General features: G+C 39.2%; 49 protein-coding genes and 1 pseudogene. 8 read left to right on the forward strand and 42 right to left on the reverse strand.

Annotated features, from left to right (window positions below):
* The 12 genes from OMU_RS23650 to OMU_RS03065 form a co-directional block, all read right to left on the reverse strand.
* A partial coding sequence (locus OMU_RS23650; RefSeq protein ID WP_016178488.1) for an ISL3 family transposase occupies positions 1-354 on the reverse strand: 354 nt, incomplete at its 3' end.
* Positions 355-953: 599 nt separating this feature from the next.
* A complete protein-coding gene (locus tag OMU_RS03015) occupies positions 954-7,127 on the reverse strand; it encodes a SpaA isopeptide-forming pilin-related protein (protein WP_016178489.1) in 6,174 nt (2,057 codons plus the stop codon).
* A 108-nt stretch (positions 7,128-7,235) separates the two neighbouring features.
* Positions 7,236-8,768: an AcpB/EbpR/MafR family transcriptional regulator gene (locus OMU_RS03020; RefSeq protein WP_016178490.1), complete on the reverse strand. Its 1,533-nt coding sequence runs from the start codon at positions 8,766-8,768 to the stop codon at positions 7,236-7,238.
* A gap of 108 nt (positions 8,769-8,876) precedes the next feature.
* Positions 8,877-9,278, reverse strand: coding sequence for a VOC family protein (locus tag OMU_RS03025; RefSeq protein WP_016178491.1), 402 nt, complete (start codon positions 9,276-9,278; stop codon positions 8,877-8,879).
* A 176-nt stretch (positions 9,279-9,454) separates the two neighbouring features.
* Positions 9,455-11,533, reverse strand: a complete 2,079-nt coding sequence (locus OMU_RS03030; protein WP_016178492.1) for a BglG family transcription antiterminator — start codon at positions 11,531-11,533, stop codon at positions 9,455-9,457.
* Between the two features lie 24 nt (positions 11,534-11,557).
* Positions 11,558-12,181, reverse strand: coding sequence for a bifunctional 2-keto-4-hydroxyglutarate aldolase/2-keto-3-deoxy-6-phosphogluconate aldolase (locus OMU_RS03035; protein ID WP_016178493.1), 624 nt, complete (start codon positions 12,179-12,181; stop codon positions 11,558-11,560).
* Complete coding sequence (gene dapA, locus OMU_RS03040; RefSeq protein WP_016178494.1) at positions 12,169-13,077, reverse strand: 4-hydroxy-tetrahydrodipicolinate synthase; 909 nt, start codon at positions 13,075-13,077, stop codon at positions 12,169-12,171. The genes OMU_RS03035 and dapA overlap by 13 nt, the downstream gene beginning before the upstream one ends.
* Positions 13,077-13,697, reverse strand: coding sequence for an SIS domain-containing protein (locus tag OMU_RS03045; protein ID WP_016178495.1), 621 nt, complete (start codon positions 13,695-13,697; stop codon positions 13,077-13,079). The genes dapA and OMU_RS03045 overlap by 1 nt, the downstream gene beginning before the upstream one ends.
* Positions 13,698-13,758: 61 nt before the next feature.
* Positions 13,759-15,021 carry a PTS ascorbate transporter subunit IIC gene (ulaA, locus tag OMU_RS03050; protein WP_016178496.1) on the reverse strand — a complete coding sequence of 421 codons (1,263 nt, stop codon included), beginning with the start codon at positions 15,019-15,021 and terminating at the stop codon, positions 13,759-13,761.
* A 25-nt stretch (positions 15,022-15,046) separates the two neighbouring features.
* Positions 15,047-15,331 (reverse strand): PTS sugar transporter subunit IIB, encoded by a 285-nt coding sequence (locus OMU_RS03055; RefSeq protein WP_016178497.1) that lies wholly within the window; start codon positions 15,329-15,331, stop codon positions 15,047-15,049.
* 97 nt (positions 15,332-15,428) lie between these two features.
* Positions 15,429-15,872, reverse strand: coding sequence for a PTS sugar transporter subunit IIA (locus tag OMU_RS03060; protein ID WP_016178498.1), 444 nt, complete (start codon positions 15,870-15,872; stop codon positions 15,429-15,431).
* A gap of 318 nt (positions 15,873-16,190) precedes the next feature.
* The gene (locus OMU_RS03065; RefSeq protein ID WP_016178499.1) at positions 16,191-17,174 is read right to left on the reverse strand and encodes a helix-turn-helix domain-containing protein; all 984 of its coding nucleotides are present in this window, start codon (positions 17,172-17,174) and stop codon (positions 16,191-16,193) included.
* Positions 17,175-17,353: 179 nt separating this feature from the next.
* Here OMU_RS03065 and OMU_RS03070 point away from each other — a divergent pair, with 179 nt between their 5' ends.
* On the forward strand, positions 17,354-17,974 hold the full coding sequence (locus OMU_RS03070) for a GNAT family N-acetyltransferase (RefSeq protein WP_016178500.1): 621 nt from the start codon (positions 17,354-17,356) through the stop codon (positions 17,972-17,974).
* A gap of 53 nt (positions 17,975-18,027) precedes the next feature.
* Here the strand turns inward: OMU_RS03070 and OMU_RS03075 are convergent, their stop codons facing one another.
* Positions 18,028-18,996 (reverse strand): helix-turn-helix transcriptional regulator, encoded by a 969-nt coding sequence (locus OMU_RS03075; RefSeq protein WP_227132103.1) that lies wholly within the window; start codon positions 18,994-18,996, stop codon positions 18,028-18,030.
* Positions 18,997-19,214: 218 nt separating this feature from the next.
* Between OMU_RS03075 and OMU_RS03080 the strand changes: the two genes are divergently transcribed.
* Positions 19,215-21,251 carry an FAD-dependent oxidoreductase gene (locus OMU_RS03080; RefSeq protein WP_016178502.1) on the forward strand — a complete coding sequence of 679 codons (2,037 nt, stop codon included), beginning with the start codon at positions 19,215-19,217 and terminating at the stop codon, positions 21,249-21,251.
* Between the two features lie 43 nt (positions 21,252-21,294).
* On the opposite strand, the gene OMU_RS03085 is transcribed toward OMU_RS03080, so the two are convergent.
* The 5 genes from OMU_RS03085 to OMU_RS03105 form a co-directional block, all read right to left on the reverse strand.
* Positions 21,295-22,113 (reverse strand): histidine phosphatase family protein, encoded by an 819-nt coding sequence (locus OMU_RS03085; RefSeq protein WP_016178503.1) that lies wholly within the window; start codon positions 22,111-22,113, stop codon positions 21,295-21,297.
* A 226-nt stretch (positions 22,114-22,339) separates the two neighbouring features.
* Positions 22,340-23,758: a glycoside hydrolase family 1 protein gene (locus OMU_RS03090; protein WP_016178504.1), complete on the reverse strand. Its 1,419-nt coding sequence runs from the start codon at positions 23,756-23,758 to the stop codon at positions 22,340-22,342.
* Between the two features lie 196 nt (positions 23,759-23,954).
* The gene (locus OMU_RS03095; protein ID WP_016178505.1) at positions 23,955-24,701 is read right to left on the reverse strand and encodes a MerR family transcriptional regulator; all 747 of its coding nucleotides are present in this window, start codon (positions 24,699-24,701) and stop codon (positions 23,955-23,957) included.
* On the reverse strand, positions 24,698-26,683 hold the full coding sequence (locus OMU_RS03100) for a HelD family protein (RefSeq protein ID WP_016178506.1): 1,986 nt from the start codon (positions 26,681-26,683) through the stop codon (positions 24,698-24,700). Before OMU_RS03100 ends, OMU_RS03095 begins: the two co-directional genes overlap by 4 nt.
* Before the next feature lie 454 nt (positions 26,684-27,137).
* Positions 27,138-27,773, reverse strand: coding sequence for a DUF2922 family protein (locus OMU_RS03105; protein ID WP_016178507.1), 636 nt, complete (start codon positions 27,771-27,773; stop codon positions 27,138-27,140).
* Between the two features lie 615 nt (positions 27,774-28,388).
* Here OMU_RS03105 and OMU_RS03110 point away from each other — a divergent pair.
* Positions 28,389-28,916, forward strand: a pseudogene (locus tag OMU_RS03110) (histidine phosphatase family protein); the annotation flags it as partial.
* Positions 28,917-29,228: 312 nt separating this feature from the next.
* On the opposite strand, the gene OMU_RS03120 reads toward OMU_RS03110, so the two are convergent.
* The 4 genes from OMU_RS03120 to OMU_RS03135 form a co-directional block, all read right to left on the reverse strand.
* Positions 29,229-30,662, reverse strand: coding sequence for a family 1 glycosylhydrolase (locus OMU_RS03120; protein ID WP_016178510.1), 1,434 nt, complete (start codon positions 30,660-30,662; stop codon positions 29,229-29,231).
* Between the two features lie 18 nt (positions 30,663-30,680).
* Positions 30,681-32,525, reverse strand: a complete 1,845-nt coding sequence (locus tag OMU_RS03125) for a beta-glucoside-specific PTS transporter subunit IIABC (RefSeq protein WP_016178511.1) — start codon at positions 32,523-32,525, stop codon at positions 30,681-30,683.
* A 1-nt stretch (position 32,526) separates the two neighbouring features.
* Positions 32,527-33,387: a PRD domain-containing protein gene (locus OMU_RS03130; protein ID WP_016178512.1), complete on the reverse strand. Its 861-nt coding sequence runs from the start codon at positions 33,385-33,387 to the stop codon at positions 32,527-32,529.
* Positions 33,388-33,601: 214 nt separating this feature from the next.
* Positions 33,602-34,483, reverse strand: coding sequence for a DMT family transporter (locus OMU_RS03135; protein WP_016178513.1), 882 nt, complete (start codon positions 34,481-34,483; stop codon positions 33,602-33,604).
* 113 nt (positions 34,484-34,596) lie between these two features.
* On the opposite strand from OMU_RS03135, the gene pdxR reads away from it, so the two are divergent.
* Entirely contained in the window at positions 34,597-36,009 is a 1,413-nt protein-coding gene (pdxR, locus tag OMU_RS03140) for a MocR-like pyridoxine biosynthesis transcription factor PdxR (RefSeq protein ID WP_016178514.1), read from the forward strand.
* 5 nt (positions 36,010-36,014) lie between these two features.
* Here pdxR and OMU_RS03145 read toward each other — a convergent pair whose 3' ends face one another.
* From OMU_RS03145 to OMU_RS03210, 14 genes are all read right to left on the reverse strand, one after another.
* Positions 36,015-36,395 carry a hypothetical protein gene (locus OMU_RS03145; protein WP_016178515.1) on the reverse strand — a complete coding sequence of 127 codons (381 nt, stop codon included), beginning with the start codon at positions 36,393-36,395 and terminating at the stop codon, positions 36,015-36,017.
* Positions 36,396-36,594: 199 nt separating this feature from the next.
* Positions 36,595-38,031 carry a PASTA domain-containing protein gene (locus OMU_RS03150; protein WP_016178516.1) on the reverse strand — a complete coding sequence of 479 codons (1,437 nt, stop codon included), beginning with the start codon at positions 38,029-38,031 and terminating at the stop codon, positions 36,595-36,597.
* Positions 38,024-38,698, reverse strand: coding sequence for an ABC transporter ATP-binding protein (locus tag OMU_RS03155; RefSeq protein ID WP_016178517.1), 675 nt, complete (start codon positions 38,696-38,698; stop codon positions 38,024-38,026). The genes OMU_RS03150 and OMU_RS03155 overlap by 8 nt, the downstream gene beginning before the upstream one ends.
* A gap of 11 nt (positions 38,699-38,709) precedes the next feature.
* Positions 38,710-40,185 carry an ABC transporter permease gene (locus tag OMU_RS03160; RefSeq protein WP_016178518.1) on the reverse strand — a complete coding sequence of 492 codons (1,476 nt, stop codon included), beginning with the start codon at positions 40,183-40,185 and terminating at the stop codon, positions 38,710-38,712.
* Between the two features lie 51 nt (positions 40,186-40,236).
* Positions 40,237-40,911, reverse strand: a complete 675-nt coding sequence (locus tag OMU_RS03165) for an ATP-binding cassette domain-containing protein (protein ID WP_016178519.1) — start codon at positions 40,909-40,911, stop codon at positions 40,237-40,239.
* Positions 40,908-41,342 (reverse strand): FtsX-like permease family protein, encoded by a 435-nt coding sequence (locus tag OMU_RS03170; protein ID WP_016178520.1) that lies wholly within the window; start codon positions 41,340-41,342, stop codon positions 40,908-40,910. Before OMU_RS03170 ends, OMU_RS03165 begins: the two co-directional genes overlap by 4 nt.
* A gap of 56 nt (positions 41,343-41,398) precedes the next feature.
* Positions 41,399-42,160 carry an ABC transporter permease family protein gene (locus OMU_RS03175; protein WP_016178521.1) on the reverse strand — a complete coding sequence of 254 codons (762 nt, stop codon included), beginning with the start codon at positions 42,158-42,160 and terminating at the stop codon, positions 41,399-41,401.
* A gap of 54 nt (positions 42,161-42,214) precedes the next feature.
* A complete protein-coding gene (locus OMU_RS03180; protein WP_016178522.1) occupies positions 42,215-43,309 on the reverse strand; it encodes a sensor histidine kinase in 1,095 nt (364 codons plus the stop codon).
* Complete coding sequence (locus OMU_RS03185) at positions 43,300-43,968, reverse strand: response regulator transcription factor (protein ID WP_016178523.1); 669 nt, start codon at positions 43,966-43,968, stop codon at positions 43,300-43,302. The genes OMU_RS03180 and OMU_RS03185 overlap by 10 nt, the downstream gene beginning before the upstream one ends.
* A gap of 455 nt (positions 43,969-44,423) precedes the next feature.
* The gene (gene lacD, locus OMU_RS03190; protein ID WP_016178524.1) at positions 44,424-45,410 is read right to left on the reverse strand and encodes a tagatose-bisphosphate aldolase; all 987 of its coding nucleotides are present in this window, start codon (positions 45,408-45,410) and stop codon (positions 44,424-44,426) included.
* Between the two features lie 12 nt (positions 45,411-45,422).
* Entirely contained in the window at positions 45,423-46,349 is a 927-nt protein-coding gene (lacC, locus tag OMU_RS03195) for a tagatose-6-phosphate kinase (RefSeq protein WP_016178525.1), read from the reverse strand.
* A gap of 12 nt (positions 46,350-46,361) precedes the next feature.
* On the reverse strand, positions 46,362-46,877 hold the full coding sequence (gene lacB / locus OMU_RS03200; RefSeq protein ID WP_010731482.1) for a galactose-6-phosphate isomerase subunit LacB: 516 nt from the start codon (positions 46,875-46,877) through the stop codon (positions 46,362-46,364).
* A gap of 18 nt (positions 46,878-46,895) precedes the next feature.
* Positions 46,896-47,324: a galactose-6-phosphate isomerase subunit LacA gene (gene lacA / locus OMU_RS03205; RefSeq protein WP_016178526.1), complete on the reverse strand. Its 429-nt coding sequence runs from the start codon at positions 47,322-47,324 to the stop codon at positions 46,896-46,898.
* Between the two features lie 19 nt (positions 47,325-47,343).
* A complete protein-coding gene (locus OMU_RS03210) occupies positions 47,344-48,117 on the reverse strand; it encodes a DeoR/GlpR family DNA-binding transcription regulator (RefSeq protein WP_010731480.1) in 774 nt (257 codons plus the stop codon).
* Between the two features lie 164 nt (positions 48,118-48,281).
* Here OMU_RS03210 and OMU_RS03215 point away from each other — a divergent pair, with 164 nt between their 5' ends.
* The 3 genes from OMU_RS03215 to OMU_RS03225 are packed head-to-tail and all read left to right on the forward strand — an operon-like array spanning position 48,282 to position 50,597.
* Positions 48,282-48,773, forward strand: coding sequence for a PTS sugar transporter subunit IIA (locus OMU_RS03215; RefSeq protein WP_016178527.1), 492 nt, complete (start codon positions 48,282-48,284; stop codon positions 48,771-48,773).
* Positions 48,774-48,815: 42 nt separating this feature from the next.
* A complete protein-coding gene (locus tag OMU_RS03220) occupies positions 48,816-49,118 on the forward strand; it encodes a PTS sugar transporter subunit IIB (RefSeq protein WP_016178528.1) in 303 nt (100 codons plus the stop codon).
* 21 nt (positions 49,119-49,139) lie between these two features.
* Positions 49,140-50,597, forward strand: coding sequence for a PTS galactitol transporter subunit IIC (locus OMU_RS03225; RefSeq protein ID WP_016178529.1), 1,458 nt, complete (start codon positions 49,140-49,142; stop codon positions 50,595-50,597).
* Positions 50,598-51,190: 593 nt separating this feature from the next.
* On the opposite strand, the gene OMU_RS03230 is transcribed toward OMU_RS03225, so the two are convergent.
* Positions 51,191-51,943: a DeoR/GlpR family DNA-binding transcription regulator gene (locus OMU_RS03230; RefSeq protein WP_002350442.1), complete on the reverse strand. Its 753-nt coding sequence runs from the start codon at positions 51,941-51,943 to the stop codon at positions 51,191-51,193.
* A 222-nt stretch (positions 51,944-52,165) separates the two neighbouring features.
* On the opposite strand from OMU_RS03230, the gene OMU_RS22780 reads away from it, so the two are divergent.
* A protein-coding gene (locus OMU_RS22780) for an IS3 family transposase (RefSeq protein ID WP_233421602.1) occupies positions 52,166-53,586 on the forward strand; the annotation gives its coding sequence in 2 pieces (ribosomal slippage) (positions 52,166-52,643 and positions 52,643-53,586; 1,422 coding nt in all).
* Positions 53,587-53,715: 129 nt separating this feature from the next.
* Here OMU_RS22780 and OMU_RS03245 read toward each other — a convergent pair.
* From OMU_RS03245 to OMU_RS03265, 5 genes are all read right to left on the reverse strand, one after another.
* Positions 53,716-54,426 (reverse strand): GntR family transcriptional regulator, encoded by a 711-nt coding sequence (locus OMU_RS03245; protein ID WP_016178530.1) that lies wholly within the window; start codon positions 54,424-54,426, stop codon positions 53,716-53,718.
* Between the two features lie 42 nt (positions 54,427-54,468).
* The gene (locus OMU_RS03250) at positions 54,469-55,371 is read right to left on the reverse strand and encodes a class I mannose-6-phosphate isomerase (RefSeq protein ID WP_016178531.1); all 903 of its coding nucleotides are present in this window, start codon (positions 55,369-55,371) and stop codon (positions 54,469-54,471) included.
* A 70-nt stretch (positions 55,372-55,441) separates the two neighbouring features.
* Positions 55,442-56,251: a PTS system mannose/fructose/sorbose family transporter subunit IID gene (locus OMU_RS03255; RefSeq protein WP_016178532.1), complete on the reverse strand. Its 810-nt coding sequence runs from the start codon at positions 56,249-56,251 to the stop codon at positions 55,442-55,444.
* Positions 56,252-56,266: 15 nt separating this feature from the next.
* On the reverse strand, positions 56,267-57,112 hold the full coding sequence (locus OMU_RS03260) for a PTS mannose/fructose/sorbose/N-acetylgalactosamine transporter subunit IIC (RefSeq protein ID WP_016178533.1): 846 nt from the start codon (positions 57,110-57,112) through the stop codon (positions 56,267-56,269).
* Between the two features lie 31 nt (positions 57,113-57,143).
* On the reverse strand, positions 57,144-57,641 hold the full coding sequence (locus OMU_RS03265; RefSeq protein WP_016178534.1) for a PTS sugar transporter subunit IIB: 498 nt from the start codon (positions 57,639-57,641) through the stop codon (positions 57,144-57,146).
* Positions 57,642-57,671 lie beyond the last annotated feature (30 nt).

Here is a 57,671-nt window from a genome sequence, read left to right on the forward strand (position 1 = left end):
CAGTTCCATGAGAATCGCCTGCTTCAGTTCCTTTGTTAGTTGATGATGTTCATCAACTAAGTCCGTTTTCGCAGAAAAGGTCCGTCCACAATCATGGCAGAGAAAACGGGTACGTTTTAATTCTAAAATAGTCAACTTTTCTTTGACTTTCAACATCTGAGTGCGTGTCGTATAGGAACCGTTGCGGATAATACGAATCGATCCACAGTGTTCACAATGGGAAGGTGAGTCATCCAATCTCCCTTTAATAAACTGCGCTTGAACGCCTTTATATTCTTTTTCAATCAGCCATTCTTCATCAAAAAATAAATGTTTATCTGTTAATCCGAGTAATTTTCTAGTATGATTATCCATTGAGAGACTCCTTTGGTAGGGTGACGTTTTGGTCGACTAAATTTTACCAAAAGTGAGTCTCTTTTTGAGTTGAAACGAAGAAAAAAGTGTTAGTAGAAAATCGCCTTCGATTTTCCACCAACACAAAATATTATAGAACCAAAAAAGTCAGTGCATTACAAATACACTGAACCTTTCCCCTCGGATTTTTTATATCAATAGGTGCCTTTTACAGATTAGTAAAAGATGAAGCCCTCGGTCACAGTCCTCATTAGAATGAGCGGAACCCTAGCTCCAGTTTTCCAGTTCATAAGCAATCATACCATTTCTTGAAAGATTGACGCAATATCAACTTTAAGAAAGCTGTCTTAACCTTTCTAATACGCTATTTCAAATTTTGCTGCGTAGGACGAATTCGGAGTCTATTCTTGACTATTCTAAGAGGCTGATCACGCTGTTCTCTATTTGATAAAAGTTCTGAGATCGTTAAAATCGCTGCGCTTTTTGAAGTTAAAACATTTTATAAAAAATACTAGCTGAAGCTCATTTTTTTCGCATTTGATTAACTGCTTCAACAAAAGACCTAAACAGCAAATACTTCACTGTTTAGGTCTTTAGTATTACTCTTTTCTTCTATAATAAATGGTTCCAGCAATGATAAGAACCGCTACGCCAACCACCAAGTACCATGAATTGCGGGTATCATTGGTTTTCGGATAACTTCCTGTTGTTGTTCCTGAATCATGCTTAGAATTGTTTGCTTGATTTGACGATTTTGGTACATCAGCTGGTAGTAATTTCTTATTCACAAACTCTCCAACATTAACGATTGCTGGTTTATTTTCTTCAGCTGATTGAATCGTAAATTGTCGTTTCTCTTTGTTGATTGTATAGCCAGCTGGAGCTTCTTTCTCCACAAAGTAATAGTCGCCAGGCGAAAGATTTTTTACTAAGAGTTGTCCATTTTTATCAGAAGTATACTCTCCGACTTGTTTTCCATCAGCGTGATACAAGCCAAAGACCGCTCCTGATAAGCGTTTCCCTTGATCAGAGACCTTTGTCATTTTGACGCTGCCCTGATAATTGATAAAGTCTTCAAGCGTGATGGTTTCAGGTTTCCCTGAAGCTTTGTCGCTGATTTCAAATGAAACGATCTTTTTGTTCAAGATAAAATTCTTTGGTGCTTTAGTTTCAACGAGTTCATATTTCCCAGGAGCTAGTCCTGTCGCAAAAACTTTCCCTGTTTTATCTGAGATAAGCTTTTCAACTGCTTTTCCTGATGCATTCATCACCGTTTGAACCTTGCCGTCTTCATCGCGAATCTCGAACTCCGCACCTTGGAGTGCCTTACCGGCTTCATCCTTCTTCAGCCATTCGATTGAGCCCTGATAATTGATAAAATCACCTAAATCAATTGGCTCTGGTTTTCCTGTTTGTTCGTGAATCTCAAATGGATGAGGTTTGGTGTCTAAGACATAACCCTCAGGTGCTTTGGTTTCAACAAGTACATATTTTTGCGAGGCTTTCCCCTCTAGGTCAATTCCTTTAAAGTAGATTTCACCGTTTTTATCAGTAACTACGGTTGTTGTAGATTGACCTTCTCGATTTGTGACAGAGACCGGATCTCCTGTTGGCTGATCCTGATCATCTGCCTTAAAGATTTGGTATTCGGCCTCAGCTAAAGCTTCTTTTCCCTCGTTGATTTTCCGACCAAATACTTCTACTTGATAATTTTCAAAATCTAGATTGTCGATGATCGGGTTTTGATCATCGTTTTCCTGAACCACAAAATAGATGGGTTGATCATTGACGATATATTCCGGTGCTGCTTTGGTTTCAACAAGCTTATAATTTCCGGCTCCAAGGTCTGAAATATCAAGAATCCCATTTTCTGGAGTGATCACTTTTCGTACATACTGCTCTTCGCCATCAACGATTCGGTAAAGCTCAAATTCTGCGCCTGCAATCGAACCGCCCTCACCCACTTTTGTGATTTGCGCTTTTCCGCGGAAATTCTGGAAATCACCGACATCAATAATCGCTGGTTTTCCATCGGCAGCTTTAGGTACTTCTACTTTGATCAAGGCTGGATTGATAACATAATCAGAGCCTTCAGTAACGGTTGGCGCTTTTGTTTCTTGATAATAGTACGTTCCCGGTGCCAAATCCTCAAAAAGAACGTTGCCGTTTTTATCACTTTTAGCTGTTTTTACCGCGGTTTTCTTATCATCTTTGTAAAGAGTGAATTCTGCTCCAGATAAGCCTTCCCCATCGGTATTGCGTTTCGTTAATTGGACAGATCCTTTGTAGTTAATATAGTCAGCTAATTCAATGACTGGAGCCTTACCGTTATGCGACGATTTCACCGTAAACGTGACTTTCTTTTCATTTAAGAGATAGCCTTCTGGTGCTTTCGTTTCAACCAGCGTGTAATTTCCTGGCGCTAGGTGATCGACATGAACCTTTCCATCCTCACCTGATTTAATTGATTCTTTGTTTACTTTTTGATTCGCTTCATTGTATAAATCAAACTCAGCACCTGCAAGCGCCTTGCCTTCTTTATCTTTCTTCACAAATTCAACAGAACCTTGATAATTTACTAATTCTAAAGGAGAACCATTTGATTGTGTCGTCACTGTTTTGGGTTTTCCATGGACAACTTCATCTATCGTAAAAGGGACTTCCTTATTGTTAAGAATATAGCCTTGTGGTGCTTTGGTTTCGACAAATTTATAGTCTCCTGGTGCAAGTCCTGTTATGATGACTTTTCCATCTGCTTGTGAGACCAAAGGCTGTGAATTCACTTTCTTGCCATTACTATCTAAAACATCAAACTCTGCGTCTTGCAGCGGGTTGCCTTCACTGTCCGTTTTGATTAATTCAGCAGAGCCTTGATAATTTTTATATTTCACATTGATCGTCGGGATTTGATGGTTACTGTTTCGATAGACCACGAAGGTCACGGGATCATTATTCAGAATATAGCCATTGGGTGACTCAATCTCGGTAATCCGGTACAGTCCTAGCGGCAAACTATCAATTTCTAAAATTCCCTCACTATTTAAACGGTCCGGATTCAATTCAACTGGTTCCCAAAGCGCGTGATTCGGCATCAAATTGCTAAAATGTTCTAGTTTAAAGCGAGCACCTTCTTGAATATCTCCACCAAATTTGATGGGATTTCCGTCAGCGTCGGTCTTTTGCAGGATGACTTTGTTGCGCTCATTCGGAATCGTCATCACTCCGGCATTTTCAGTTGAAGTACTGTCATCAATGGTGATTCTTCGACCTTCCGTTAAATCGGTTGAGATCGTAAAGCCTTTCGGTGCAGCTGTTTCAATCAATAAATACTCACCATAAGGAAGATTCCCAAAAATAAGCTGTCCATTTTCATCAACTTCACCTTTACGCAACAATTGAGTTTTTGAGGTATTCCAAAGTTCAAACTTAGCCCCTGCTAAAGGTGTTTTTCCGTCTGCTTCTGTCTTTTGGATCACCAGCTTGCCTTTTTTACCAGACGCTGAACCGCCACTATGATTCAGTTCTACCGTGACATCTTCGCCATCACCACCAGAAACAGTCTGCTCATTGTCGCCTGTTACCGTAATTTTGTTTGAAACAGTTTCTTTACTTCCTTCAGAAGAGGAGGTGATATAGCTGCGGTATTCTAGCTGATAAGCGGTATCGATTTTGTCATTCAGCTTGATCGTCATCGTTTGTTTGCCAGTGACATTATCTGTGGTGATTTCTACGGTGTAATCCTTGTTTAATTTCAACGGTTTATCATAATTTGGCGTAATGGTGCCATCTTCTGCGACGGTTGTTTCGTATAATTGGATGGAATCTTGATCAATCACCTGATTATCAGAGGGTTCATCTTTGATCACCACATGATCAAGTGTTGATTGAGAAGGATTGATCACTGCATGCCAATTGACATAATCAGGGTTTCCACTATCCTGTTCGCCGGTTTTTTGTGCATACTTCCCACCATATTTCACGCTGACCTCTCCGGTGACATCACGATCATCGTCATTGTTTTCATAATGTGCGACATTGGTGTATTGATTCGATCCTTCGACGATTTTCCCTTCTACAGAGGTGTCAAATTCGATTAAATACGTTTCGTCTGAACCTTCAGGAAAATCAATTTGCAGCAGCTGATCATTGGAAGTGCTAGGTTCAATAATCTTCTTCATCTCATCATTTACGACTTCTTCAGGCTGCTTCTTCGTAACGGTGCCATCTTTCTTGACCTCAGCCTTGTAAATCTTCAACGAACCATCGACGTAATCTTGATTTTCTTTTATCTTATCCTGCATCTGTGCGTGCGTCAGGATATTATGACTGAGATTCACTACAATCGTCCAAGTAATATGCTTCGTTTGAGCATTATAGATCCCACTTTTTTGAGCGTTTAATTGGAATGGATCATGAGGTTTGAAGTCTTTGTCGTCATCAGAAGTATGCTTCCCGCCATTTTCATCTTCCCAATCAGCCTGCATTTTATTTTTAAAATGATCTAACTCAGGATTATTTGGGTCCAATAAACTCACATCAAAATTCGTCCGATAGTTGATTTCTAATTCGGACTCCGTTGGATTGTAATCTCCTTTAAAAACGACTTTAAAGCCCATCTCATTCTTTCCTGAGCTATCACTTAATAACTCAAGATCATAATCTTGTCCTGGTACCAATACACGATTCTTCGTTACATCACGAATTTCAAAATCCGGCTTTAGATCTTCTTTGATCGCCATTGATAGGCCGGGTATTGGAGAATAGGTGTCAGTTAATACTAGGTTTTCCATGTAATAGTGATTCTTATTGACATTAATCTTCCAGCCAACTTTTTTGTCCGCGTAATCGATATCTGTAATATTTTTGATCACGTTTTGTTGCTGCGCCGTTCCTTTGTCACCGTCTGTTTGTCCCGTGCCCGTTGTTACATTATTTGTTACTTGAGTAGGATCGGAGACAATGCTGTTCACCATGGTTTTGTACTCGACTCGCACCGCTCCGTCGACATCATTTAAAAATTTAATGACAAACCCTTCACCATCAGGATTGGGCTCCAAAACATAATCTTTTCCTTCAACTAAAGCTTCTCCCTTAACTTCATTTCCTTTTTTATCGAAGGTGATTGGATAAAGCTTGATTGAATCGTCGATAAGGTCCATATTTTTACTGATGGTGTCCGTAATGATGGCGTCACCTTTAGCAATATTCTTCTCGTCATAGTTGTATTTGATCGCCCAGCTGAATTCCTGATTATTGGGATCATAGCCGACCATATTTTTTTCAACTGGTTTCCCAAATGTGTTTGTCACTGTTGCTTTGGCATCAATTCCGTCCTCGTCATTTTTATCAGTCAACTGTGCGACGTTAGTAAAGCTGACTTTCCCGCCATTCTCTGGCTTCGCTGAATCCTTGATATCTGTTTGATAAACTAAACGATAGGCTTTGTTGGTCTCACCTAAAATCGTGACATTACCATTTTTATCAACAGTATAATCATCTGGACTAAGTTCTCGACCTACTTCTTTGATGGTTCCGTCGAGATTCATTTCTAATTCCATTACTTTTACAGATTTATAGTCAATTCCTTCAGGCCATTTTTCCGTAATCTTCGGATCTTCTAAATGGTTCATAGATTGATTAAAGTCGACCGTCCATTCAATACTGCTAGGATTTGGTGTCCGATCAAAGTGGCCTTGCTTGTCAATGGATTGCTCCGTATCAGGACGGATTTCAACATTGACAGGCGGCAAATCATCCTCCACCGGATAGTGAATGGTGATATCTCCAGGACCATCAATATGCTCTTTTTTGAATTCCGTATCAAAGTAAAAGCTGCCGTTAATATCACTTTGATTTTTTACCTCTTCCGTAAATTCAAAACGAATATTTCCGTCTTGATCAATGGTGTATTTGGCGTAAACTTCGCCTGCTTCGTTTTTCAGCTCACCGACTTGTGCCTGCTTAGGCTTCAGTTCTTCAGGTAATTTGAAATCAAAGTAATCGCCTGGTTCGATTTGCTGACGCACATCTTCTGGGATATTCCAGGTATAAAACGCCCGAACGGTTGTGTTAGATGTAACCGACGGGGTGACAACATTGCCATCCTTATCCAAATAAACTAAATTCGAGCTAGTCAAAATCGTTCCTCCACCATTCGGAAAATACTCTCGAATATCGGTAGGGCCGTCAGCCCGCGGCTTAGTTTTTTCAATTGCTTCTGACTGAGTGGCTTCTGTTGTCGCTGCTGTTGCTGATTCAGTCGCTTTCGTTGGTTCTTTCGATGAATCAGGCTCTGTGTTTTCTGTTTTGCCAGTTTCTGAAGAGCTCGTTGTTATTTCGTTTGAACTCGCTGATTCAGATGTAGTCGCTTGTTCAAACGTATAGGTAAGCTGCTGTTGCTTATAAGAAATATCCAAGGAAGATAGCCCTTTTATATCCTTAAGATCTACATGAATGGTTCCTACTCCAGCAACATCCCCTGGAATAATAAGCTCTTGATTGTTCTCTACTTTTAACGCTATTGATTTTCCAGCTATTTCTATAGTCGCTTGCTGAATCACTGGTTGAGAGAGCTGAACTCTGCGATCTTCTTGCCCCTCTTCTAATGTAAGCTGAACGTTAAGTTGATTCGCATTCTGTCCTTCCGAAACATTTTCAAGCTTTATTGCAGGTTTATCCTCGGCAAACACTGTCAAAGGAGTCAGTGAGTTGATCAAAATTAACAAGGTCATTAAGCCATATATTAATTGGTCAATTATTTTTTTTCGCTTCATTTTCACACCTCTTACTTCAAATTTCTTAAACTGCCATTTCTATTTATAGCAGATTATTTTTTCAGAATTTTTCAAAAATGAAGCTTTCATAGAACACTTTTTGAGAGACTAAATTTTTTGTTTTTCCTTTGAAATCAAATCTAAAACCTGTGTTAAACGATTTAGATCATTGAGCTCCAAACGTCTGCCAATAACTACTAGCTGAGCTTGTGGATAAACCTTTTTTAAATCTTTAAAGGTACCTGTAGTCAGTAAAATATCCACTTCTTTCGTGTTAGCTGAAAAAACATCAATAAATGTCACATTGTACAAATAGTTAAAGTGTCCTTGCAGCTGTTCGATGTAATTTTTGGTCATCAGATTGGGCATATCGCTTTCGACTAAAACGGTAATGGGCACTTCATATTTACACGGGTTTTCCAAGTATAAAGCATTTTTCAGATAAGGAATCATTAAAAAAGCGACTTCTAAAAAGATTGGATTTTTTGATTCTGCATACAATTCTTCAATAAATCGGCGCATTTTTTCTGTCATTCGCGGATAGCGTTTTTGGAAAATTGCTTTGTACGTATTCCCTGTCATGTCGGTATTGAAGCCTTTAAAATATTGCGCAAAAAAATGACTGCTTAGTATATAATTTCGGAAGCGTAAAAATTCTGCTTCTTTAATAGGAAAGAACTCTTCCTGAAATCTTCTAATCATCAAATCCGTCGCTGAAAAAATTGGGGTATGCTGCTGAGCCTGCTGTTGATACAAAACATTGATTAATGGTTCCTTAAAAACATCGATCGTTTTAGACATGGCTAACCAAACGAGGAAAAAGAAAGGAATCTCAGAATGCTTCGTGTTGATTACACCTTGAGATGAACTAAGCTGCTTTTCAAAAATAGGATACAACGTATTGGAGGTAATCCTCTTTTCTAATTCTGTAGGCATTTGGAGAATATTACCCTTACGAGTACGAATGACCGCTTCTGCAAAAATATAAGCCAGCTGCTTTTTATAGGCATAAGGAATATTGGGATAAACGGTAAATTCACTATCCAAGATTTCTTCAACATATCCCTCAAGCAATTGCTCATTGATAAAGGGAAAGGGCCAACTGCTTCCACGATAAATACTCCAGAAAAAAATCACCATGATCATGCGAATCTGATATTCTTCTCCCTCCAACTGAAAAGTATCACGACTAATTTTAACCTTATAACGAGATAACATCCGGCGAACCTTCGCTAAATCTCTTCTCACTGTCGATTCACTGGTAAAGTGGGCAAGCGCATAATGGCGCACACTTTGAAACTCATCCAAAATCAATGTTTTTAAAAGAACGACTGTGGGACATTCCTGCACGATTTTAGTTACTAAGTTATATACATCTGCATCTATTGCAACCGTCAGACGAACCCCTTTTCCTTTTGATAATTGCAAAGAAAATTTATCTGAATGAAGGTCAGCAATTTTTTCAGCTAAACTATTCATTATGCCTAGCGTGGTTCGTTTACTTAAACCTAAAGCATCACTTAGCCACTCTCGTGTTACCCAATAGCCATTTTTCTCATTCAATAATAAAATCATTCGCCGCTGAAGAAAGGTCTCTCGATCAAATAGCTCTTCAAAGTAATCTTTTTGTGTTGTTGGCATCTTTATCCCTCTTTTTTTAAAGAATCATCTATTTTAGAATAAGCAAAAAGTTAAAAAAAGAGTATTACAACGCTCAAAAAAAATCACGGATTACTCCGCGATTTTTTGTTAAGGCATGTTCATCCATACTGGTTCAAATTGATTACCGTCCAAATCGGTGACTTCCAAACTAAACATTTGATCCTCCGGCATGTTCATATCCACCGAGAAATAGTCTCCACCATTGGCCTTTGCTGCTTCCGCAATTTTTTTCACTACATCAGGACTCTCTACAGAAAAAGCGGTTAACGTACTGCTTTCTTTTTCAGTGTCTGCGATCCTTTTATTTTTCAAGAACAGATTATAAAAATCATATTCTAGTAGCATAATCCAAAATGTATCATCCCACATCATCGAACTGGACTGCTCATTAGAAAACTCCACATTCTTCTTAAATCCTAGTTTCTCATAAAATTCGGTCGAAGCTTGCACATCTTTCACTGGGTAATTGGTAAATACCATTGCTGCCATCTCGTTCACTCCTTTGAATTTTCGTCTATTATGCAAGAATAACGAAATTAAAGCAAAGAAAGCGCTTGTATTTCAGTGAACGAAATATATTAATTTTTCTCGTCTAACAGCAAGGATCAAGATTACATAAAAACAGTCATACTCTTTTTTGAATACAACTGTTTTCTTAAGCTTTTTTATAACAAATCTGCGATCCGTTGATAAGCTGCTTCTTTTGATGACACAGAATCCAGCATATTAAAAAAATCTGGTCGATCAATCAGTGCCACCAGTTCAGCCAGTGCAGTTAAATGTCTTTTGCTGTCTACCGCCGCTAGAGTAAAAATATACTTCATTGGTGTTTTCCCTAAAATTTTTATCGGCTCCTTAAGTACCGTTATTCCTAATCCCACCTCTTTCGCTCCATCTTCAGGACGAGCATGAGGCAACGCGACATGATCAGAAATAACCATGTAAGGCCCTTCCTCGTATGTCGTTTGGATGATCTTGTCAATATAACGTCGGCTTACGATTTCTGCTTCGATCAGCGGTGTCGCGGCTACGTAAAAAGCTTCCTCCCAGCTATTTGTTGCAAGGTTTAACTGAATAAAAGCCGGAGAGAGAATATCTGTAAGACTGAGCTCATCTTTACCTGAAACACTTGGTAGAATATCTTCTGGATTATAGATTCTAGGCTGCTTCAACCGCCTTTTCAATTCTTTTCGTAATCCGAGCTCATCCTTTATAGTCGTGAACCTACCAATAATTGCAAAAAGCTCTTCAAATTGATAATCCCCCGATAAGTTTCCAGGACCGTTTTGAATCTCTTGGACCAAGTTGTATTTTTCGTCAATCGTCATAATCGGATTCACTGTATAGACCGGCTTTTTCAAAGAATAAAGCCGCATATTAGGTACAGTAGTGAAAATCATGTCATAATCCTGTTTTTTCTGATAGATCTCATTTGTCTCTATTGGACCAATAAAAATCATATCTGGAAAAAGATTCTTTAACTCATTGTAAATAATTGCCGAGCTTCCGATACCATTCGGACAAACAATAATACCGACCTTTCGCTTCACTTGGTATTCATCATTATTATCAATTAAAGAAGCAAAATGGATGGTTAAAAAGGAGATTTCCTCATCAGGAATCATCGTTCCGAATAGATTCTCGATTGGCTTCATCGTTTCCTTAACGATTTGAAATAAATCTGGGTATTCTTGAATAATTTTTTTACTCAGAGGATTGATAATTGGAAGATGAAAAAACAATCGATAGTAAGCTGGACGAAAGTGACTGTATACTTGCTTTTTCACCGTTTTCTTATCTTTAAAACGAATACCCGATAAGCGTTCAAAACGATCAAAGATTCTTTCTACTAATTCATTAATGATAGAAGAATCTGGCGCTTCTTCGTCAGCATCCCCAATAGCCATGCCCAGCATCCAGCCACAAATATAAAGTATGGCGTATGGATTGTCGATTGAGAAATTTGCAAGCAGGCTTCGAGAAAAGCTATACTCATTCATTTGGTAAAACTTCTGGAAATTGTACCTCTCATAAAACTCTGACCATTCTTTGGATAAATGCGGCAACAAAAAAATCAGCATGTAACTAAATTCTAGCAATCGATTTTCCACCAATACAATGGAATAATGTTCCAATTCTGCAGCAATCTGTCGAAAGACTTTCTCCTTCTGGATTGTCCCTTCGTTAAATAAAAAGTAATCCCAAAGAAAGCTGCCATTATCTGAACGTAAATCCTCTAGCACCATCTTCATTAATTGATAACGCAAGACCGATTCATTTCCAGCCAGATAGTAACCCTTTTTCCGATTATATTTGATTTGAATATCAAGAGATTCCAATTCTTTTTCGACTTTTTTCAAGTCATTAATAAAAGTAGTTTTTCCAATATCCAATACGCCTAAAAAATGATTCACCGATAAGTATTCTTCATAATGATAGAAAAGCATCAGATAAATATATTTTTTTCGTTCCTCAATATCCATCTCGTAGTATCGATAAACATGATCGCTAGAGAAAAAATCAACAAAAAACAGACGACTTGCTTCTGACAAATGATAGTTATTTCCATCAAAGTAGACAGGAGGAAGCCCTTCATCCGATAAGGATTCATTGATTTTAGTGATGACGTAATCGACTTGAACGCGTGACAAATTAAGCTGACCTGTTAAATTTCTTTGAGGAATAATAGGTTTTTCAATCATTTTTATCAGTACTTGCCGTGTTCGCTGATCAATTTTGTACACATCCATTCCTCCTGTCTAAGTAGATTAACCTGCTGAAACTTTCTGACGCAATTGTCTAGCATTTTCCGCGATTTCTGACTTGGTTCCTTTTGACAATAGTGTCCCGATCCCCATACAGTCGACACCTGCTTCAAGCCAATCAGACACATTGTCAATGGTGACTCCGCCTGATGAAAGCATGGGAACTTGCGGCATCGGTGTTTTAATAGTAGAAACGACTTTTGGACCAATGAAAGATGAGGTAGGAAAGGCCTTGATCATATCTGCACCCGCCTCAAGCGCCTCAACGATTTCGGTCATCGATGTACAGCCCGGCATGTAAGGGATCTGATAGCGATTACACAACTTTGCCACGTCTATGTTGAAATTAGGAGCAATGATAAACTCAGCTCCTTTTAATAGTGCTTGACGAGCCGTCTCGCTGTCAAGCACAGTTCCAGCTCCGATAACTATTTTTTCTTGGTAAATTTCTTTTAATTGTTCGATAATGTCACCCGCATTATTATTCGTATAGCTGATTTCTAAACAGGAAATCTTTCCTTCAAGACAGCCATCAACGATTTCTTGAGCCCGTTCAATTGTTTCTACTCGAATAATCGCCATTAATTTTTCCTGATACAGTCGAGATAACGTCGTTAATTTTCGCATTTTAGTTTCTCCATCCCTTCAATTTCCTTGTATTTTGATAGTGTTTCGCAAATTTCAGCGTCAAATTTTGAAGAAACTTTACGAACTGGTTTTTTTGGTGCTCCTACAGGAAATCCGATAAGCTCTAAACTATGCTTAAGAACACTGGGAACAGTCGCTAATTTTAGAATACCTCGAAAATCATTGATGCTTTCTTGAAGAACTTGAGCTCGCTCCATTTTATTCTCAAGAAAAGCCTGATAAATTCCTAAATCAGTCTTTGTTAATACATTAGATGTGGCAGCCACCGCTCCATCTACTCCCATCTGCAAAGCTGGTAAAATCAAGGAATCTGATCCTATCAAAATTGAAAAATCCTCTCGATCATTCGTCTCTAAGTACATTTGAATATTTTCTAATTTCCCGCTACTGTCCTTAATTCCGATAATTTGCGGAAGCTGGATTAATTCCTTAAAGACAGATTCATTTATTGATAGTTGAGTATTTGCAGGAATATTATAGAGAATCATTGGAAGATTGGTATTTAAGGCAATTGTTTGATAATGCTGAATCAGCTCTTCATCGCTTAGTTTGATCAGATAAGGAGTGATTACCGAAACCGCATCGACACCAAGCTCTGCAAATTGATTGGTTACTTTAATCACTTCTTCTGTAGAGATCCCGCCGGAGCCAGCAAAAACAGGGACTCGACCAGCAGCTTCATCAACTACGATTTTTACCAACGCTAATTTTTCTGCTTCGCTAAGCGCATAGAATTCTCCATTTGTTCCAAGGACAAATAGCCCGTGAACACCATCATTGATCAGCTTGTTTACTAGCTTACGTGTCGCAGCTTCGTTAATTCCGTCCTCTGATAATGGGGTCACCATCGCCGTAATAATTCCTTTGATTTTCATTAGAGTCCAACTTTCTTTCTATTTTTGATTGATTCGCCTAAGGCACCGCCTGGATGCCACTGGTAATATTTATCTAAATCTAGTTGTTCTTCTTGTTGTAATAAAATAGAAAGACATTGCAAGACAATGATTTCAGCAATAATCGAAATTCTTGGCGGCTTGTTCAAATCATCGCCCTCTTGATTCACTCCCGCTAAGAGAAAAACGGTTGATTGGTCTTTCAACCAAGAATTTTCTCCCCCACTAACACCGATAATTTTGGCCTCTAAACGTTTCAAAGATTCCACTGTACGTTTTAGTTCTTCTGTTTGTCCGCTGTTTGAAATAGCGATTACGACATCGCCCGGCAGTACTTGTCCGGCTGAACCATGAATTGCCTCGGTTGTATCTAAATAGTAGGTCGGTGTTCCGACTGAAGAATTCAGTGCTGCAATATATTCCGCCACATGGCTAGGCTTTCCTACGCCTGTTACGTGCACGCGCCCATGCTTTCGTTTTGATTCTGAAATGACTTCACAGGCTTCCACGATTTTGCTTTTATCCATTCGTTTGATGTATTCGTTAATTTCTGGCTGAAGAACATCAATATATGCGTCTAATTTTTTTGTAGTAATTTCCATTCGCTTACCCTCGTTTCTTTTTTAAAACAGACTTAGCGGAATCCCACTAAGTCTGCTCGTTTTACATACCAAACAGTGACAACAATTTATCTAGCAAGATGCCCATCACGTTATAGTCGATATTCGGGAAGGTTGATCCTTCAATCCCCAATGTCCCATATAATGGATAGAGAACTGTTGGCAAAAAGGCTAATAATAAGCCAATAACAAATGATCCTAACACTGCGCCTCGCCAGCCACCAGTAGAATTTCCAAAGACCCCTGCTGTTCCGCCAGAGAAAAAGCAGATATGAGCAGCTGGGATGATCACTACCGGAAACTTGAGCGCGACCATTATAAAGACACCTATCAGTCCAGCGGCATATGAAGACAAGAATCCGACAATAACTGCTGTTGGTGCAAATGGAAATACAGTCGGTACATCAAGAGCGGGACGAGAATTGGGAATAAACTTCTCAGAAATCGAAACAAAAGCAGCTGTGATTTCCCCTAAGAACATCCGTACACCTGTCATCAGGATCGACATGCCGGCAGCAAACGTAAAAGCTTGAACGAATGGGAATACTAACCAGTGCTGAGAACCCGCAAGCTCTTCCACAGCTGGACGTCCGGCTTTTAACGCAGAAACATAAAATAAGATCAACATAACTGCCGAAACACCCATTAAGAAATCACGGAAAAATGATAGCCATTTAGGAAAATTAATATGCTCTGTTGTTTTTTCTTTGTGTTTGCTGAATAATTTGCCAATATATCCAGATAAAGCATAGCCGATCATATTAAAATGACCGATCGCTGTCGCATCACTATCTGTTATCTTACGCATAAAAGGCTGACACAGCTCTGGTAATGCAGCAGAGAAGAATCCTAATAGTAAGCCTCCGATAGCAATTGCCGGTATATCTGCTACATGATGCGCCTTCAAAATCAATGAAAGTACACAGGCGAAGAATAAACTATGCCCCGTAGTGAAAAAGATATTTTTAAATGGAGTGACTCGAGCAATCACTAGGTTCATGATAAAACCGACAATCAGCGTACAGCTAGTAACAAATGCATACTCGGTTTGAGCTAAGGCCGTTGCCGCTTCGGGAGAGGCTACAACCCCTTGAATATGAAATCCACTTTGGAATAGCTGATTGAAATTTTGCAGAGCAGCAGTCATGATCGATCCGCCCGCGCTGAAGACTAAAAAACCAATAATCGTTTTGAATGTCCCTGTTAAAACCTCTGTTCCGCTTTTCTTTTGAGCAACAAGCCCAATAAATGCGACAAACCCTAACATGACCGCCGGTGTACTTAAAAAGCTGATCAAAAAATCCATTGTTTATTTCCCTCCCATAATCGTCTTATCCTAAATCGGCTAAAACAGCTTCTAATTTTGTTTTGATCTCATTTTTATCGACGATGTTTCCAATACCAATAAGCTTATAGGGTAAATTTTTCTGGGCTAATTCTTCGGCAACATCTGGCAGCGTAATAATCATTTGTCCGCCAAATCCTTGAACACCATCTAGAGAAGAATGCTCTACCTCAATGGGGAAATTGTTGGCTTTGATTACCTCTATTACTTTGATTTTTAACATTAAACTTGACCCTACTCCTGCTCGACAGGCTACTAACGCTTTATACATAATGACGCTCTCCTTTTCTACTGTTAAGTTTTTTTATAATTAGTTTCGCGAAAACTATTTTTTGTTTCTGATTCATTTAGTAAATAGAAATCTTCTTTTATTCTTTTCCAAAATAATTGATGAACTCTTGAGTGGAGGATACCTTTTCTAAAAACTCAATAAACTCTTTTTGACTTAACAACTCCGCCAGCTTTGACAGCAATTCAACGTGTTCATTGCTTTCTTTTGCACTAAGAGGGAAAAGATATTTTACGGGATCGTTGGTCTCGTGTCCCGAAATAACAGGACGCTTCAATCGAACAAATCCTAAACCCAGCTTATTTGCACCATCTGCTACTGGTGCATGAGGCAGCGCAATGTTTTTGGTAATCACGATATAGGGCCCTGTTTTTTGATATATTTGAACAACTGACTCGACATATCCTTTTGTGACTATTGCTCGTTTTACTAAAGGATCAAAGGATTTTCTTATCGCCTCTTCGAAGTTTTCAACTTCTAGATCAAGCTGAATATATGATTCTTCAATACTTTCATGCAGCACTTCTTTCACCTCTTTATATATATTTCCTTTACATCTCCACTATATTTGAGAGCGGATACATCCGCAATGGCGAGTCGGTTCGCTTTATTTTTTTAATGGCATAAGAAGTGAACCGTCTGAATAATTTAACAGCAAAGAAATCTGAAAAACTGAATTTTCAATGGTATTCGGTCTCTTTGATCCCATTTTGGTTCATTATTTTATTAAATGTCCAAAAAAATCGGTCCAACTTTTACGATAAATGAATGATCACAAAAAAGACCAACTAATCATTCATTAGTTAGTCCTGGTAGTCTAAATTCAATTATTAATCTTCCCCTATGAAAAAATAATAAAATCTTCTTGATTTGCTTGATTGATCATGATTCCTTGAAGCATTTCCTCATACATACGCTGCATTGTTGGCTGTTTCAAAATACGAAAAATCGAAATGGCTTGTTCACAGTTTTGTTTCCCTGATTTTAAGGAACCTGAGATAATTTTTACCCAGCCTTGGTAAAACAGTAATTTTGTACTATTTAATAAATCCCCCTGATCGTGGAGCAATTTTTCTGTTTCTACCAGTACCTCCTTTGCCCACGTCAGTTTTTGAAAGTTGATAAAGGTCGCACAGGTACCAAACAATAATTCAAATTTCATCCGTTGCATCAGCTGAACTCCAACCTCCTTCTCTATCCGCGAGACAGCCGTTCGCAATAGCTGATGGACGGTCTCAACGGGAAAGCTGAATTGGAAAAAACGAAAGAGGAGGACTTCAAACACGCCCCAATTCTCAACATTATATAAATAGTTGACCACCGGTTCTGACAGAGTCTGTAATTCGTCAAAAAAAGTGTTAAGCTTGATTGGTTCCTCTTGCTCACGCCGATCATTCAATTGATAGCACAGACGTAATAACTGGCATAGCAGCTTTAGAAATTTTTCGCCTCGGTTTTTTTCTGTGAACGTTTGACTCAATTCCCTCATCTGATGAACGCCTTGATTGAAATCACGTGATGCATTCACTTCATCGTTGGATTTGAAAATCTGGTTTAAATAGAAGGTAAATTTTCCTGTCATAAAAAATGGCTGCTCAGACAGGTAATGATAAAGCTTAGGTTCTGCTGCTTGATCGCGCAAATAAAGGAATTCCTCTAAGGAAACATTGATTTGTTCCAATAAATGCTCTAAGCGATAGAAACTAATATTCGAATTTTCCTTTTCAAATTTACTAATAAAAGATACGCTGTTGACCTCATCGGCGACATCCTGCAAACGTAAGCCACGGTCTTTGCGTAATTGACGAAAAAGCTTCCCATCCATCCTTCTTCCTCCTTCATAAAGGTCATTACTAAATTCCACTATAGTAGAATTATTAGTTAGCTACAGTGTAAATTATCTATGCTTAATGAACAAGACTATTTATTTTTTTCACACGATTCAAGCAGAACACTAAAGACTATTTCCTAAAACCATACAAACATTATTTGAGGAGTGATTTTATGAGAAGCGCAACGTTGGAAGAGCTACCGGAAATTGTAAATTTTATTTATGAGCGATTTTCAAATTTAGAGCATTTTAACTTTTTAACCGAGTATATGGACCATTCAGAAGAGGTTTTGAAGAAATTTATTGAAACAGAACTTCTGCTTTTTTTAAAGCATGGGAAGGTTCAAATCTATGGTGAGCCGATTGTCGGTATGATCAGCAGTATTCCGTCGAAAAAGCTCACTTTGTTTCGCCAGTTTCTGTACTCCTTGCCTTCTAGAAAAATCTTAAAGGAACTTCCTGTGGAGGACCGAAGACGGCTCTTAAAAAAGAACAAGCTAGTCGCTGAAATTCATCACACGCTTCCCTGGCATAAAAAATATACCAAAAACAGCTATTATATTGCTCAGATCGCAGTCGCAAAAGAAGCCAAAGGCACTGGTGTGATGCGCAAGCTGCTGACACCGATCTTTGCAGACTGTCAAAGACAGAATATGGATATTGTGCTGGAGACAATGACCGAAGCAAATGTCCCAATTTATGAACATTTCGGGTTTAAACTAGTGGAAATCCACCAAAGTCAGAATGTTCCTTACGAGGAGTATTGCTTGATTAAACGAGCTAAGAAAAATTAGAAAAAGAACTGGCTCTTCATTGATAGATTAAGAGCTAGTTCTTTTCGTTATGCTTAAATATTTGCTAACAACGGGCACTCGTTTTCCTCTGCAACGCCCACTTTTTGCATTTTCTGAACTCTTTTACGATAAATCAAAGGAGAGATACGATATTTCTGTTTGAAGCGCTTACTAAAATAAGCAGAATCATTATAGCCGCATTGAAAAGCAATAGTTGTAATTGAAAGATTCGTTTGATACAAAAGAATCGCCGCCGTTGTTAAGCGCAAATCATTCAAATAGTGACTGTAGGACAAATCCGCAGCCTGAAAAACCTTTTGCAGTGTTCTGATCGAGATCTGGCAATAGGACGCAGTCTGCTCTAACGTTAACCCCGCATCCTGCAAATTTCTGCGCATAAAATCTGTTGCCACGATTAAAAGTTCATTATAGTTTTCACTGGCTAAAAAGGGCTCCGCTTCTGGCAGCCAATCACAAAAAAGCTGAACGAAATGCTTTAACAGCACGCGATTCTCTTCTTCAGAACAAGAAACAAATTGATCCGCAAGCTGAAAAATCATTTCCAACAACACCCGTCCCATTCCTTTTTCTGCACTAATAATTCGGCTAGACATCAAAGTGGGCAGCAGTCTTTTTGTCTGATAATCTTTTTGAATAAATAGATTAATCCCTTCAGTAGTTCTTTCTCTTTGATATCTGCTGGTTGCCTGCAAATCAAAAATTCCGATGGTGTAATCCTTTAAGATGCTGGTCTTTTCTCCATTCGAATGACGTTCAAATCCCTTTTTGATAAAACGAAAACCTATATAATCATTTTGATCTTTTGAGCGACGAGTAAAAATTCCTTGCGAACGATCGACAATACTGTGGGTCAGCACCATGTGATCCAATTGATAAATTCTAGAGACAGACAGTGTTTCTTTGGGACTATTAATCGTATATTGAAAGTTCAGTTGAGATAAACCATTCGAATAGTCCTGCGACTTAGAAAACTGAGAACAATGGACTCCTCGTTCTGTCATCGGCTCTTCCGCTCCCCTCGCGTAATAGTTATATTCCTCGGGCGCTAAAATCATAGTGAACTTCGTCAGATATTCTATACTTGAATTATACTATTTGTATAATATTTCACAACTCCATTTAAAAAAGCGCTGCCTTGCTGTTTTGTGCTTCAATAATGCAGCCAAAGGATAGAACGCTTGAAAATATATCCATAAAAAAGAAAAGGAGGAATTATTGTATGACGTCAAAATTTGAAAGTTTGTTTTCCCCTTTGAAAATTGGTCCTGTTGAAATTCCTAATCGGATCGCCATGATGCCTATGGGTGTCTTTTCCCCGCGCTTGCTGAATATGGAAACAATTGCTTATACCAAAGAAGGAGCCGACTACTACATCGAAAGAGCCAAAGGCGGCACAGGCTTGATCATTACTGGCTTGATGCCGGTGGTAAACAATATGGGCTTTTGTATTCTAAGTAATCCTGAAGGTTATGTCAGAGATATGAAATATTTAATGGATGGTGTTCATGAAGCTGGCGGGAAAGTATTTGTCCAACTAACGGCGTTGACTGGTCGTGCCAATCATGGTTTAGTCGGTATCTGCCCTGCTCCTGCATCCATCCAAAACGTTTGGGACCCGACAAAAACCGATCGTGGCATGTCGAAAGAAGAAATCAAAGAATATATTGAAAACTTTGCCAAAGGAGCAAAATTGGTTCAAGAGGCTGGTGGTGACGGTGTTGAAATCCACGCGGTCCACGAAGGCTATCTGCTGGATCAATTCGCGATTTCCTTCTTTAACCGACGCACTGATGAATACGGCGGATCGTTAGAAAATCGGCTGCGGATCATCAGAGAAATCGTTGAAGCTATCAAGGGTGCCTGCGGGCCGGACTTCCCTGTTTCAATGCGTTACAGTGTGAAAAGCTATGTCAAAGCCTTTAACCGCGGCGCGATTCCAGGAGAAGAATTTGAAGAAAGGGGCCGTGACTACGAAGAATCTTTCATTGTGGCAAAAAAATTAGAAGAATTCGGCTACGATATGCTGAACTGTGACAACGGCAGCTATGACTCCTGGTTCTGGGCTCATCCGCCAATGTATATGCCAAAAGCCTGCAATTTAGAAGATGTGATGAAGGTCAAAGAGGTCGTTTCGATTCCAGTCGCTTGTGCCGGCAGATTTGATGATCCAGCATTAGCCGATCAGGTAATTGCCGAAGGAAAACTAGATATTATGGGGATGGGACGTCCATTATTGGCTGATCCATATGCGCCTGTGAAATTCTCCCAAGGTCGCTTAGACGATGTGCGCCCATGTATTTATTGTCATCAAGGCTGCTTGGGAAGGATTTTCCAATTCAAGGATATCTCCTGTGCAGTCAATCCAGCTTGTGGACGAGAAAAAAGCTATGCCTTAACTCCTGCTGCGAAAAAGAAAAAAATCTTAGTCGTTGGCGGCGGGCTTGGTGGGATGGAAGCGGCTCGCGTTGCGGCGATTCGCGGACACGCCGTTGATTTGTATGAAAAAACCGACCAGTTAGGCGGTGTATTTGTTGCTGCGGCAACGCCTGATTTCAAAGAGGATGATCGGCATTTACTGGATTGGTACAAGAAACAAATGAATGATCTAATGATAAATATTCATCTGAACAGCGAGGTTTCACCTGAACAGACACAAACCTATGATGAAGTATTTGTTGCCACTGGTGCAAATGAACGCCGGTTAGATACTCCAGGCTTTGACAGTGAGCGCGTGACCTACGCTATTGATGCCTTGCGCTACAAAGAAATCAACGGAGAAAACGTAATAGTGGTAGGCGGCGGCTTAACCGGCTGTGAAATCGCTTATGATTTAGCTAAAAAAGGGAAAAAGGTCACTATCATCGAAGCCAGCGAAACAATCTTGAATGCCTTTGGTTTGTCCGCTGCCAACTACAATATGATGATGGAGCTGTTAGATTACTACCAAGTAACTGTTTTGAAAAATTCAGTTGTTGATAAATTTGCCGATGGTACAGCGTATGTAACAGAAACAGTCAAAAACTATCCAAATGTCGCAAATCGTGCGCAGCACATGTTTGCTCTCGGTGTTCAAGGAATGCCAAAGGCTCATGAGATTCCAGCCGATAACATTATTATTTCTGTCGGCTACACTCCAGATGATGCGTTATATCAAGCAATTCAGGCAGACCATGTTCATTTGATTGGTGACGCGAAAAAACCGACAAATGTAATGGACGCCATTTGGGAAGCTTATGAAGCAGCAATGAATGTGTAATTAAACGTTAAAAGGGAAGCTGCAATGACTTCCCTTTTAACATTTATTTTTCGTTTGTTCCAGCTTCTGCGTAGGCTGTATTTCCAACTTCTTTTACTTTGAACTTCCCATCTTTATAAACGATTTTGGTAACACTGGCATTCGCTAGCTGACCGCCTTCTGGAGTTTCCTCTGTCATATTCGAGATCATTGATAATATAGACATTCCATGGGCAACAACGAGAACATTTCCGCCTCCATCTTCGGCAGTTTCCTCAGCAATTTCTGTTAGTTCCTTTTGCATCCGTTGTCTAACACCGTCCCACTCTTCAGACATCCCCGATTTATCGATTTTTTTCAACGCACTCAGCATTTCTGGAACAGTGGCTTCTCCAGAACTGATAGCTTTCATGAAGTCTTCATATGAATTATAGCCTAATTCTTTTCCAGCATCTCCCCACATCACTTCATCGTGTTCGCCTTCATAGGACCCAAAACAAACTTCTCGCAAATTTTTACTTTCTTTCACTTGAAGATCAGATTGTCCATTATTTTTAAGCGCTAGTCTTGCAGTCTCACGTGCACGGCCAGCATCGCTTGAATATGCTGATTTAAAGGTAATCTTCTTTTCCTTCAACCCTTTCCCTAGTTGTTCGGCAACCTTCACACCGTCATCAGTCAACGGTGTATCTGACCAGCCTTGCGCCCGATGGACCGTATTAAACATAGTCTTTCCATGACGTGTCACGTATAACACTACTTCGTCAGTTTTGTCTGTACTCGCATTTGAAACGCTTGTCTTGGCTCCACTGGTACTACAGCCAGTCAGCATCAATAAAATGATCGCCAACAAACTAAAAATCCCTTTGAAATTCTTACGCATTTCTTTTTTCTCTCCTTACATGGCTAATTGATTTTTATCACTAATAGTTTCCAATAGAATGAATGTCCCACTTCTTCCCCCTCTCCAAAAAAGAAAACCCGATGACGGCACGACAAATAAGCGTACACATCATCAGGTTTAGCTTGCACATAGACAATCACTATCCATCAGAAATTATTAATTAACACGAATTTTTCAGCAGTCCTAAATAAGACCTGAGTAAAAACTACGTTAAATCTGCTCCATTTGTCGCAACGACTTTTTTGTACCAATAGAAGCTGTCCTTTCGGCTGCGGTCAAAGGTCCCATTGCCCTCATCATCTTTGTCAACATAAATGAAACCATAACGTTTTGACATTTCACCCGTTCCGCCAGAAACCAAATCAATACAGCCCCATGGTGTATAGCCGATCAAATCGACACCGTCCTCCACTGCTTTGTTCATTTCTTCAATGTGACGACGAATATAATCAATCCGATAATCATCATGAATCGTTCCGTCTTCCTCCACTTTGTCCACCGCGCCTAATCCATTCTCCACGATCATCAATGGAATTTCATAACGATCATATAATTCGTTCAAGGTAAAGCGTAAACCAACTGGATCAATCTGCCAGCCCCATTCACTGGTTTCCAGATAATTATTTTTCACACCGCCAAACAGGTTTCCGCCAACGCGGTCATCACTTTCTTCAATGTTGGCAGTCACACAGCTGGTCATGTAATAAGAGAAAGTGTAGTAATCCACCGTTCCTGCTTTTAAAATTGCCTCATCGTCCGCTTCAAAGGTTACATTGATGTTGTGCTTCTTGAAGTAGCTCTTCATATAATACGGATATTTTCCTTTAACCTGAACATCGCCGCAGAACCAATTCAGTTTTTTGACCAGCTCTTGATTGGCTAACGCATCTTCTGGCTTACAGGTCAGCGGATACATTGTCATATAAGCCAGCATACAGCCAATCTGAAAATCAGGATTGATTTCATGTCCTACTTTGACCGCTTTAGCATTCGCAATAAACATATGATGAAGCGCTTGGAACCGACGCTCTTCATTGTCTTCTTCGTCTAAGATCCCTAATAAATTTCTACCACCTAAAGGCAGCGTACCAAAGTTGATCTCATTGAAGGTTAGCCAATATTTGACCTTGTCTTTATAACGTTCAAACAACGTCGTCGCATACTTCACAAAAAAATCAATCGTCTGACGATTTGCAAAACCGCCATAGTTTTCAGCCAGCGCATAAGGCAGCTCAAAATGACAAATCGTGACTAATGGCTCGATCCCATACTTTTTACATTCATCAAAGACCTTGTCGTAAAAAGCTAAGCCTGCTTCATTTGGCTCCTGCTCATCTCCTTTTGGAAAAATCCGTGACCAGGCAATGCTTAAACGAAAGACTTTGAAGCCCATCTCCGCAAACAATGCGATGTCCTCTTTATAACGATGGTAAAAATCAATTCCGTCATGACTTGGATAATAACTATCTTCTTCAATTGTTGGCGTCATCACTCGATACTGTTTTCTTCCGCCTGAACGCATGTGATCCTGAATACTCGCACCCTTTCCGTCAACATCCCAGGCACCTTCACATTGATTTGCGGCCGTTGCCCCGCCCCATAAAAAATCTTTTGGAAAAGTCATTTGTGCTTCCTCGTTTCATTTAAATTTGGTGTAATTACAGCCTAAAAACGCCAAAAACCTGTCGACAAATAAGCGTTCCTCACGCTTGATTTATCAACAGGTTTAGCTTGCTAAATGCAATCACTATCCATTTGATTATTCTTCTAAAAAGAATTATAGCACTTCGCTTTTCAAAAATGCAAACGCTTTTTTGCTATTAGTTATTAAAAAAACGCTTTTGCATATCAGCCACCTGCTTTTTCAGTTCACAGGCATTGGATTTAGCCTTTTCCAATGAATCAATCAGGTTATCGCAAGCGGTAATAATGCTGTCATCTGGATCTAACGGGTTCAATAATCGCTTGATATCCTGCTTTTCTTGATCAATCGCATTCAGCATACGCAGAATCGCCGCCAAAGAATACTTCGCTGATCGTAGGGTTCGAATAATCTTCAAACGCTTGATATCCTCACCATCATAGACACGATAGTTATTTTTACTTCTTTTAATTGTCAGCAATCCGTTACGCTCCCAGTTTCGCAGAGCCTCAGAAGTAACGCCTAAATACTCGGCAGTTTCTCGACGTGTGAAACAAACAGCATCTTCTTCAGCTTTTCCAGCCAGAATATCTTCTACTACATGAATCACGTCGTTTGCATTCGCGATCTCCTGATCCACCAATTTCAAATAGCGATCCAACAGCGATTGTGCTTCGGCAAAATCATAACGAGCCACAGCCTTGACCATATCAACCATCAAAATTCGCAGCCCTGATTGCAGGACTTCAATCTGAAAGGCAACCTGGGCAATTTTGATCGTCTCAATATGATAATCGGTAAACACACGATAGCCGTTGGCGGCTCTAGGAGGAATAGGAATCAGCCCCCATTCCTCGTAGCGGCGAATCGTGTTAGGATGCAGCCCGACAATAGCGGCTACTTCGGAAGTGCGATAGGTTTTCATTGAAAATCCTTTCCATCATTTATTAAAAGCGTTAGCTCATGCAGAGCTCTCGAACAGCTGGTGTAAAGCAGTGTACTTTTTTGTGTCAGTTGACTCGAACGGATATCCGGCAAAATAACCTGATCAAATTCCAACCCTTTGGCAAATTGTGTAGTGGTTACGATAATGCCTTCCGCAATCTTTTTTGTATTTTTTTCAAAGCGAATCAGCTGTTCGTCGGGAAAATCGGCCTCAAGCCTTTCTACTTCCTGCCAGTTCTGACAAATTATACCACAAGATTTGAACGTACTTGCTTTAAAATCGGCCAGCTTTTGCGCGAGCATGTTCTTACTATACTCAAGCACTTCAACTTCCTTGCCGTGACGCTGTACCGGCTGAATCTCCTCCTCGTCAATAAAACGTTTGGCGAAATTCATGATCTCAAAGCTAGAGCGATAACTAGTCTGAAACTTCAATAATCGTGATTGTGGCAGATTTTTTTGAACTTCTGCTAGAAAATTTGAATCACTTGCAATCAACGACTGATGAATGTCTCCGCAAATCGTTTTCGGGCACGGAAACAGGCGCTCGAGCGTCACTAACTGCAGCAAGGAGTAATCCTGCATCTCATCAATTACTAAATGCTGAATCTGTTTGTTCGGCTTAATCCCGGCAATCATTAATTTGAAGAATAAATAGGGAAATAGATCCGAATAATTGATGCGATTTTTTTCAGACGCATGCTCCAAGTGATTCGTGGCTAGAAAGTGATAATAATCCGACAAACTTCCGATAGTATTGAGACGTTTCTTGAAAAGCTGTTCGAGCGTTTTGGCAAAGGATTCACGACTTATTTCTGAAACACGTTCGCTTAAAAGCTTCGTAATTTCTTGAATCAGTTCGACGAGACTCTTTTCTGATTGCTGATCAACGAAGCGTTTGATTTCTGCTGCTGAAATATGATAATTGTCAAGCTTAATTTCTGCTGAATACAGTCGTGCCTTCAATTGTTCAAGATGCGTTTGAAGCAGCTCGTAGAATTCCCTAGACTGCTTATATTTGTAGTTTTCAGCCTGTTTGGAATTGGGATTTTCTAGTGCTGCCTTCAATTCGTCGTGGCGATCGGACACCTGATATTTTTCTTCAATAAACATGGTGCCTAATTTGACAATGTCAATTTGCGGCAGCTCTTCTTCACCTAATTCTGGCAAAACTGTTGCGATGTAATCCGCGAATACTTGATTAGGCGAGACAATCAGAATATCAGAAGCATCCAGCTCCTCTTTTTTCTGATAAAGCAAATAGGCCATCCGATGAAGCGCGATAGAAGTTTTCCCTGATCCGGCTACCCCTTGAATAATCAAATTTTTAGTTTTCGTGTCTCTGATCGCCTGATTCTGTTCCTTTTGAATCGTGTGAATGATGGTTTTCATTTCATTGGAGGTACTCTTCCCCAGCTCTCGCATCAGAAGCTCATCATTGATGGCATCATTTGTATCTACTACAAAGCTGATCGCGCCATTTTTAATTTCAAATTGTCGTTTCAAACGTAATTGACCGTAAAATTTGCGTTGATGGGATTCGTAATAGGCCTCACCAAGCGAAAAATCATAATAAAGCGAAGAAATTGGTGCCCGCCAATCATAGATCAGCTGTTCTCCATAGCGATCCGCAAATCCATATCGACCAATGTAAAAGTCCTCTACCTCCTCTTCATCGTCAAATTGAAATGCAATTTTACTGAAGTAAGGAGTTTGCTTTTGATAGTTCAGTTTCTTTAATACATTTGCCTCTAAAACACTTCGGCTATCAAGAAATTTTAAATTTTGCTGGTGATTATAAACCTCATATTTATCTAGCTCATTTTTGTAATCAATTGTATAATGCTTCAACTCTTTATAATTGTCTTCATTGGTGTTCAGGGCAGCCTCAACCTCTGTGATTTTTTGTTTAAGCTGGTGCGTCACTTCTGCTAAATAGTTCTTTTCAGTAGTCGTGTCCATCTAATCCTCCCCTTTCATCAGACCTCATCTTAACAAACTCCAACAGGGTTGGTGTTATAGTGGAGGGTTTGAAAATAAAAAAACACCAGAAAATAGACTTATTGGTTAATGACAAGTGATTATATGATAAATAATTAATGACTGAATGAATGGTATAAATTCTAAACCATTGTTAAAACGCACCGCAGGTCAATAAAAAACAGACCTAAAATCGTCATAGATCTGCTTCGCTTCATTTTTAATTAATTGCCTATCAAGGTAAATACGGATGCAGAAAACATCGGTGGCTATAGGCATGATGAGTAGTCCTATAATTATGAATAAATAATTGATTTTAAGCTATTTGTGCTCCTCTTCTAACAGCTACAAAATTAGACACGCAAATAAGCGATCACTCAACCATGCGACTCGCCAATTTATTTTTTCTTCGACTTGGATGAACACCAACGTTGGATTATTGATTCCTATGTTTTTTGAAGCGCTCTAACAGTTTTCGTTTTGTTTTGTTGATTTTTTTCTTTTGTTCTATCTGTGTACTGTTCTTTTTAGTTGTAGCATCAGGCTTAGAGGACGTTTCATTTACGGAAGTCTCCACTGGTTCGGACGAATCCGTTTTTTCACTAGTCTCTTCATAGTATAGTTCTTCCAAAAGAGCTTCTTCTGGCAAAATATTTGCAAACATTGCCTGCAATTCTTTATCAGACATAGCGGTAAGATCCAGTCCTCGTGGTAAAACGACCTCTATTTGTTTGATCCCATCACCGGCTTCTTCGGTAACCTTCATGGTTATACCTTCTTCGATATCCGAAACGTCAGCTTGATTCCCTGCTGGAATTTGGGCAGACTCCTCCGTGGCATCCATTATTCCGGCTGTTACATCGAAAATTTGCTTCTCAGTCATTTCTACAAATTTCCCGCTAACAACCTTTTGGAATAGCTTCACTCCATCTTTTTCGAATAAGTTTAATTTAGTCATTTTTTCTAATAAAGCTTTGATCTCATCGACAGATTTATTGGGATCGGTATTTTTGAATTTCCAGCGATGATTTTTTCCTTCACTATTTTCAAATACGACAATTAACATGCGCATCAATCGTGCTCCTCTCAGGCTATTCTTTTTATAGGTATTTCCGGCTAAGCAATAAAGTTATAGTTAAAGCTATTTTAAAAGATAAGGATCGTTCCTTTTCATAGCTAAACAATTTCTACAGACACACCTTTTCTACTAACAAATAAAATTTAATACCAACCTGTAAACGTTGTCAACGGCATAATTTTTTTATGTCTACTAATAAGAGTGATTCACAAGTGAACAAGAGTGAACTGGAGATGTCCATCTGAAAATAGAGAAAAAGAAAATTTTTTTTGATTATTAAAGTTAAAAAAATAAGAAAATCATTTTCAAAAAAATGCGTACTCTAAAAGCTAATTGCCTATTCTTCTGGCTTGTTCATTACAAACAGTCTAATCGTTACCGTTCATTCGCAAAAAAAATGCTGACACGAATTCTTCCCTTCTGCTGTACTTGGCGTTGTATGACAGCCTATTCTCCCGGTTTAGTATGAGCCCTAAAAAAGTAATGCACTGCCAGATTCAATTTGATACTATTTAGATAATGAATAATTGGAGGGCTAAAATGATAAAGAAACTATATTTGATGCGCCATGGAGAAACACTATTTAATGTCTAAAAAAAAGTCCAAGGTGCCTGTGACTCACCCTTAACTGAAAAAGGCATCCAACAAGCAAAACTAGCCCGAGACTTTTTTCAAGAAAATGGCATTAAATTTGATCATCTTTACGCCTCTACCCAAGAACGAGCGTGCGACACATTAGAGATTATTTCTGAAAGTAAAGAATACCAACGACTGAAAGGGCTTAAGGAAATGAATCATGGATTGTATGAGGGAGAACCACAATTTTTACAGCCGGATGGCGCCGAATACTTCGAAACCTTTTATTCGCAATTTGGTGGAGAATCCCTATCGGCTGTGCAAAAGCGAGTAAGTTCTACCTTGCACTACATTATGGCAATTGACGATCATCAGCAGGTCTTAGCTGTCTCACATAATGGGGCTTGTGTCAGCTTTTTGCAAACACTTCAGCAGGAAAACAAGGATGAGTTGATTCGGGCTTATCCAAATTGCGCAATCTTCATCTTCAATTATATGGATAAGCAATTCGAATTAGTGGATATCATTGATCCAGTGATGAAGGAAAGCATCTTATGCTAAAAAAGGTTAGAATAAAAGGAATCAGCTTCAAGAATAATAAGGAAACTCCGAAATTTGCCAAGAAACACAGTAACGTAGGAGCTAATGTTGAACGGTCCGTACCCGATGTTTTTAAATTTTTTTATGAAATTTCTGCTTATTTCCCGAATAAGCTGCTTCTTAAACATCATTTGTTCAGAAAAAAGAGCTGTGACAAGAATTTTGTCACAGCTCCTCCGATTTCTATTGTTTTGTTAGACAAACGAGTACTACTTCCACCAATGTTTTTAGTAATTACGATAAGCCGGCTAGACCAGCAATAATTCCTATTTTTTACAGCTCCTCCCCATTGGTCTCAATTAGATTTTTATACCAATAGAATGAATCTTTCGGCGATCTAGCTAGATCACCCGTCCCGTCATCATGCTTATTAACATAAATAAAGCCGTAGCGTTTCCGCATTTCCCCTGTTGTGGCACTGACCAAATCAATCGGTCCCCACATTAAGTAGCCAAAGCAATCAACTTTATCCTCTTCTACCGCTCTTTTTAGCTCACTTAAATGTTTTTGCAGGTAGTCAATACGATAGTCATCATGAACGGACCCATCTGCTCCAACCTCATCGTAAGCTCCTAAGCCATTTTCACAGATAATGATGGGTAAGCCATATCTCCGATACGTGTAATTTAATAAATATCTCAACCCAATCGGATCAATGCCCCATCCCCATTTGCTTTTTTCGATATAGGGATTCTGCACACCGCCAAACAGTGATTCTTCATCAATTTCTCCGCCTTCATAGCGAGTAACCTCTGTCATATAGTAGTTCATGCCGATGTAATCCAGCTTGCCTTCAGCAAAAGCCTGCTTATCTTCCTCAGTCATTCCTATATCGATATCCATGTCCGCATACTCTCTTAGCTTATACTTAGGAAATTCTCCATTACACATCGCATCAATCTGATAGAAATCACGATCCATATCCTTGAAGGCATTCATAACATTGATTGGATCACAGTTCACTGGGTATTTTGGTGTGATTCCAAATACACAGCCGACGTGACTCGTCGGATCAAGCTGATGGATCAATTTTGTTGCTCTGACACCGGCTAAAGTCATATTGTAGCCGATTACTGCTAGGATTTCTTTTTTATTTCCTTCTAGCTCACTATATTTTAGACCTGATAAAATATAGGTGAACATATCCGACGCTTCTGTTTGCGGATCGATATGGTTCATTTCATTGAAGGTTACCCAATACTTGACTTTGCCCTTCAAAGCATTAACCATCGTTTCGACAAACTTCAAATAGAAATCGATGACTTGACAATTTTTCCATGAGTCATATTTAGTCACCAAATTTATCGGTAATTCAAAATGATACAGAGTGATAATCGGTTCGATGTTGTACCTCAATAATTCATTAACAACGTTTTGGTAAAAGTCGATCCCTGCTTGATTCGGCTCGACATCATCACCATTTGGATAGATTCGCGACCAATCAATGGATATTCGTAAGCTCTTAAAGCCCATTTCTCCAAACAGCTTGATATCTTCTTTATAGCGATGATAAAAGTCGATTCCCTCGTGAGATGGGTAATGTCTGCCCGCTTCGGTCGTTTTAGTATATTCTCGCGGCGTCGTCACTGATCCTGAGGTGGCAAAATCCATAATCGCCGGACCTTTACCATCTTCTTGCCACGCGCCCTCTAGTTGATGAGCAGCGATACTGCCGCCCCATAAAAAATCTTTCGTTAATTTTGTCACTTTTTTTGCCTCCTTTTTTTAAACAACAACTGTCAGACAGTCCTCTTTACTGTTTAGATCACTGTCACTTGATGGCAACACATCTAAATAATCAGCCGTATTCGTGATTACTGTAATAACGACTGGATCATAGCCCTCACTCCGAATCCCGGACATATCAGCCTTCAAAATCTTGTCGCCGACTGAAACCTTATCGCCTTGTTTGACGAATGTTTCGAAATATTTTCCATCGAGTTCGACAGTATTGATTCCAATATGGATCAAAATTTCCACACCGTATTCGGTTTTGATCCCGATCGCGTGATTGGTTGGAAACAGACTGACGACTTCACCATTTACTGGAGCAGTAATTGTGTCTTCTTCCGGTTCAATCCCTAGTCCTTTTCCTAAAGCAGAAGACGAAAAGGCTTTATCATTCACGTTACTCAATGCAACATTTTTTCCTTTAACAGGGGCTTTGATTAATAATTTTGTCACAGCTTCCGCATCGTTTTCAATCGGCTCCGTTGTTTTTGCTTCGAGCTTGTCATCAGCAGGAATTCCTAGGATAAATCCGGCCACAAGAGCACCGATAAAGCCGATAATTACAGCGATCAACATCATATAGAAGTTTCGGTAATTATTTTCGCCAATAAATGACCCTAATCCAAATAATGACACAGGTGCATACCCGACGACCTTCATCAAACCAGCAAACAATCCGCCTAATCCCCCACCAATCATAACTGCGATATATGGCCGGCGATATTTGACGAACACCCCATAAAGAGCTGGCTCAGTTACTCCCATAAACGCGCTAAAGGCGGTCGTCCCAAACAATTGTTTTTGCTTCTTGTCTTTCGAACGGAAGAAATATCCTAATACAGCACCGCAGACGGCGATATCAGAAATGATCCAGGCAGGTGTAAAGACTGGATCGTAGCCCATGGTCGCATAAGAATTCATAAAGATCGGAATAATAAAGTTTCCGGCTCCGATCGTGATCAAAAACGGCTGTAACGCTGCGTATAACATGAGTACCATCCAATTACCGAAAGTATTTCCGATAAATTCGAAAATAAAGTTTAAGCCATCACCGATGTATGTGCCTAAAGGTCCAAAAAGAATCAGCGTAACTGGCAATGTAACAATCAAAATCAATACCGGATTAAAGAAATATTGCAGCGCTTTCGGCATGATTTTCTCTAATGCTTTTGTCACGTATTTCATGAAAATGATGCTTAAAATAATCGGAAAGAACGAATTAGAATACGTCGTTTCGGGCAAATTGAAGCCCAGAAAATCCAAGCCCTTAGCACCATTGATGGTATCAGACATCAAGGTTAAGGCAACCGTAACGGCCAGATATTCATTTACTCCTAATTGACGCGCAAAAGGAATCGCGATCAAGACTGGCAGGAAGAAAAACACTGATTGACGAATCGCATCTAAGATCAAATAGGTTGAACTTTCCGCAGATACAAATCCGGTTAACGAAATCAATGATAAGATACCAGCTAGTAGCCCGGCCGACATAATTGGTACTAGGATCGGCCCCATTGATTCAGACAGAATTCTTAGCGCCATCGTGACAAATTTTTCTTTCTCACCTGATCCGGAGTGCTTGTCCTCGCCACTTAAACCTAAAATCTGATTCATCTCAGGACGAATATCCTGTACTTGGGTGCCAATGATAACTTGATACGCCACGTCATTTGATACCACATCGATCACATCCGGCAGCTCTTTGATTTTCTCAGTTTTAGCTAGGCTGCGATCCTTTAATTTAAAACGTAAACGTGTCATACAATTTGCGACGCTTTGAATATTTTCTTTACCGCCGACCAATTCGATCAGCTGGTTGCAAAATTCTTGATATTTCATATTAATCTCCCTCTTCTCGTTTTGTGACCCGTTGAATGTGAAGCATTAAATAAGCTTCCTCATCCTCGGACAATTCTTTTTCAAATGTGTCTCGGACATAGATACGGATCTTATTGACACAGCTATAAGCTTCTGGATAAAGTTTGCGAATTTGTCGATTGAGCTCAGTCTCATTTGATGTAAACGCCTCGTTTTTAAACATTCGGACGATGAAATACTGTAAATGAGTCACTAACCGAATATAGTTGATACTGTCTTCTTCAAAACCCAAATGGTAATGATACTTAATAATAGATAGAATATCCCGAACAGCTTCCATCATCTTCATCATGTGGTCATCTTCGCTGCCTTTGGTTTGCAGGTTAATAAAATGCAGTGCAATTGATACCGCTTCTTCGTTCGGGCAGCTCATTCCTGTCACTTTTTCGATCATTTCCACTGCGTGAAGCCCGATCTTATAGTGATCTGGATAAAATTTTCGAACCTCCCAATCCAGCGGACTCTTGACGATTTGATCCTTTTTTAAACGTTTGATAGCAAAATCAATATGATCTAGCAAGGCTAAATACAGATAATCAGAGACATCCTTCTGAATGACTTTCTCCCCATATTCAATCGTTTCAGTGACGATCTGAAGGTATTCTTCTTTGGTATTAGAAAGTAAATAGCTGAAATGCTCTAATTTATCATGGGAATCTAGGACGTAAGTTTTTTGAATATCCTTTTCCTCAATGGTATCCCCGACTTTTCTTTTGAAAGCGACACCCTTTGAATAGACGATCACTTCGTTCCCCCGAGTTTGGTTATTGCTCCCTTTTTTTACAATGGCTACATTATTGTTCAAAATTTGACTGATAATCATGTTTTCCCTCCTTTCAAACAAAAAAACTCAAATTACCTAAGGATAGCGTATTTATCCTAAGGTAATTTGAGTTCTGCCTGCATGATCAGTAACATACTCAAAGCAGCAACTACCACCGTTGCTTTGATTTAAGTTTTCTCATCATCATTGTAAGGGAGATTTTTTCCAATGTCAACGTTTTCTTTGGCTTTGTATAGCTAATCACTTAAAGAATCTATCGCTTAGTCTGGTATTGCCCTTTAACAAAAAATACCCCTAGCATAACAATGATAATCCCTATAATTTCCTTTAGAGACAAGTGTTCAGAAAAAATAAAAAACGAATAAATAGAAGCAATAACCGGTTGGCAAAGACAAACAATCGTCGACAAGTTTACATTCAGCTTTCCTTGACAATGAGCCAATAAATTATGGCCAATCACCTGCAGGCAGAGTGTTAAGCCCAACAACGGAGCTATTTCAGCAGCTCCTTTTGGAATTTGAATCCCTTCTGTTACTAAGGCTACGATACCAAGTGTGATCCCACTGCCAATTCCGTTGACCAGCATAATGACACTGCTTTGATAACGATCCCGCAAGCGATAGGAAATCAATAAAAAGCCGGCGTAGAAAATCGAAGCACAAAACGCTAACAGATCACCTACATAACTTTCCGGCGTTGGATCAAGTTTCCCTCCTAAAAGAATAAAGACCCCGATCAATGTAATACTAGCTCCGACCAGAAAAAATTTTGATGCTCTTTCCTTAAACAAAAAGTAGGAAGCAGGAATAACCGTAAAAGGTGTCAAATTAGTCAGCAAGTTAGCGTTAGCCACAGACGTATAACTAAATGACAGATTCCAAAGGGCAATATCTCCTGCTAAAAAAACACCCGCTGCACCTAAGATCAAGATGTCCTTTTTAGTCAGTGCTTTTAATTGCTTATATGTAAATGGTAATAATATGGGTAGCGAAAAAAGAATTCGATAAAACCCAGTGCTTATTGGCGGCAAACTGCTGAGCTTTACAAAAATCCCTCCGGTTGCTAAAAAAGCAATAGCAATTAGTTCGACAAAAACATCCTTTGTATCATTGGTACGGTCTGTTACACGATCCATTTTCTTCTCCTCCAACATTATCTAAACTGTTAAGGAGTATGATATACTGATATTGGTACCATAAGAAGATCCACTAATCAAAAAAAGAAGAGGTCCACTAAAGGAGAAGAACGATGATTTATTTAGATCGCCAAAGTAAAATACCTTTGTATTCGCAGATATACGATCAAATCAAACGGGATATTCTGAACGGAAATCTTAAAGAAGAAGAACTATTGATTGGTAGCAGGGCTTTTGCGGATGTGCTGGGGGTTAGTCGAAATACGGTGAATACTGCCTACAGCCAATTGATTGCAGAAGGCTATGTTGTTTCAGTAAAGGGTACCGGCTTACGTGTCAGACAAGTGCCTAGTCTTGCGATTAAAAAAGAGAGCATTAAAAAAAGCAGCCCAGCTTCTATAAATCATGAAAAAACGAACTCCAAGATTGTTTACGACCTGACTAACAGCAGTCAAACCAGCGATCTATTTCCTAAAAAGCTTTGGAAGCGTTACACAGTTGAATGTCTTGACTTTCTTACAGATGAATCAAAATTAGCCTCCTATCAGGAAAAGCAGGGAGAACTTTATTTAAGGAAAAACTTGCTTACTTATTTGAGGAAAATACGAGGAGTTCACTGTGAGGAGCGTCAAATCGTTATTACCTGTGGGCTACAGCAGTCTCTTGACTATTTGTGTAAATTGATTGCTTGTGATCAGCAAACATTCTTAATGGAAGAACCAGGTTTTGATCGAGCCAGTGCGGTGTTTAAGATGAACAAGATTAAGATTAAAACTGTTCCGATTGATGAAAATGGCTTGATTGTTGCCGATCTTCCTTATAACAATAATATTCGTGCGATCTATACGACGCCTTCTCATCAATTTCCAACAGGAACAACTCTGACCATTGATCGTCGCTACAAATTGCTAGAATGGGCAGAAAGAAATGATTCTTTTATTCTTGAGGATGATTTTGATAGCGAATTACGCTATTACTCCAAACCGATCCCTGCTTTGCAATCGATTGATGAGAATGATCGCGTCGTTTATTTAGGTACATTTTCTAAGACTTTGTCTCCTTCAATTCGGATGGGTTACATGATATTGCCGCCGCATTTATGTCAACGATATTTAGAACTATTCGAACCATATAATAGTACGGTCCCTTTACTTAATCAATATGTTGTCGCACGTCTGATTGAAACAGGTCATTATGAACGACACATTCGCCGCCTGAATCAGACCTTTCGAAAGCGTCTGGAACAATTCACAAAAGAGCTGGACGATGTCAAAGATAAAATCAAAATATCTAGCAATGGGAGTGGGCAATATTTTCTTCTAACCTTCACACAGCCTGTCGAACAAAGTCAATTGATCGACTCCGCATTGAATCACGGTGTAAAAGTCTATTCAACAATGAAATTTTGGCAGGAAAAAGCAGCTTGTCCGCCTAATACCTTATTTCTAGGCTTTAGTAAAATTGACCTAGTGGATATTCCAGATTGCGTCGCTCGATTAAAGCAAGCCTGGTCAAAATGGCTGTAACTTGCTTACTCATTTTCCATTGGAAAAACGCCAATTTTATCACTTACTTTGAAAATTATTGGTGAAGCACCAGTTGAATTTATTTGAGTTAGGCGAGTGTTTCGTTTATCCGAACCTTGCAATAGAGGATCATTAGTCAATTCCTTTGATACATTCGTCTGCATCACATTCTTGTGGTTGACCTGCGTCTCCTTCAATCTTTGAGAAGTTTTCTTTGCGGTTCCAGTCTTTGGCAAAATTTTTCTGCTGACAAAGGTTACTTGAAGCTCTGACTGATAAAAGTGTTGGTAAAGCAGATAGCTTCCGACGCTGCTCAATAGCAGCAGCACAGAAATTAATAGTGTCACACGACGAATCTTATCTTGTCCCTTGGTGGTTCCTTCCATTTGTAAAGCCTCCATTTTAACAAAAAACAATTAAATGACATTTTATATATTTTTATATTAATATAATCATTGTTATATTGCAAATAATCATTTTTAAACAGTCGCAAATAAACCCATTCGATAAATTATCGAATGGGTTTATGCATTTTGTTCACTTTATTTATTCAAAGACGAATATATTTCCTTTTAGCCTTAGAAATTACTCGCTAGGCGTTCCTTGGTTTCCGCCATTTGCTTCATTTCCGACTCCCGTGTTCTCACCGTTCGTATTATTAGGAAAACTAGTTGGTGCGGAGCCCAAATTACCTAAACTAATATCGATAGAAACCGTAAGATTCAGTGGAACATAATCACTGAAATGACTCATTCCCACAACAGTCCCTTTCGGCTGATCGGAGTCAACCCGCCGAATGACATAATTAATGTTGGCACCTTTGGATTGAAACTCATCGTGGAAGTATTTTTGCAGTCCGCCTTCCACCATCGTGCCGCGTAAATCTTTCATGTAAGGTTGCCCTAAGGAGTACAACACCTTGATCGTTAAATTATCCTTCGCACTTAGTACCTTCCCAGCCTCTTCACTTTGAGAGACTAGCTGACCATAAGGTAGATTTTCCGTGTAAATACCTTTTGCTTGAATTTGGACTCCCTCCAACGCAGAGCTTGCGTCGTCGAGATTATACTCAGAGAAATTTGGAACGACATAGCCCTTGCCTAAAGAAACAGTAACCTTCATCTTTTCTTTTTTGGCAATTTTTTCATCCTTGGCAATACTTTGCTCCATGATACTATCAACTGGAATATCGTTTGAGGTTTTTTCCTCATAAGTCATATTGATTTCATTATTTTTGGCCCAGGTTTCAACTTCACTACGCGGCTTACGCAGAAAATTGGGAACCTTGATGTCCTTTTGATAGGTTTGCTTGCCTTTAGAAAAATAAACCTTCGCAGAATCTTTTCGTCGATAGTTTTCTGGTGTCACTTCAGCATTGGCAATTTCAAAGCGAATCGGTCGTCCCTTTTCAATCGTATCGCTGTATTCCTCAATCAATGAAAGATTATCCGCTTTTTTCTCTTTAATCCATCTTTCCACCTGCTGCTTGTTCATCTGCATAAAATCAGGCAGTGGAATTTTTTCTTTAGGGTCTGCCCCCAGACTGTTCGTGACGTTTAAAATGCCGCCTTTTTTAATCCGTGAACCACTTTTTTGTTTCTGTGCAAGAATAGTATTCGCATCTTTAGCTAAATCATAGGATTCCTTGATTTTGGTTTTGATTTTATTTTCCGAAGCCCAAACCTGTAAATCAGACAAATTTTTTCCGATAAAATTCGGAACCTTGACGTGGGTTTGCTGATAGTAAAATACCCCTAAAGCTAGAACAGCGGCGATTGCTCCCAGAATGACCCAGCGACGTTTCTTCCTTTTCTGTTTTTTATAGGAAGGATCAATCTCGATAGTAGCCTCATTTGTTTTATTTCTACTTCTAAGCTTTGGTTCGGGCGCCTTCTCTTGTTTTTCCGAAGATACTTCCTGCTTCACTTTTTTAGGAGCTTCCTTTTTGGGTTCTCGCGGTTCTTTTTCCTGCTTGCGACGATCGTAATTATCTCCGTTAAAGTTTGATAAAAAATCACTCATACGGCAGCAGCTCACCTTGATTTAAGTAAAAGATCTGATCAGACTGTTCCGCTATTTCTCTAGAATGCGTCACAACGATTACACATTTATTATGAATCGAAGCCAATTCCTTGAAAATCGTCACGATTTCCTCTTCCATCCCAACATCTAGATTTCCCGTTGGTTCATCCGCTAAAATGATGTCTACATTGGTCGCTAAGGCTCGTGCGATTGCGATCCGTTGCTGTTCACCACCTGAAAGCTGATTGACTAATCGATCCGCCTTAACCTTGTTAATTCCAATATAATCCAAAAGATTGTAGGCGATCTCAGTCGTATCTCTAGGCATCTCATTATCCGTGATGGACATAGCTACTAATACATTTTCTAATCCTGTCAAATAAGGAACCAGATTGTAATTTTGAAAAATAATACTGACATCGTCTCTGCGAAAACGATCGTAACCAATGTGCCTGATATCTTCACCATTATATAAAATTTCACCTGCTGTCGGAGCATCTAAGGCACTGATTAAGGATAAAAAGGTCGTTTTTCCTGACCCAGATTCACCTAAAATCGTATAGAATTGCCCTTTTTCAAATTTCACTGAGGTATCTTGCAGGATCATCCGTCTTTTTTCACCATCTTGATAGAAATAGCTTAAGTCTTTTGCTTCTAAAATCGTCATTGTCATTCCTCCTACATCATGATTTTCTTCGGATTCAACCGCATCACATACGTCAAAGGTAAGATAGCGGCTAAAAGAATCGTTCCGATACCAGCGATCAGATAGGTCGCAATGTATGTCATAGAAAAACGTACTTCGTAATTATTTAAGACATCTTGATTTGACAACGAGGAAGCTAAAACCGAAGCATTCCCGCCCATTGAAATCATTTGCGAACCGATATCCTGCGCAGACTGCTCCATCGCATCCCCTGCAATCAATGATTCAGAGACCATTTTCCCTAAAATATTTCCTGATACTAAGGAAATCAGTAAAGCAGCTAGACTAATCACTAACAGTTCAGCAATGACCTGCTTCATGATATTCTTTCGATGCTCTCCCAGTGATAAATAAATCCCCCACTCATGTCGGCGATCTTTCATAAACAACACGACTACGAGAGTGATGATCAATAAGGAGGCTAGAATCGCCAGCAGTACGACATAACCAGAGATTTTAGAAAGGCGCTTAACACTTGCCCCTACCTTGTCAAACTCATCCGTAGAAGCAACCGCTTTATAGCCATCTGGCAATAACGGCTTCATTTCCTTTTTAAAAGCAGCCACATCATCTGGTGATTTCAAAGTGAAAATCGGCGACACTTCCCCCTCAGAATCTTCCTTCAATTCTTCCGGCTGGTTGTCCATCTCAATCTTATTGATTTCCCGTACTAAACCGTTGGAAACAAAAGCGGTGTTGTATTGCTCCAATTCAGTAATCTGCTGGTTCAGAGCGTCTTGTCCGTTTTGTCCTTCTTTTTTCTTTTTCTCCAGCTTGATTGGTTCAAATAGGCCCACGATCTTGATGCCATGCTCTGTGGAATCCTGAGTATCCATTGAGCCGTCCTCTTTTGGAAGCAAAGTGACGGTATCTAAAACCATTTGGTCGCCAACGGATAGGCCATTTTCATCGGCCACCTTCTTAGAAATCAACGCTACTGGTTTTTTGCCAGCCAGTTCTTCTTTAGTCAGCATACGGCCATCAACCAGCTTAACTTTTTTATTTTTGAAATCCATTGGTTCGGTACTATTACTTCCCTTTAAGGTCATTGAGTTGTAGGGGGTAGCGAAATGAATGTCTCCTTGATCTTGAAGTTCATAGGTTTTGAACTTCTTCACATACAAATAAGCCATATAGCTATAATCATAATCCTTTACATAGGGTGACGCGCCCATTTTTTTAATGGTTTCTTCCTTTAGTCGTTCGTTCTGGGAGGAAACCTGCATTTCACCATTCTCATTTTGCTTCAGGATTTTGTTTAAATCCGGTTCGGCAGAGACCGTTGCTCCTAACTCCTGTTTCATCTTCTTTTCAACATTGGTTGTTGATTGCTGGATCGCGATTGCTCCGGCAATGACATTTCCTAATACAAAAATGACCGCAAATAGGATTAATGATTTCCCTTTTGTTCTTAAGATACTGTTTTTTGCTCGTTTCCAATAATTCATCGTAACATCCTTCCTATCAAAGAACTTAGATGGTTGGAAAGCGAGATCATGCTACAGTTCGACTTGTTCTTTGATGAAGAGTAACTTCCCTCCATTAAGTCCCCATAGCTCATCCGCAAATTTGACCGATTGCGTGGATTGTGTTGTAAAAATGAAGCATTTCTTTTCCTGCAGACTATGACTTCTAAGCTTATTCATGGCAAAAGATACTCCGCACTCACTAAAAACCTTTTCAGGCTCATCGACTAAAATCAATTGCGCCCGCTTTTTCATCAATAATTTTGCTAAAGCAACGAGCTGCTGATCTTTCTTACTTAATTTAGTCAAGGGAATGTTTAACTGTTTTTCCGATAGACCTATCGATAACAAGCCGCGTATTAACACGTCCTTATCGACCTTTCTACCGGATAGTAGCGTCTCCATTTCCAGATTGGCCAAGGCTGAGTCCTTCAGGAGACTGCCATCTTGAAATAAGCAAGCGACCTCTTGGCTTCGATAATGGTTTCGATCAATCTTAGCAATTTCTTGATGATCGTAAGTTAAGGAACCGCTAGAGCAAGTGATTAAACCAGCGAATAAGGTCAAAAGCGTAGACTTGCCACTGCCAGAATCACCAGAAATTTGGTAGCTTTTTCCTGTTTGAAAGCTGCCTCGAATCTTGTCAAATGTCGGGATCTTTGAATGTTTATAACGATAGTTAACCTGATCCAAGTTCCATTTTGTCATGGCTTTGCCACCACCTGTAAGGGAGCACGAACAATTTTAGCAATTCGAAGATTGGTTATTATCAACATCATAAATAGACAGACTACTAAAAAAAGAACCGCTGAATAATTTGTCCAACTGTCCAACCTTTGCTCTAAATGGGGGATCGTCCAGTCAACAAATGGCTCTTGTTCAGTCAAACTCTTTTGCAGCTTGATTAGCCACTCGCCAGTAATCCAGCCACTCAATTGTCGAGAACTAAAAAATGCGATTACTCCGAGCCCAATTATAAGCAAGCTATTTTCTAATGAACTGCTCGCCGATAAAACCTTGGGATTCATCCCCATCAAATGCAACGTATAAAAATCTTGTCGCTGATTAATTGCTAATGTGGAACAAACAGCAATCACTAAAAGCCCAATAATCAGTGCAACAACTACTCCGTTAAACAACAGATCAAGCGTATCCTTAAACGACTTTAAAATTTCTTGTGCCCAACTTTGATTGATTAGAGAATAATTTTTAAAAGATTTTGTTTTTTAAAGTCTTTTACAAAATTTTTTAATTCCTTTTTATCGGTCAATTGATACATTACACAAGAAAAATTCGATACCATATTTTGCTCCACCGCTGAACCTGTTTCCCAGCTGATTAAGATGCTACTTGGAGCTGATGACCATTCTATCGTTGAAAATTCAGCTATGCCTACAATTTTGATCTTGTGCTCTTGCCCTTTTCCTCCCAGCATAATTGTATCTCCTAGTTTCAACTTGTTAATCTTAGCCAAAGAACGATTAACCACACAGCTGTTCTTTTTTAAAGGAATATTCCCTTGGAGTTTAGCCTTTTTAGTGGACAACAACGTTTTTAACGCATCGTCCTCCAACATTGACACTGATAAGTAGTCATCTAGATTTTGCTCTGATGAAGAGCTGGAAAAGCTGCCGAACATTTGATCTTCCGGTTGCTGCAAACTAGTTGGGATGATCCCCTGTCTCGTTAATTGACTCTTTTTTACATAAGGCTTTGCTTTTAATGTTTCGTAATCGGTCATATTAAATTTGTTTGCTTGTTCGTTTTTTAAATCTTGCACGCCTTTTATTATCGCTGACGTTTGCTCTTGATAATCTGAAAAATAGGCTGAAGCGGTTAAATAAACCTGCAGCAGCATAAATACAAACAGCAAGATCATTAAAATGAAGCAGCCATTTTTTAGATGACTGAAGCGGTTGCGTTTAAGATTTAGCCAAGCATGTCGGATGATGATCATCGCTTACTTCTCCTCCTATGAGCGTATCTTAGCAAATCCAGTGTTAACTGAATGTTAACCAATACTAGGAAAACTTAAATAGAATGACGAACCGTTTTTTTCTTCACTTTCCAAATAGACAAACCCGCGACAAAGATCACAGACATGAGACACCACAGAAAGTCCGATACCATAGCCATCCTGCTTGAGTCCTTGCACTCGGTACTGATGAGAAAAAATTGATGCCTGTTTCTTCTGAGGAATGCCGATTCCCTGATCTTTTACTTCGATAATCACGCTACCTTTTCGGTTTGAAATGGTGACAGTTACCAGTTTTCCTTCACCATATTTGATTGCATTGTCGACTAAATTCGAAACCGCCCGATAAATCCAACGATCTCGACCATGAATCAGGGTTGGTTGATCTTCAGTAAACGCAAACAAAAGATTCGGATAATTCTTTTTGTAGGCATCACAAACTTCCGCACAGATCAGTGAAACGTCTACGACTTCCGTGCTAAGATCCTCTGTGTTATTGGATAATGTCAAAATATCGTCAATACTGTCGGTCATCCGATCTAAAAGCATTAAATTTCCTTGATCGGCATGTTGCCGTTCTATTTCCAGATTCGTACGCAAAATAGCGATGGCATTTTTCTGCTCGTGGGTCAGATAACTATTTAACCGTCGATAATCCTCCAAATGACCATCGAACTTATCCTTTAGCTTATTAAAAGCCGCATTTAATGCCTCATCCTTCACAGTATTTTTAGGTACTTGATCAATAAACGTTAAATCACGCGTAATCGCTAAGATTTGATTGCTGTAAATTTTGCGCAAAACCAACCAAAGAATAAACGTTAATAACATGATGGCAGAACAAATAACCAGCACCATCGCTGGTAAGTATTTAAACAGTTCGTCCTGGTAAGCTTTATCTATCATCGAAATAGTCATAAATTGATTGTTGGAAGATTTAGAAGCTTCCATCTGCGTCTCTGCTTGAACCGTCTTACCCTCTTCCATAAAATAAACATCTTCACCTAAGGTAGATGCGATACTGATTCCCTCCAAATTATTTCTCAGAAAGAAGAAACTCACTAAAATCACGCCTGTCACCAACAGTGAAAAAGCCAGCATCGTTAACGTCATTTTAAAATTTAATCGCATAGCTGGTATCCCTTTGCTCGAATGGTTTTTAAGACCTCTTTTTCAGCTGCTTCAGCCAATTTCTTTTTTAGACGAGCCAGATGCACTCGCAGAACCGACGAAAAAGGATCAAAATCTTCATCGTAGACATGTTCAGAAATTTCCTCAGACGAAACAACCGCTGGATGACGCTGAGCGATGCACAGCAAGATATCAAATTCCTTGGGTTTCAGGACCACCTCTGTCTTTTGATAGCTGACTCTTCGACCTAATGGATCAATCTTCAAAGCACCAATTGAAATCTGCGGCAGTGCACGTCCATGATAACGACGAATAACCGCGCGTATCCGTGCTTTTAATTCTAGTAACTCAAAAGGTTTGACTAAATAATCATCCGCTCCAAAATCCAAGCCTTTTGCTCGTTCTTCAATCTCATCACGTGCAGTAATAATGATAACTGGACTTTCGACTTCTTCAGCACGGAGACTTTGTAAAACAGATAATCCATCTTTTTTAGGCAGATTTAAATCTAGTAGTATCCCATCGTATGAATTGATGAAGGCCTTCTCTTCTCCCAACTCACCGTCATAAGCTACGTCTACAGAAATATTCTCCTGCTCTAATCCCTTTTTTACGGATAAAGCCAGCTCACGATTGTCCTCAACCACCAGTACACGCATGTATATTCACTCCTCGTATGGATTTAGTAATTACACTTATGCTTTTTAGCATAGTACATGCTCTTCTTCAAAGTCCACGTTCTTTTTGTGAAGATTTGAAGAAATTCATACATTCTGTTAAAAAAAGTATAATTAAGAGTGATTTTACTGTTTGAAAATACCTAGAATAGGAAAAGACTGGAACCTTTGCTCCAGTCTCACTACTTTCTATTTGCTTGGTTTTCTTGTATATACTTTTCAAAGTTCGTTGGTTTATGACCAATAAGCCTCGTTAGAATACTGAAAATTGCCATCAAGCCATTAAGTACCCCATGCAAGAAAACCTCTCTAACAGAAAAACCCCCTCGTTTTAACTCACTTACTATTTTAGAATTCGTACCCCTAATAATGCAGCATGATTTTACGCTTTATGTAAAAAAAAGACTGCAAGCAATTGTGCTTCACAGTCTGATTTCTTATGATAAAGAGCTCGTTAACACTTCCACCGGTGTAGCAGTTTCTTTCAATACGGCATTTAAATCTTCAATATTTTTACGCCCTTGCGTATTCATCCATTCCATCGCTGCTTCTTTTCCATCAACGATATAGCTTTCTACACCATCTGCCCAAGTCGCACGGCCGCAAAGTACACCATTGAAGGTTGAGCCAGCACTTTTTGCAAAGCGCAAGGTTTCTTGGAACAACTCTGCTTTTACACCGGCGCTTAGGAAAATAAATGGCAGGTTAGTGGCTTCAGCCTGTTCCTTGAAGAAGTTAGCCGCTTGTGCCTTTGTGTACACGACTTCGTCTGTCCCATAGTCTTCTACATAATTCATATTGACGGGCACTTCCACCTTCAACACATCTACGCCATAACGTGGATCAGAAAATTCCTTCATCATATCGTTGACTTTATGAGGTTTCTTAATGGCGTATTCTTTCGAAGTCGCATCAGAGATATTCGCATCATAAGAAACAAGCTCCAAGAAGAAGGGTAAGTTTTCAGCCTGACATTCTGAGCCAATCCGTTCGATGAAGGCATGTTTTTGGTCGTTGATTTCTTCTGCTTCGTCTACATCATAGTAAAGTAGGAACTTACAAGCATCGGCGCCTGCTTCTTTTAAGCGTTTAACTGACCAGATCGATAATAAATCAGGCAAACGGCCAGGCGTTGACGCATCGTAACCAGTCTTTTCATAAGCTAACAGCAAGCCGGCATTTTTTGCTCTAACGTCAGCTGCTGGCAAGCCATATTCGGGATCTAATAAAATCGATGAAGCATATTTCGTTAATTGTGAAGAAACAATTTCTTTAAATTCAACGATTTCTGATTCTTCTGCTTCGCTGCCCTTGAATTTTGTGATCATCTTCTTCAAAGCCCCGCGTTGATCAATTGCTAAGGCCCCAATCACTCCATCTTCATTGCATAGTTGCTTGATATATTGACGTTTTTCTTCGTTCATTTCCGTATCCTCCTACACTTTCTCCACTAAGATTTGATCATATAGTTTTTGATAATTGGCTAATTGGACATAGCCAGTCGTCGCTTCCTGAGCATTCAGCATTCCTAAAACATTGCCCTGTTTTAACACGGCTTCATCCGAAAGACCTTGTTGAATCGCAGCGGTCAATCCGGCAACGGTCGCATCACCAGAGCCAACTGGATTGACGACATCAATCTTTGGAATTGTCACGCGATAAAAAGTCTCGTGATGTTTGGCAAAGGCTCCGTCGCCCCCCATTGAAACCACTATCCATTCAATTTCATCAAACATCGAATCTGACAAGGCGGCTTTTAAATCTGATAATTCTGTTGAGATTTCTCGTCCTAGCAGACCAGCCAGCTCTTCGGTATTGGGTTTTATTAGCTTAGGCTTTACACTGCCTCGCAACACTTCCCTTAATGCTGTCCCTGAACAATCTAAAACGACAGGCTTTGGCTGACAAACTTGCAGCATTTGTCGATAAAAATCAGCAGGCAATCCTTCTGGCAAGCTTCCTGAAAAAGAAATGATTTCGGCTTTAACAGCTAATTTTTCGAAATGTTGCAAGAACGCCCTTGCTTCTTGTTCAGTAATAACAGGTCCATTTTCTAGGATTTCCGTCTGTTTTCCTTCATGTAAAACAGCGATGCAATTACGTGTCTCTCCGCTGATAGGTAAAAAGTCATGAGCAATCTCATTTTGAGTCAGGTCCTTTTTAATCTCTTCACCTAAAAAACCGCCGATTAAACCACTAGCAATCACCTCCGTATCTAATTGCTTCAAGATACGTGTCACATTTAGACCCTTACCGCCAGCTGTTTTGCGAACATTTCTTACTCTATTGACTGTGTCGAGCTTGAAGGTTTCTAATGGATAAGAAATATCAATCGAGGGATTCATCGTTATTGTTAAAATCATTTGTCCACCCGCTTAATCGTGGTATTCGCCACGATCCCATTTCTCGATAAATTCATCGAAGAAATGCGGATCAGACTGCTTGTCACTGGCTTTTTCGACGTGATCGATTTTGGCGATCAATTTTTTGTTTTCTTCAGTTTCTTGATAATCGGCATTGATGAAGGCCTCTAATATGTCACAGATCAAAAATTCTCCCGTAATCCGAGCGCCAAAGCCGATCACATTGGCATTTAGTTGTTCCTTCGCATAGATAGCAGTCGTCATATCGCGAACCAGCGCACTGCGGATACCAGGTACTTTATTGACAGCGTTGTTAATCCCAACACCTGTTCCACACAAACAAACTCCTAGATCTGCTTCTCCGCTAGTCACGGCCTCTCCGACTTTTTTTCCGTAGATCGGATAATGGGTTCTGGTAAAGTCATAGGTCCCCATATCCAACACTTCATGTCCTTTTGATTTTAAGAAATCTGATACTGCCATTTTTGTATCTGTGACGATGTGGTCACAGCCAATTGCGATTTTCATTTCATTCATCCTTCCTAATTACGCCATTTTATTTAACATGTCGACACGTACTTGATGACGACCGCCATCATAATTTGCTTGTAGAAATTCCTTAACAATATTCAATGCCAACTCATCGCCAACAATTTTTGATCCAAATGTGATCATCCGGGAATTATTATGTTCACGGGTCATATACGCACTGCGTTCATCCGAAACTTCTGCCGCTACCATTCCTTTAACCTTTGTTGCCGTGATAAAACTGCCAGCACCGTAGCCATCAACCGCGATTCCTAAACTACCTTCGTTTTCATTCAAATCATTTGCGATCGCCAAAGTTGATTCCACAAAATCTTCTGAAGCCGTTTCACTCTTATCTACTACTGTTATACCTTTCTTGATCAATTTTTTCTTGATTAATTCCTTTAATTCCATGCCATCACTGTCTGAACCAATTACTACACGCATTTTTGTTTCCTCCTATTTTTTACTGAATGATTTTAGTGAATTGCTGATAATAACTCTTCAGCTCGGCTGAAAGAGTAGAATCCGTAAATAATTTGTCGATCTTGCGCAAATCATAGAAATTATAAAAATCGCTATGGTCGAATTTGTTTGCATCTGAAACCAAACATTTTTCTGCCGCATTATCTAAAACAATTTTTTGCAAGGTACCTTCTTCAATACTGAAATTCGAAACCTCCGAACCCTTCAATCCATTCACTCCGACAAAAGCCTTCTTAATACCGATTTTTTGAACAGCTTCATTGGCAATTGAACCGACAAAGGCTCCAGTCTTTTCCCGATAAAGCCCACCGATCAAATACAGTTCAAATCTTTTTATTTCACTTAATAGATTGAAAACCGGCAGACTATTGGTAACGATTCGGAGAGATGACGGCTTGATGTATCGTGTCATTAATTCGATCGTTGTACCCGATCCAAGAAAAATCGTGTCGTCTTCTTGATTGATATGAGCCGCCGCATTTTTAGCGATGTATTCCTTCTCTTTTGTATGCAGCTTTTTTTTTTCAGTATGAGAAAGCTCGTTTGCTTCTATAGAAGTCGACATTTCCAGATAATCGATTTTTTGTGCACCGCCATGAACGCGTAAAAGCTTTTTCTTCTGCGCGAGTTCCTCTAGATCTCGGCGGATCGTCATATCTGAAACATTCAGTACTTCCTGAATAAATTTGACTGTGATCGTCCCATAGCGATCACACATCGCTAAGATCGAACGCTGTCGTTCTGTTTTCAGCATATTCTGTACCTCCACGACCCTATAATAAAACATTTACAAACATTTTTCAACACATATTGTTTGTTTATTTTCGTTTATGTGTTGACAATGATTTTGTAAGCGATTATACTCAACGTGTAAATAGATAAATAAACATAAACGAACTAATAAAGGAGCTGTTTTGTGTGAATAAATTCTTTTTCAAAGACACGGTCTATGTTTCTGACAAGCAATCGCAAGAAGAAGTGTTCGAGCAAGTCTATCAAGATCTGTTAAAGAAAGAATTGGTAACCGAAGATTTTTTGGAGAACCTTTTAGAACGGGAGCGTAATTATCCGACGGGATTGGATCTCTCACCTGTCTCTAAAATATTGCCAGATATCGCTATCCCTCATACCGAAAGTGAGTTTGTGCGAACCACCCGTATCATTCCAATCAAAGTAAAAAATGAAATCCCTTTCTACAACATGATCTCGCCAAGCGATCAGATTTCCGCTTCATTTCTTTTCATGATCTTGAACGAAAATGGTGAAGCACAGGCTGGCATGTTGGCTAATATCATGGATTTCATTAATTCTGTTGACAAAGAAAAACTGTGTTCGTTTTTCAAATTAGAGGACACAGAAGCGATTTATCATTTTTTAGAAGAACATTTTTATATAGAAGTCTCTGCCTAACCGCAGGATAAAAAATAAACTTATTTTAAGGGGAGAATTATTATGATCAAAATTTTAGCAGCATGTGGAGCAGGCGTTAATTCAAGCCATCAAATCAAAAGCGCTTTGGAAACTGAATTGAAAAATCGTGGCTATCAAGTCACCTGTGACGCCGTTATGATCAAAGACATCAATGAAGAAATGCTTTCTCATTATGACATTTTCGCACAAATTGCCAACACCGACTTGGGTTTTAACATTAACATCCCTGTCGTTGATGCAGGTGCTATTCTTTATCGTATTCCTGCTATGGCTGAGCCTGTTTACCAAAGTATGGAAAGCGCAATCCAATCATTAAACAAATAGGACTAAAGAAAGGAAAAACATATGAATACAATTATTGATATTGCCAATAAAGTATTTACCCCCCTAATTAATTTAGGGGCGGCACCGTTAATGACCATCGTATTAACTGTTATTGCTTTATTTTTTAAAGTAAAACCGTCACGCGCTCTTGAAGGCGGGATCAAATTAGGGATCGCCCTGACTGGGATCGGAGCTATTATTGGAATTTTAACTACTGCTTTTTCAGACGCTATGACAGCTTTTGTTGAACGAACAGGTATTTCATTAAACATTACAGATGTCGGTTGGGCCCCACTAGCAACCATCACATGGGGGTCGCCATACACGCTTTATTTTTTACTAATTATGGTGATCGTCAATATTATCATGTTAGCAATGAAAAAAACCGACACATTAGATGTGGATATTTTTGATATTTGGCATTTAGCAATTGTTGGTTTGTTCGCGATCTTCTGCGGTGCTAATCTGTTTATTGCTTCTGCATTAGTTATTTTCATTGGTGTATTAAAAATTTGGAACTCCGACTTAATGAAACCAACCTTCAATGACTTGTTAAATGCACCCGACAGCAACCCGATGACTACGACTCATATGAACTACATGATGAATCCAATCATTATGGTTTTCGATAAAATTTTCGACAAAGTCTTCCCTTGGTTGGATAAATATGATTTCGATGCTGCCAAATTAAATAGTAAAATTGGCTTCTGGGGATCAAAATTCGCAATTGGAATTTATTTGGGGATTTTTGTTGGATTACTAGCAGGACAAACACCAACGCAAATTTTCTCGCTAGCCTTTACTGCTGCCGTCTGTTTGGAATTGTTCTCTTTGATCGGCGCTTGGTTCATCGCAGCCGTAGAACCGTTATCACAAGGGATTACCGATTTTGCCAATAAACGACTAAAAGGACGTACCATCAACATAGGTTTAGACTGGCCTTTCTTAGCAGGCCGCGCTGAAATCTGGGCTGCCGCTAACGTATTAGCACCAATCATGTTGCTAGAAGCCATCATCTTACCAGGAAATAAATTATTGCCACTAGGCGGAATCATCGCAATGGGTGTTACCCCAGCACTATTGGTCGTAACTCGTGGAAAATTAATCCGTATGATCGTAATCGGCGCGATCGAATTACCATTATTCTTATGGTCAGGCACCTTGATTGCACCATTCGTCACTCAAACAGCTAAAGCAGTCGGAGCCTTTCCAGCCGGCTTGAGCGGGTCCGCCATGATCTCTCATACAACGATGGAAGGCCCGATTGAAAAATTCCTAGGTTATTTAGTCGGTAATGCTTCTCAAGGACAAATCGAATTTGTGATATACGCTGCCTTAGCATTAGGTGCATACCTTTTAATCTTCATTTGGTATGCTCGTCAAATGAAAAAACGCAACGCTGCATACGCAGCTGAAAAAGAAGAGAATGCATCTCCGGCAACGGCGCATAATATGACTTATGCAGCCGAAGCTAAATAAGCTAAAAACACCCCGAATGTCTTTAGACTTCGGGGTATTATTTTACCTATAAAAAATAAATAGATGTAAAAACCATTTCAAAAAGCATAGCCCATCTCTTGCCACACCCAATAAAGAAATTATCAACGTTTATGCTGCTTTTCACCTCCTTTAAACTTGCCTTTGTTGGTATTCCTCAACGATTCTTTTTGGTTCTTGTTTGTTTTGTGCTTTTTGATTTTTTTGTTGTTTAATTGCGGATTCCTTGACTTCGTTTTTCCTGAATCGCTTCGCATCCTGTGGTTATGAATGCGCTTTAAATGTTGCTTTTTCTGATCTAACTCGTTTCATTTCAAAGAGCTTCAGCTGACTTAGTGCCTATGGTTGTTTTGATATCCCTTTTCCTCCTTAATAAAGCGGTGATTGATACTGATATTTTTTCCTTCTCATATACATAATATCCAAAAAAAATCGACTATCTTTTTTCAAATGGTGTATTCAAGTATTCGGAGGAATTAGTAATGATGCACCTTAAAAATAACATACTTTGCTTAAATTCAAGGCTACAAAAAAACTACCAAGTTCTAATTATCTAGAGTTTGGCAGTTTCTCATTTACACAACATATTTTTCTTCTTTTTCGATTTTTTCATAGTGCTTTTGTTCATCATCATCCGTTATAACTACCGTTACATCATTCAGATTATAATATACTGAAAAATCTCTTTTCCCAATTTTCGAATGATCAATCAATAAAAAGCGTTCAACAGAATTATTCAGAGCGATTTGTTGAGTTTGGCCCTCTTCAAAAGTCGAAGTCATAATTTTCTGTTCATTTAAAGCATTACAGCTGAAAAATGCTTTATGAAAATTCATATCCTGTAGCGATTTATTCGTGATCTCACCAACAAAGCATTGAGTTGTTTCCCGCATCTCGCCACCCAATAGATAGATTTTTCGATTCCCTTTTCGCTTATTTAATTCTTCAAAAACAGGCAAACAGTTTGTAACAATCCGCAGTGAATCCCCTTGAATGATTTTTGACATGAGCTCGATTGTAGTTCCTGGTCCAAGAAATATCGTATCACCATCATTGATCATTTCATTCGCCTTTTCCACAATCCGCTGCTTTTCTTCTTGCAGCATAATCTGTTTTTCCCTATGAGAAAGCTCCACATGCCGATAAAAATCCTTCAATTTCGCTCCGCCATGGACGCGTTCTAATAATCCTTGTTTCTCCATTTCGTCCAAATCACGTCGGACTGTCATATCTGAAACCGAAAACTTCTCCATAATATCGCTGACTCGTACTGTACCGTTAACCTCTAATAACGACATGATCGCTTGGAATCGATCCGTTTTTAACATTTCATCGCCTCTTTTCTTTTTAAGACTATCAAATTCTTAAGAAAAGTGCTAGAACAAGTTTTCTTAAGAAGCCTTCTGCAGGAAGGAAAGCAAAATTTTTCAGAATTTGCAAGCTGCTATTCTAAAAAAATAAAACCGAACGAGCATGACTATCATAGTGACAGCTGAACCGACCCCCAAAAGTTAGACCAAAAATCTAACTTTTTGGAGGTCGGTATTTTTATGACTGAATATGGCTTTGAAATCAAGCTGAAAGTTGTTCAAGATTATTTGGATGGAAAAGGTGGCTATCGCTATCTAGCGAAAAAGTATGGAGTTAAGAACGCGGATCAAGTAAGAAGCTGGATTAATTCCTATCAACAATTTGGTGAGGAAGGACTCTTTCGAAAACATTATGATAATACTTACTCTGTTCAATTCAAGATGGATGCGATAGAGTTATATCAAACGAGTGAGTTGTCCTATCGTGAAGTTGCCAATAGACTCGGTATGAGGAATCATGCTCTGATTGCCAGTTGGATGCGGAGTTTTCGAGATGATGGTATCAAGGGACTCTCAAAACCGAAAGGACGTCCACCTACCGTGCCTAAGAAAAAAGAAAAGCCAAAGAAAGATTTTGTTAAAGTAACATCGGAAGAACGCGACCGTATTAAAGAATTAGAAAAACAAGTCCGTTCACTTCAGATAGAAAATGCCTTTTTAAAAGAACTGAGGAAGCTGCGAAATCAGGAAGCCCAACAAAGACGAACGAATCAATCGCACGAATCATCCACAGCCTCCGAGGACCCTTCAAATTAGTTGAGCTTCTTGAGACCTTGGACTTTCCTAAAGCAACGTTTATGTACTGGCAAAAACGATTTGACAGAGAAAACCCTGATCAAGAAATTGAAGCCGAAATGCTTCGTATTCGTAAAGAACATAAAAATTATGGCTGTTTACGAATGACGAACGAACTAAAGAATCGTGGATTCCATGTTAATAAAAAGAAAGTCCAACGTTTGATTCGAAAACTAGGAATCGAAGTGCGTTCATACACGCGGAAATCACGGCGCTACAGTTCTTACCGAGGAAAAGTCGGGAAAGTGGCGAAACACCGGATTCGTCGTCACTTTTATACGACTATTTGTCACCAAAAAATTACGACAGATACAACAGAGTTCAAATATCTTGAAGTGGATATCAAAGGCGTGATCCGTCAGAGAAAGTTATATCTGGACCCGTTTATGGATATGTATAATAGCGAGATTCTTTCGTACCGCATCTCGGAAAAGCCAAATGCCTTGGCAATCATGGAAGGCTTAGAAGAAGCCATAGCGATCACGAATGATTGCCCGTATCGTCGCACTTTCCACTCGGATCAAGGCTGGGCCTATCAGATGAAAGCCTACCGTCGAAAACTAAAGAAACAGAAAATTTTTCAAAGTATGTCTCGAAAAGGAAATTGTTTAGATAATTCCATCATGGAGAATTTCTTCAGTCTTCTAAAACAAGAAATTTTTCATGGAGAAACCTATCACAGTTTTGATGAACTAAAAACGGCGATTGATGATTTTATCTATTACTACAACAATCACCGGATGAAACAGAAATTGAACTGGAAAAGCCCTGTTCAGTTTCGAGAAACAGCACAGAAAGCGGCATAATCGCTTAGCTTAAGAAACAAAAAACGGAGTAGATTTCTCTACTCCGAAAAAAGTCTAACATTTGGGGGTCACTTCAAGCCTTGTTCATTCGACTTTTATCTTTAATAAATCATTTTATTTAATCTGAAGTTATTGCGCAAGTTCAAAAACAAAGTAGTTAATGTCTCCTCGATATTTCGAAATCGAATACTCAACGGGCAGACGTTCTAGCGAAAAACCCTGTGTATGGAAATAGAACATTGGATCTCCTTCTTCCACATCTAACAAATCGCTGATCGTATCATCCGCTTTGATTACTTCTAGCTTTCTGGTGACCGTTTTAATTGGATAACCCATTTCTTCAAAAACTTGATACATTTTTTCTTTTGTAAAATCAACCTTCTGGAACTTTGGAAACAATTCATAAGGAATATAGCTAGTAACTAATACGACTGGTTTCTCTTCCGCGTACCGTAAACGCGTTAATTTATAGACCAAGTCTCCTTGCTCTAATTCTAAGTTTTCAGCTACTTCTTCACTAGCAGCAACTTGTTGAAAATTCAAAACTTTTGTTTTTGGAATAATTCCTTTTCGGCTCATTTCCGAATCAAAACTCTCGATCACATGTGTAAATTCTTGCTGAATCTTAGTTTTTTTTACAATCGTTCCTCTTTTTTTACGCTTCTCCAAATATCCTTCATTTACCAGCGCCTGAACCGCCTGACGAACTGTAGGCCGACTAACCTTGTACTGTTCCGCCAACTCCATTTCAGTAGGAATTAATTGATTTTCCACATATTCTCCATTTTGAATTTTTTCCAATAAGTCCATTCGAATTTTTTTGTGCAAAGGGATATTCATAAGCTACCTACTCCTTGATTAATTGTATCCATTATAACATAGTTATATTCTCCAATATTTTATTGGTGTAGCTAAGACAGCTTCAACCGTTTCTGGCAATTCAAACATCTCATCCTTTAATAAAACAATACTTTGTCCGACATTGCAAGTACTGCCGGCAATAACAATCGTTCCAGCAATTATTGTAAGTATACTTGCTATGGAAGAATTATTTTCTACTATTTGCTTTCCTTTCAGATGCTGAATCGTAAATTCCCTTTGACAAATTGAGTCTCCTAATGCAAACGAACACCTTTCTACCTGATTTTCTGGTTGAAGTGTTTCGATGGCCTTTTCAACATGTAGTTCCCTTTTCTGTCCTCGCATATCTGTACGATCATAATCATAAAAACGATAAGTGATATCTGTTGCTTGTTGAATTTCATAGACCAATGATCCCTTTGTTAACGCGTGAATCGTTCCAGACGGGATATAAATCACATCATGTTCTGCAACTGGATATTTTTTCAAAATTTTCGTGTATTCATTCTCCTTGGCTGCTGCTAAAACAGCTGATTTTCTAGGGTCTTGCTGTTCAGCATAAATCCAGCCTGTTTCCGGCGGATCAATAAAATACCAGGCTTCACTTTTTCCATAAGGCAGATTCTCAACGGACTGCGCGTATTCATCAGTAGGATGTACCTGAATACTAAGATTCTCATCGCAGGCTGTAAATGAGATAATCAAAGGATAAACCTCACCCGCCTCCAAACCAAATTTTTGAGGATTTTCTGCAACCATTTCTCCAAATGTTTTCTCTTCATTTACTACGTTACAATCAATATCAGCAATCCCACTTGCTGAATAAACGGACCCAATTTTCTCAATCTTATGGTCACCATGATATTCGTGCAATCTAGCTGTGCCCCAAATTCGTTCTCGTGAGGTTGGTTCTAAAATGTACATTTTTCATTCTCCTTTATTTCATTATTCTCTAATAAAGAAGACGTGCTTCATTCGAAACACGTCCACTTCCTTAAAATACTCCGATAACTACACCAATTGCTGAAATAACCGTCAAAACGAGTATGACTTTTGTAGCCGTCATTTGTTTTGAAGTCAATAAATACCAAGCCAGTAAGACCATCATCAAAGGAAGAACATTAGGAAAAATTCCATCTAATACTGTCTGTAGCTTTTGTACCTCATCTCCCATAGGAATTTTAATCGCTGTCGTTAGTGCAATATTAGAAGCAGCCAAGCCACCAACCACCATGATCCCTAAAATATTGAATGCATCAGTGATTCGTTTCGCATTTTCTCCTATTATGACGTCAATCGCATTTACACCTAGCCGATAACCGTTCATAAAGCATAAATATGAAATGAGCGGACCGATAATCCCGTAGCTTATAATATAAAATATCAGACCTAAAGCATTGCCACCTGCTGCTAACCCCATACCAATTGACAGTAAGATTGGTACAATGATTCCTTGAATAATTGAATCCCCTATTCCCGCCAATGGTCCCATTAAGGTCGTTTTAATATTTACGGGCATCTCTTCAGGCACATCTCCACCAATAGCGATTTCTTCTTCTAATGAAGCAACGATACCATTGATCAATTGACCCGTCTGAGGTTCAGTATTATAAAACATCGAATGTCTTAATAATAACCTTCTTTTAGCTTCTTCATCATTTTTATAATACTTTTCAGCAAACGGCAGATAGGAATAGGCCCATGCATGAGCCTGTAGTTTTTCATAGCTCATGGAAGATAAGTGAGTAAAGCCCCAACGTTTCCAAATCTGACGTAATTCTTTTTTCGTTAATCGATTTTCCATCCGTTTTTTCCCTCCTTAGAACAAATCGTCATCTTCATAAGCTGCTTCATTCTGCTCAATTGGCACATTATTTGCGAGAACAAGCTTACTATCTCCATTGCTTTTTCCTGTACTAAGGTAAACAACGTAGGCAACCATTGCTGCCAGAAATACTAAAGCAATCATGTTTAATTTGGCGAAAGCCATCAAAACAAAACCTGCGAAAAAGAAAACCAAATGAACCTTTTCTTTGATTACAATTCCCATCAGCATCGCAATCCCTAAAGCAGGCAAAACACCGCCTAGCACCGAAATAGTATCAGTTACAACCTGCGGAACATTGTTTAATAGCCAATCCACTAAGCCACGTCCAAAGAAAATTGCTGCAAAAATCGGAACTGCTCGAAGTAAGAACGTCGTAATTTGAGGATAAACCACATGATTCAGCAAAATGCCGCGATCATCAATATTTTCAGCCGCACTCTGTGCTCGCGTATTCCAAAATGAATATAGAGCCATTCGTGTATTGTAAAATATGAGTCCAAAGGTCTGACCTATTAAAATCGCTAGAGTAACTGCAACCGCTGGTTCCCTTGTAGTAGCTAAGGCTAAACCAATACCGCCATAGGCTGCATAAGTGATTTCACTATTGGTTGCACCACCAGTTGATAAGTTTGCAATAAACACAACTTGAACAGCTAGTCCGCATAACACGCCTGCCTTAATATCACCAAAAGCCATGCCCACTAAAAATCCTGCCACCAGCGGACGACCAACTACATAAAAACCACCACTCATTCCAAATAACCAAGGACTCTCAATTGCACCTAAGTAACAAAAAATTCCAGTTAATAAAGCGGGTAAAAACAAACTGCCATCCATCTTTTTTCCTCCTTTGATTCTTTCATATCTACTAACTCATCAATGAATCATACTTTGCTTTCATAACTTTCCAAGATTTTGGTTCATCATCTGGTAATAGCTGAAATTTAATTTCAATTCCTTGCTGATCCATATAATCGAATGCTTCATAATCTTTTTCGTCAATCGCAACCGTTCTTCCAAGAACTTTCGCTCCTTCACGAGTGTTCATCGGTCCAACATTCAATAGTTTGCCAAAATCAACTCCCAATCGTACTAACTCAGCAAATGTTTGAGGAGAATTGCTGATTAGAAAGAAATCTTTTGCTGAATCTCTTCCCTTCGGCACACTTTCTATAGCTTGTTCAGTAGTATAAATACCCAATTTTAAATTCCCTGCTGCCGCTTTTAGCACTTTTTTTCGTAAATCATCTTTTGCAATGTCATCTCCTACTACCAAAATTCCTTGAACTGAGCGTGCCTTTGTCCATCGTGTTGTTGTTTGCCCGTGAATTACTCGATCATCAATTCTTGCTAAAGTAATCGTCATAATAAAATCCTCCTAATTAAATATTGAAAA

The sequence above is a fragment of the Enterococcus avium ATCC 14025 genome (genome assembly GCF_000406965.1).
Classification (GTDB): Bacteria; Bacillota; Bacilli; order Lactobacillales; family Enterococcaceae; genus Enterococcus_A; species Enterococcus_A avium.

Coding starts and splice junctions, on each gene's coding strand:
- OMU_RS03015 (WP_016178489.1), bottom strand. CDS start 7,127: ATGAAGCGAAAAAAAATAATTGACCAATTAATATATGGCTTAATGACC.
- OMU_RS03020 (WP_016178490.1), bottom strand. CDS start 8,768: ATGCCAACAACACAAAAAGATTACTTTGAAGAGCTATTTGATCGAGAG.
- OMU_RS03025 (WP_016178491.1), bottom strand. CDS start 9,278: ATGGCAGCAATGGTATTTACCAATTACCCAGTGAAAGATGTGCAAGCT.
- OMU_RS03035 (WP_016178493.1), bottom strand. CDS start 12,181: ATGCGAAAATTAACGACGTTATCTCGACTGTATCAGGAAAAATTAATG.
- dapA (WP_016178494.1), bottom strand. CDS start 13,077: ATGAAAATCAAAGGAATTATTACGGCGATGGTGACCCCATTATCAGAG.
- OMU_RS03045 (WP_016178495.1), bottom strand. CDS start 13,697: ATGGAAATTACTACAAAAAAATTAGACGCATATATTGATGTTCTTCAG.
- ulaA (WP_016178496.1), bottom strand. CDS start 15,021: ATGGATTTTTTGATCAGCTTTTTAAGTACACCGGCGGTCATGTTAGGG.
- OMU_RS03055 (WP_016178497.1), bottom strand. CDS start 15,331: ATGTATAAAGCGTTAGTAGCCTGTCGAGCAGGAGTAGGGTCAAGTTTA.
- OMU_RS03065 (WP_016178499.1), bottom strand. CDS start 17,174: ATGGATGGGAAGCTTTTTCGTCAATTACGCAAAGACCGTGGCTTACGT.
- OMU_RS03070 (WP_016178500.1), top strand. CDS start 17,354: ATGAGAAGCGCAACGTTGGAAGAGCTACCGGAAATTGTAAATTTTATT.
- OMU_RS03075 (WP_227132103.1), bottom strand. CDS start 18,996: ATGACAGAACGAGGAGTCCATTGTTCTCAGTTTTCTAAGTCGCAGGAC.
- OMU_RS03080 (WP_016178502.1), top strand. CDS start 19,215: ATGACGTCAAAATTTGAAAGTTTGTTTTCCCCTTTGAAAATTGGTCCT.
- OMU_RS03085 (WP_016178503.1), bottom strand. CDS start 22,113: ATGCGTAAGAATTTCAAAGGGATTTTTAGTTTGTTGGCGATCATTTTA.
- OMU_RS03090 (WP_016178504.1), bottom strand. CDS start 23,758: ATGACTTTTCCAAAAGATTTTTTATGGGGCGGGGCAACGGCCGCAAAT.
- OMU_RS03095 (WP_016178505.1), bottom strand. CDS start 24,701: ATGAAAACCTATCGCACTTCCGAAGTAGCCGCTATTGTCGGGCTGCAT.
- OMU_RS03100 (WP_016178506.1), bottom strand. CDS start 26,683: ATGGACACGACTACTGAAAAGAACTATTTAGCAGAAGTGACGCACCAG.
- OMU_RS03105 (WP_016178507.1), bottom strand. CDS start 27,773: ATGCGCATGTTAATTGTCGTATTTGAAAATAGTGAAGGAAAAAATCAT.
- OMU_RS03125 (WP_016178511.1), bottom strand. CDS start 32,525: ATGAAATATCAAGAATTTTGCAACCAGCTGATCGAATTGGTCGGCGGT.
- OMU_RS03130 (WP_016178512.1), bottom strand. CDS start 33,387: ATGATTATCAGTCAAATTTTGAACAATAATGTAGCCATTGTAAAAAAA.
- OMU_RS03135 (WP_016178513.1), bottom strand. CDS start 34,483: ATGGATCGTGTAACAGACCGTACCAATGATACAAAGGATGTTTTTGTC.
- pdxR (WP_016178514.1), top strand. CDS start 34,597: ATGATTTATTTAGATCGCCAAAGTAAAATACCTTTGTATTCGCAGATA.
- OMU_RS03145 (WP_016178515.1), bottom strand. CDS start 36,395: ATGGAAGGAACCACCAAGGGACAAGATAAGATTCGTCGTGTGACACTA.
- OMU_RS03150 (WP_016178516.1), bottom strand. CDS start 38,031: ATGAGTGATTTTTTATCAAACTTTAACGGAGATAATTACGATCGTCGC.
- OMU_RS03155 (WP_016178517.1), bottom strand. CDS start 38,698: ATGACGATTTTAGAAGCAAAAGACTTAAGCTATTTCTATCAAGATGGT.
- OMU_RS03160 (WP_016178518.1), bottom strand. CDS start 40,185: ATGAATTATTGGAAACGAGCAAAAAACAGTATCTTAAGAACAAAAGGG.
- OMU_RS03165 (WP_016178519.1), bottom strand. CDS start 40,911: ATGACAAAATGGAACTTGGATCAGGTTAACTATCGTTATAAACATTCA.
- OMU_RS03175 (WP_016178521.1), bottom strand. CDS start 42,160: ATGATCATCATCCGACATGCTTGGCTAAATCTTAAACGCAACCGCTTC.
- OMU_RS03180 (WP_016178522.1), bottom strand. CDS start 43,309: ATGCGATTAAATTTTAAAATGACGTTAACGATGCTGGCTTTTTCACTG.
- OMU_RS03185 (WP_016178523.1), bottom strand. CDS start 43,968: ATGCGTGTACTGGTGGTTGAGGACAATCGTGAGCTGGCTTTATCCGTA.
- lacD (WP_016178524.1), bottom strand. CDS start 45,410: ATGAACGAAGAAAAACGTCAATATATCAAGCAACTATGCAATGAAGAT.
- lacC (WP_016178525.1), bottom strand. CDS start 46,349: ATGATTTTAACAATAACGATGAATCCCTCGATTGATATTTCTTATCCA.
- lacB (WP_010731482.1), bottom strand. CDS start 46,877: ATGAAAATCGCAATTGGCTGTGACCACATCGTCACAGATACAAAAATG.
- lacA (WP_016178526.1), bottom strand. CDS start 47,324: ATGCGTGTAGTAATTGGTTCAGACAGTGATGGCATGGAATTAAAGGAA.
- OMU_RS03210 (WP_010731480.1), bottom strand. CDS start 48,117: ATGCTGAAAACAGAACGACAGCGTTCGATCTTAGCGATGTGTGATCGC.
- OMU_RS03220 (WP_016178528.1), top strand. CDS start 48,816: ATGATCAAAATTTTAGCAGCATGTGGAGCAGGCGTTAATTCAAGCCAT.
- OMU_RS03225 (WP_016178529.1), top strand. CDS start 49,140: ATGAATACAATTATTGATATTGCCAATAAAGTATTTACCCCCCTAATT.
- OMU_RS03230 (WP_002350442.1), bottom strand. CDS start 51,943: ATGTTAAAAACGGATCGATTCCAAGCGATCATGTCGTTATTAGAGGTT.
- OMU_RS03245 (WP_016178530.1), bottom strand. CDS start 54,426: ATGAATATCCCTTTGCACAAAAAAATTCGAATGGACTTATTGGAAAAA.
- OMU_RS03250 (WP_016178531.1), bottom strand. CDS start 55,371: ATGTACATTTTAGAACCAACCTCACGAGAACGAATTTGGGGCACAGCT.
- OMU_RS03255 (WP_016178532.1), bottom strand. CDS start 56,251: ATGGAAAATCGATTAACGAAAAAAGAATTACGTCAGATTTGGAAACGT.
- OMU_RS03260 (WP_016178533.1), bottom strand. CDS start 57,112: ATGGATGGCAGTTTGTTTTTACCCGCTTTATTAACTGGAATTTTTTGT.
- OMU_RS03265 (WP_016178534.1), bottom strand. CDS start 57,641: ATGACGATTACTTTAGCAAGAATTGATGATCGAGTAATTCACGGGCAA.